This is a genomic window from Pigmentibacter sp. JX0631 (assembly GCF_029873255.1).
GTDB lineage: Bacteria > Bdellovibrionota_B > Oligoflexia > Silvanigrellales > Silvanigrellaceae > Silvanigrella.
Genome location: NZ_CP123622.1, coordinates 2,202,672 through 2,260,342 on the forward strand (window position 1 = coordinate 2,202,672; position 57,671 = coordinate 2,260,342).

Annotated in this window: 54 protein-coding genes and 1 pseudogene; 28 read left to right on the plus strand and 27 right to left on the minus strand. The window is 28.9% G+C overall.

The features are described 5' to 3' along the window. Nucleotides 1-128 precede the first annotated feature (128 nt). Nucleotides 129-683: a hypothetical protein gene (locus QEJ31_RS09690; RefSeq protein ID WP_280589682.1), complete on the plus strand. Its 555-nt coding sequence runs from the start codon at nt 129-131 to the stop codon at nt 681-683. Between the two features lie 66 nt (nt 684-749). On the opposite strand, the gene QEJ31_RS09695 is transcribed toward QEJ31_RS09690, so the two are convergent. The 8 genes from QEJ31_RS09695 to rpmH all read right to left on the minus strand — a co-directional run bounded on the left by QEJ31_RS09695 (nt 750) and on the right by rpmH (nt 5,851). Then, nucleotides 750-920 carry a hypothetical protein gene (locus tag QEJ31_RS09695; protein ID WP_280589684.1) on the minus strand — a complete coding sequence of 57 codons (171 nt, stop codon included), beginning with the start codon at nt 918-920 and terminating at the stop codon, nt 750-752. Beyond that, entirely contained in the window at nt 917-1,738 is an 822-nt protein-coding gene (locus QEJ31_RS09700) for an enoyl-CoA hydratase/isomerase family protein (protein ID WP_280589686.1), read from the minus strand. The genes QEJ31_RS09695 and QEJ31_RS09700 overlap by 4 nt, the downstream gene beginning before the upstream one ends. 1 nt (nt 1,739) lies before the next feature. After that, a complete protein-coding gene (locus QEJ31_RS09705; RefSeq protein WP_280589687.1) occupies nt 1,740-2,552 on the minus strand; it encodes a hypothetical protein in 813 nt (270 codons plus the stop codon). Nucleotides 2,553-2,675: 123 nt separating this feature from the next. Then, nucleotides 2,676-3,365, minus strand: coding sequence for an SMC-Scp complex subunit ScpB (scpB, locus tag QEJ31_RS09710; protein ID WP_280589689.1), 690 nt, complete (start codon nt 3,363-3,365; stop codon nt 2,676-2,678). Between the two features lie 13 nt (nt 3,366-3,378). Beyond that, nucleotides 3,379-3,936: a hypothetical protein gene (locus QEJ31_RS09715; RefSeq protein WP_280589691.1), complete on the minus strand. Its 558-nt coding sequence runs from the start codon at nt 3,934-3,936 to the stop codon at nt 3,379-3,381. Between the two features lie 134 nt (nt 3,937-4,070). Then, nucleotides 4,071-5,045 (minus strand): methionyl-tRNA formyltransferase, encoded by a 975-nt coding sequence (fmt, locus tag QEJ31_RS09720; protein ID WP_280589693.1) that lies wholly within the window; start codon nt 5,043-5,045, stop codon nt 4,071-4,073. 94 nt (nt 5,046-5,139) lie between these two features. Then, on the minus strand, nt 5,140-5,640 hold the full coding sequence (folK, locus tag QEJ31_RS09725; RefSeq protein ID WP_280589695.1) for a 2-amino-4-hydroxy-6-hydroxymethyldihydropteridine diphosphokinase: 501 nt from the start codon (nt 5,638-5,640) through the stop codon (nt 5,140-5,142). 58 nt (nt 5,641-5,698) lie between these two features. Beyond that, nucleotides 5,699-5,851 (minus strand): 50S ribosomal protein L34, encoded by a 153-nt coding sequence (rpmH, locus tag QEJ31_RS09730; RefSeq protein WP_280589697.1) that lies wholly within the window; start codon nt 5,849-5,851, stop codon nt 5,699-5,701. 213 nt (nt 5,852-6,064) lie between these two features. On the opposite strand from rpmH, the gene rlmB reads away from it, so the two are divergent. From rlmB to QEJ31_RS09765, 7 genes are all read left to right on the plus strand, one after another. Further along, the gene (rlmB, locus tag QEJ31_RS09735; RefSeq protein WP_280589699.1) at nt 6,065-7,267 is read left to right on the plus strand and encodes a 23S rRNA (guanosine(2251)-2'-O)-methyltransferase RlmB; all 1,203 of its coding nucleotides are present in this window, start codon (nt 6,065-6,067) and stop codon (nt 7,265-7,267) included. A gap of 9 nt (nt 7,268-7,276) precedes the next feature. Then, a complete protein-coding gene (locus QEJ31_RS09740; RefSeq protein WP_280589700.1) occupies nt 7,277-8,200 on the plus strand; it encodes a polyphenol oxidase family protein in 924 nt (307 codons plus the stop codon). A 142-nt stretch (nt 8,201-8,342) separates the two neighbouring features. Then, nucleotides 8,343-8,759: a preprotein translocase subunit SecE gene (gene secE / locus QEJ31_RS09745; protein ID WP_280589702.1), complete on the plus strand. Its 417-nt coding sequence runs from the start codon at nt 8,343-8,345 to the stop codon at nt 8,757-8,759. Nucleotides 8,760-8,790: 31 nt separating this feature from the next. Then, nucleotides 8,791-9,411, plus strand: coding sequence for a transcription termination/antitermination protein NusG (nusG, locus tag QEJ31_RS09750; RefSeq protein WP_280589704.1), 621 nt, complete (start codon nt 8,791-8,793; stop codon nt 9,409-9,411). A 119-nt stretch (nt 9,412-9,530) separates the two neighbouring features. Then, on the plus strand, nt 9,531-9,905 hold the full coding sequence (locus QEJ31_RS09755; RefSeq protein ID WP_280589706.1) for a PilZ domain-containing protein: 375 nt from the start codon (nt 9,531-9,533) through the stop codon (nt 9,903-9,905). Between the two features lie 30 nt (nt 9,906-9,935). Further along, complete coding sequence (locus tag QEJ31_RS09760; RefSeq protein ID WP_280589709.1) at nt 9,936-11,108, plus strand: tetratricopeptide repeat protein; 1,173 nt, start codon at nt 9,936-9,938, stop codon at nt 11,106-11,108. Nucleotides 11,109-11,251: 143 nt separating this feature from the next. Then, the gene (locus QEJ31_RS09765; RefSeq protein ID WP_280589711.1) at nt 11,252-13,045 is read left to right on the plus strand and encodes an FAD-binding oxidoreductase; all 1,794 of its coding nucleotides are present in this window, start codon (nt 11,252-11,254) and stop codon (nt 13,043-13,045) included. On the opposite strand, the gene QEJ31_RS09770 is transcribed toward QEJ31_RS09765, so the two are convergent. Both QEJ31_RS09770 and QEJ31_RS09775 read right to left on the minus strand, forming a co-directional pair. After that, entirely contained in the window at nt 12,935-13,792 is an 858-nt protein-coding gene (locus QEJ31_RS09770) for an SDR family NAD(P)-dependent oxidoreductase (RefSeq protein ID WP_280589713.1), read from the minus strand. The two genes, QEJ31_RS09765 and QEJ31_RS09770, sit on opposite strands and share 111 nt — an antisense overlap. Before the next feature lies 1 nt (nt 13,793). Beyond that, the gene (locus QEJ31_RS09775) at nt 13,794-14,624 is read right to left on the minus strand and encodes a lysophospholipid acyltransferase family protein (RefSeq protein ID WP_280589714.1); all 831 of its coding nucleotides are present in this window, start codon (nt 14,622-14,624) and stop codon (nt 13,794-13,796) included. A gap of 243 nt (nt 14,625-14,867) precedes the next feature. Here QEJ31_RS09775 and QEJ31_RS09780 point away from each other — a divergent pair, with 243 nt between their 5' ends. Then, nucleotides 14,868-16,568 carry a ParB-like protein gene (locus QEJ31_RS09780; protein WP_280589715.1) on the plus strand — a complete coding sequence of 567 codons (1,701 nt, stop codon included), beginning with the start codon at nt 14,868-14,870 and terminating at the stop codon, nt 16,566-16,568. Between the two features lie 20 nt (nt 16,569-16,588). Here QEJ31_RS09780 and QEJ31_RS09785 read toward each other — a convergent pair whose 3' ends face one another. Further along, complete coding sequence (locus QEJ31_RS09785) at nt 16,589-18,082, minus strand: SDR family oxidoreductase (protein WP_280589717.1); 1,494 nt, start codon at nt 18,080-18,082, stop codon at nt 16,589-16,591. 152 nt (nt 18,083-18,234) lie between these two features. After that, nucleotides 18,235-19,257 carry a hypothetical protein gene (locus QEJ31_RS09790; protein ID WP_280589719.1) on the minus strand — a complete coding sequence of 341 codons (1,023 nt, stop codon included), beginning with the start codon at nt 19,255-19,257 and terminating at the stop codon, nt 18,235-18,237. 233 nt (nt 19,258-19,490) lie between these two features. Between QEJ31_RS09790 and QEJ31_RS09795 the strand changes: the two genes are divergently transcribed. Genes QEJ31_RS09795 through acs form a run of 3 tightly spaced genes read left to right on the plus strand, consistent with a single transcriptional unit; the run spans nt 19,491 to nt 25,026 of the window. Beyond that, the gene (locus QEJ31_RS09795; protein ID WP_280589721.1) at nt 19,491-19,793 is read left to right on the plus strand and encodes a hypothetical protein; all 303 of its coding nucleotides are present in this window, start codon (nt 19,491-19,493) and stop codon (nt 19,791-19,793) included. Beyond that, a complete protein-coding gene (locus tag QEJ31_RS09800; RefSeq protein ID WP_280589722.1) occupies nt 19,790-23,056 on the plus strand; it encodes an aminotransferase class I/II-fold pyridoxal phosphate-dependent enzyme in 3,267 nt (1,088 codons plus the stop codon). Before QEJ31_RS09795 ends, QEJ31_RS09800 begins: the two co-directional genes overlap by 4 nt. Beyond that, the gene (acs, locus tag QEJ31_RS09805) at nt 23,056-25,026 is read left to right on the plus strand and encodes an acetate--CoA ligase (protein WP_280589723.1); all 1,971 of its coding nucleotides are present in this window, start codon (nt 23,056-23,058) and stop codon (nt 25,024-25,026) included. The genes QEJ31_RS09800 and acs overlap by 1 nt, the downstream gene beginning before the upstream one ends. A gap of 36 nt (nt 25,027-25,062) precedes the next feature. Here the strand turns inward: acs and QEJ31_RS09810 are convergent, their stop codons facing one another. Then, the gene (locus QEJ31_RS09810; protein ID WP_280589724.1) at nt 25,063-26,178 is read right to left on the minus strand and encodes a hybrid sensor histidine kinase/response regulator; all 1,116 of its coding nucleotides are present in this window, start codon (nt 26,176-26,178) and stop codon (nt 25,063-25,065) included. Between the two features lie 143 nt (nt 26,179-26,321). On the opposite strand from QEJ31_RS09810, the gene QEJ31_RS09815 reads away from it, so the two are divergent. The 9 genes from QEJ31_RS09815 (at nt 26,322) to QEJ31_RS09855 (ending at nt 38,299) form a co-directional block, all read left to right on the plus strand. After that, complete coding sequence (locus QEJ31_RS09815) at nt 26,322-28,121, plus strand: ATP-binding protein (RefSeq protein ID WP_280589726.1); 1,800 nt, start codon at nt 26,322-26,324, stop codon at nt 28,119-28,121. 100 nt (nt 28,122-28,221) lie between these two features. After that, nucleotides 28,222-28,368, plus strand: coding sequence for a hypothetical protein (locus tag QEJ31_RS09820; protein ID WP_280589727.1), 147 nt, complete (start codon nt 28,222-28,224; stop codon nt 28,366-28,368). Nucleotides 28,369-28,463: 95 nt separating this feature from the next. Continuing rightward, nucleotides 28,464-29,465 (plus strand): aspartate--ammonia ligase, encoded by a 1,002-nt coding sequence (gene asnA / locus QEJ31_RS09825; RefSeq protein ID WP_280589728.1) that lies wholly within the window; start codon nt 28,464-28,466, stop codon nt 29,463-29,465. 190 nt (nt 29,466-29,655) lie between these two features. Continuing rightward, nucleotides 29,656-33,813 carry a hypothetical protein gene (locus QEJ31_RS09830; protein ID WP_280589729.1) on the plus strand — a complete coding sequence of 1,386 codons (4,158 nt, stop codon included), beginning with the start codon at nt 29,656-29,658 and terminating at the stop codon, nt 33,811-33,813. Between the two features lie 365 nt (nt 33,814-34,178). Beyond that, the gene (locus QEJ31_RS09835) at nt 34,179-36,089 is read left to right on the plus strand and encodes a fumarate reductase/succinate dehydrogenase flavoprotein subunit (RefSeq protein WP_280589730.1); all 1,911 of its coding nucleotides are present in this window, start codon (nt 34,179-34,181) and stop codon (nt 36,087-36,089) included. Between the two features lie 186 nt (nt 36,090-36,275). Further along, on the plus strand, nt 36,276-36,548 hold the full coding sequence (locus QEJ31_RS09840; protein ID WP_280589731.1) for a transposase: 273 nt from the start codon (nt 36,276-36,278) through the stop codon (nt 36,546-36,548). Nucleotides 36,549-36,729: 181 nt separating this feature from the next. Then, nucleotides 36,730-37,107, plus strand: a complete 378-nt coding sequence (locus tag QEJ31_RS09845) for an IS3 family transposase (RefSeq protein WP_280589733.1) — start codon at nt 36,730-36,732, stop codon at nt 37,105-37,107. A 21-nt stretch (nt 37,108-37,128) separates the two neighbouring features. Further along, on the plus strand, nt 37,129-37,368 hold the full coding sequence (locus QEJ31_RS09850; RefSeq protein WP_280589734.1) for a hypothetical protein: 240 nt from the start codon (nt 37,129-37,131) through the stop codon (nt 37,366-37,368). Nucleotides 37,369-37,774: 406 nt separating this feature from the next. After that, nucleotides 37,775-38,299, plus strand: coding sequence for a hypothetical protein (locus tag QEJ31_RS09855; RefSeq protein WP_280589735.1), 525 nt, complete (start codon nt 37,775-37,777; stop codon nt 38,297-38,299). Nucleotides 38,300-38,629: 330 nt separating this feature from the next. On the opposite strand, the gene QEJ31_RS09860 is transcribed toward QEJ31_RS09855, so the two are convergent. Then, the gene (locus QEJ31_RS09860; protein WP_348524555.1) at nt 38,630-38,986 is read right to left on the minus strand and encodes a transposase; all 357 of its coding nucleotides are present in this window, start codon (nt 38,984-38,986) and stop codon (nt 38,630-38,632) included. An 85-nt stretch (nt 38,987-39,071) separates the two neighbouring features. After that, a complete protein-coding gene (locus QEJ31_RS09865) occupies nt 39,072-39,278 on the minus strand; it encodes a hypothetical protein (RefSeq protein ID WP_280589737.1) in 207 nt (68 codons plus the stop codon). A 94-nt stretch (nt 39,279-39,372) separates the two neighbouring features. On the opposite strand from QEJ31_RS09865, the gene QEJ31_RS09870 reads away from it, so the two are divergent. After that, the gene (locus tag QEJ31_RS09870; RefSeq protein WP_280589738.1) at nt 39,373-40,335 is read left to right on the plus strand and encodes a trypsin-like serine protease; all 963 of its coding nucleotides are present in this window, start codon (nt 39,373-39,375) and stop codon (nt 40,333-40,335) included. 247 nt (nt 40,336-40,582) lie between these two features. On the opposite strand, the gene QEJ31_RS09875 is transcribed toward QEJ31_RS09870, so the two are convergent. The 8 genes from QEJ31_RS09875 to QEJ31_RS09910 form a co-directional block, all read right to left on the minus strand. Further along, a complete protein-coding gene (locus tag QEJ31_RS09875; RefSeq protein ID WP_280589740.1) occupies nt 40,583-40,840 on the minus strand; it encodes a transposase in 258 nt (85 codons plus the stop codon). A gap of 55 nt (nt 40,841-40,895) precedes the next feature. After that, a complete protein-coding gene (locus QEJ31_RS09880; protein ID WP_280589741.1) occupies nt 40,896-41,246 on the minus strand; it encodes a transposase in 351 nt (116 codons plus the stop codon). 539 nt (nt 41,247-41,785) lie between these two features. Next, nucleotides 41,786-42,631 (minus strand): IS4 family transposase, encoded by an 846-nt coding sequence (locus tag QEJ31_RS09885; RefSeq protein ID WP_348524556.1) that lies wholly within the window; start codon nt 42,629-42,631, stop codon nt 41,786-41,788. Beyond that, nucleotides 42,622-43,062 (minus strand): hypothetical protein, encoded by a 441-nt coding sequence (locus QEJ31_RS09890; protein WP_280589742.1) that lies wholly within the window; start codon nt 43,060-43,062, stop codon nt 42,622-42,624. Before QEJ31_RS09890 ends, QEJ31_RS09885 begins: the two co-directional genes overlap by 10 nt. After that, nucleotides 43,041-43,211 (minus strand): transposase DNA-binding-containing protein, encoded by a 171-nt coding sequence (locus QEJ31_RS09895; RefSeq protein ID WP_280589743.1) that lies wholly within the window; start codon nt 43,209-43,211, stop codon nt 43,041-43,043. The genes QEJ31_RS09890 and QEJ31_RS09895 overlap by 22 nt, the downstream gene beginning before the upstream one ends. Nucleotides 43,212-43,644: 433 nt before the next feature. Continuing rightward, on the minus strand, nt 43,645-43,851 hold the full coding sequence (locus QEJ31_RS09900; protein ID WP_280589744.1) for a hypothetical protein: 207 nt from the start codon (nt 43,849-43,851) through the stop codon (nt 43,645-43,647). Nucleotides 43,852-43,882: 31 nt separating this feature from the next. Beyond that, nucleotides 43,883-44,245, minus strand: a complete 363-nt coding sequence (gene tnpB / locus QEJ31_RS09905) for an IS66 family insertion sequence element accessory protein TnpB (protein ID WP_280589745.1) — start codon at nt 44,243-44,245, stop codon at nt 43,883-43,885. Then, on the minus strand, nt 44,242-44,466 hold the full coding sequence (locus QEJ31_RS09910) for a hypothetical protein (protein WP_280589747.1): 225 nt from the start codon (nt 44,464-44,466) through the stop codon (nt 44,242-44,244). The genes tnpB and QEJ31_RS09910 overlap by 4 nt, the downstream gene beginning before the upstream one ends. 444 nt (nt 44,467-44,910) lie before the next feature. On the opposite strand from QEJ31_RS09910, the gene QEJ31_RS09915 reads away from it, so the two are divergent. The 5 genes from QEJ31_RS09915 to QEJ31_RS09935 all read left to right on the plus strand — a co-directional run bounded on the left by QEJ31_RS09915 (nt 44,911) and on the right by QEJ31_RS09935 (nt 51,002). Continuing rightward, nucleotides 44,911-46,305: a TolC family protein gene (locus QEJ31_RS09915; protein WP_280589748.1), complete on the plus strand. Its 1,395-nt coding sequence runs from the start codon at nt 44,911-44,913 to the stop codon at nt 46,303-46,305. Continuing rightward, the gene (locus QEJ31_RS09920) at nt 46,302-47,285 is read left to right on the plus strand and encodes an efflux RND transporter periplasmic adaptor subunit (RefSeq protein ID WP_280589750.1); all 984 of its coding nucleotides are present in this window, start codon (nt 46,302-46,304) and stop codon (nt 47,283-47,285) included. Before QEJ31_RS09915 ends, QEJ31_RS09920 begins: the two co-directional genes overlap by 4 nt. 16 nt (nt 47,286-47,301) lie before the next feature. Then, entirely contained in the window at nt 47,302-50,325 is a 3,024-nt protein-coding gene (locus QEJ31_RS09925; protein WP_280589751.1) for an efflux RND transporter permease subunit, read from the plus strand. A gap of 65 nt (nt 50,326-50,390) precedes the next feature. After that, complete coding sequence (locus QEJ31_RS09930; RefSeq protein WP_280589752.1) at nt 50,391-50,540, plus strand: hypothetical protein; 150 nt, start codon at nt 50,391-50,393, stop codon at nt 50,538-50,540. A gap of 30 nt (nt 50,541-50,570) precedes the next feature. Beyond that, a complete protein-coding gene (locus QEJ31_RS09935; RefSeq protein WP_280589753.1) occupies nt 50,571-51,002 on the plus strand; it encodes an IS5 family transposase in 432 nt (143 codons plus the stop codon). A 240-nt stretch (nt 51,003-51,242) separates the two neighbouring features. Here QEJ31_RS09935 and QEJ31_RS09940 read toward each other — a convergent pair whose 3' ends face one another. The 4 genes and pseudogenes from QEJ31_RS09940 to QEJ31_RS09955 all read right to left on the minus strand — a co-directional run bounded on the left by QEJ31_RS09940 (nt 51,243) and on the right by QEJ31_RS09955 (nt 56,637). After that, nucleotides 51,243-52,535, minus strand: a complete 1,293-nt coding sequence (locus QEJ31_RS09940) for a lanthionine synthetase C family protein (RefSeq protein ID WP_280589755.1) — start codon at nt 52,533-52,535, stop codon at nt 51,243-51,245. A gap of 55 nt (nt 52,536-52,590) precedes the next feature. Further along, nucleotides 52,591-53,394, minus strand: coding sequence for a thiopeptide-type bacteriocin biosynthesis protein (locus QEJ31_RS09945; protein ID WP_280593279.1), 804 nt, complete (start codon nt 53,392-53,394; stop codon nt 52,591-52,593). Nucleotides 53,395-53,610: 216 nt separating this feature from the next. Next, nucleotides 53,611-55,638, minus strand: a pseudogene (locus QEJ31_RS09950) (lantibiotic dehydratase family protein); the annotation flags it as partial. Between the two features lie 834 nt (nt 55,639-56,472). Further along, nucleotides 56,473-56,637 carry a hypothetical protein gene (locus tag QEJ31_RS09955; protein WP_280589757.1) on the minus strand — a complete coding sequence of 55 codons (165 nt, stop codon included), beginning with the start codon at nt 56,635-56,637 and terminating at the stop codon, nt 56,473-56,475. 805 nt (nt 56,638-57,442) lie between these two features. Here QEJ31_RS09955 and QEJ31_RS09960 point away from each other — a divergent pair. Further along, nucleotides 57,443-57,670 carry a transposase gene (locus QEJ31_RS09960; RefSeq protein WP_280593280.1) on the plus strand — a complete coding sequence of 76 codons (228 nt, stop codon included), beginning with the start codon at nt 57,443-57,445 and terminating at the stop codon, nt 57,668-57,670. Nucleotide 57,671 lies beyond the last annotated feature (1 nt).

Here is a 57,671-nt window from a genome sequence, read left to right on the forward strand (position 1 = left end):
AGTAATATATGAAATTTACTAGTATATAAAAAATTATAAATATTTTTTTATTGATATTGGAATAATAATGTAATATATAAATTTTCTATTTTTGTATTCACTTTTTTTCAATATGTTAGGAGTTATATATGAAAAAAATACTATTTTTAGGTTCTTTATTATCTTTTCAATTATCAAGCAATTCATATGCAATTGAAGTTGAAAGTTTTTTAAACGGAAAACTAAATTCAAATTTTCGTAGTGAAAAGACAAATGTTGCTTCAGGTTGTCAAATGAGAAATCCTTTTAATGGTAACTGTATTCTTTTTTGGACTCAATATAACGAATATTTTGTGACAAGAGGAAATATTGCTAATACATATTTATCTTCAGAACAAACTGCAGGTAGCATAACAATTCCTATTACTTGTCAAATAGTTAGACATAAACTAGATGGATCTACAAATCCTGATTCTAAGAATGGGGTTAAAACTGGTGAAGAAAACTATTCTGCTAGTTATAATATTAATTTCAATTGGTACGTAAGTGCAAATCCTTTTTCTAGCAATCATAATTTTCATATTCATAATGATGTCAAATCTATTTTTACTTCTGGTGTAAAAGATAATAATGATGCTGATGATTTTTGTACAAAAGAAATTATAAATGCAATTAAAAATTTAAATGGAACATCTGTTAATTAATTATTCAGAAGTTAAATCTATTTTAGAAAGAAATTTTCAAAAAAAATAATTAAGACTTTTCGTGATTTATTTTTCATCCTTTTTTTCTTTATCTTTTGCTTCTATTTTTGGTTTTCTTGCTTCAACTTCTTGCTGGACATTACTAGGTGATGTTGCAAAAAAAGCATCTGGTGGAGCTTTAAAACCGCAAGCTGGAAGTAAAAATAAAGTGACAAGAGCTATGTTTATTTTTTTCATTTTCTTTTTTTTCTGCTTGTTAAAAATAAATTAATTTTATTTTTATGTTCTTCTGTTAAAAAATGTTTCCTAAAAAATTCTTTGTCATATTCTTCTAATGCATCATAATTAAAAATATTTTGCCTTGCGAATAATCCTTCTTTTAAATTTTTAGGACAATTTTGGAATTGTAATGACCACTGTTTAATTTTGTTAAAACAAGCTTTTTTAGTAGAAAATTCTTTGTCTACTAATCCATTTTGAATCAATTGTTTACTATTCATAACAGTTTTAGTAATTAAATAGGTAGCTATTTTTCTTTGATTTAGTTGAGGGCATAATTCTGCTAACCGCAACATTCCACCCCAACCAGTGGGTAATCCAAATTGCGCTTGAGTAAAATGGAGAGCATAAGTTTTTCCTACTCCCCAGCGAAAGTCGGTTGCTAAAGCTAGTTCAGCCCCTCCTCCATATGCAGGGCCAGTTAAGACGGAGATTGATATGGCACTTGTTTGGTGAAGTAAAGAACAAAATTTATAGATAGCTGAAGTATATAAATTTCCATATTCAGCAGAAAATTTTGTAAGCTCAATTAAGTTTCCACCACTTGAAAAAATACCTTTAACTTCAGAATTTAAAATAATAAGCTGGCAGGATTGTTCAACGATAAATTTTTCAAAATATGTTGTTCCTCCGTTTATGGGTGAACATATATCTTGCATTAATTTAGCCATTCTAAAACTAATAGCATTTTTAGTTGATTTACTATTTAAAGTAACAAAACATATGTTGCTATCAGAAGAAATAGAAAATTCTTCATCATCAACCAGCTTCTGCATATTAAACTCCAGAGTTTACTTTTTTCGCTTCAACTTCTATTGCTTGATTAGAATTAGCTTGTGGTAATGAAGCAAAAGGATCATTTTTAATCTTTGTGTTTCCACCTATCGCATCATCAAAAGCGGATAAATGTTTTGAGCGAGAACCAGCTGCCTGTAATTCTTTATCTAAATCAACTTTTTCAGCTCCAGTTAATTCAGTTGAAAGTTTAGCCACTGCCTTTGATTTTTGTCTTGCATTTCTTATTGCTTCTAAATTTTTAGATGAAGAGTCAACTGACAAACCAGTAAGTCTATCATTTAATTCTTTTATTTTTTGTGAGCTGATGATATCTGCTACGGTTTCTGCTTCTTCTTTATTAAGAGAATCAATTTGATTTTGTAATTCAATTAAACGAACTTTATAACGCTCTATTGCTTGTTGTTGCTCGTCAATTTCGTTTTCTAGTTCTTTTACTCTGACTTCATTTTTATCTGATTTTTCTGCCAATTGAGCATATGCCGTCTTATATCTTTCATCGGGGTTTTTCTTGTAAAGTTCAATTGCGCCAGCCATTTTTTGTTGTAGCTCTTCGCTTTCTTTAGATATTTTTTTTACTTCTTCTGACTTCATTTCTCTTATACGTATTAATTCGGCTACAGCTTCACGCATTTCTTGGTAATCTTTGCTCCAATCTTCTTTTGTTTTTCTAAATTGAGATCGAATAGCATCAGCACTTGATGTCACAAGTTTATCTGTTGCTCTTTCTGTTTTGCCTTGAGCAAGGCCAAAAATGCTTGAAAAAAAACGCCCTAAGCTATCAAAAAAACTCATAATTCCTCCAGATAAAATAAAAAAACGACTTTGCTTCTCGAAAGAAGCTAATGTGTTTAAATAAAATAATACCAGCAGTTTTGTCTTCTGTTAAGATAATTACATCTATTGTGAAATAATTGATTATCCTTGTGAGTCATCTGGAGAGGTAAAACCAATTTCAGAAGAATTTACTACTTTATTTTCATTCTCATTAGAGGTTTCAATAGCGTTTAACGCTAAAGCAGCTTTTTTTTGGTCATCAATATTCATTTGCAAAGACCTTAAGCTAGGCAATTCATTTAAGCCATTTAAGCCAAATACTTCCAAAAATTTTGCTGTAGTTCTAAATTCCAAAGGGTTCCCCACTTCTTTTCTTGTGCCAGAGGCATAGATGAGATCTTTTTCTTTTAAAGTTTGCACAATTGATGAACTGTCTACTTGTCTTAAAGCATTTATTTGTGCTCGGGTGATAGGTTGGCGGTATGCGATAATAGCCAAAGTTTCTAAGGCATTCTTACTTAGTGAACGTGCTTTTCCAGTATATTGTTTTTTAATTAAATTTAAGTATTCATTTCTTGTTTTAATCTGGTACTTATTATCCTTTTCAAATATTTCAAAAGCTCTATCTTCATATTCAAATGCCAAAGCTCGAATAGCCATCCGAATATCTGCTAATGATACTTCACCAATCCAATTGCGGATTTCCCCTGCTTCAAGCGGAGTGTCGGCAACAAACAAGATAGCCTCTACTTTTGTCTTTAATTGATCAAAAGTAGATTTAATTATATTATTATCTTCATTATTGTTACTTAATTCAAGACTGTCTTCCATAATACCCTATATATTAAATTTCTTTTTTATGTCTTTCTTTTTTACTACTAATTTTTTTTTCTGGTTGTTCATGAACAATTTGAGCGTCAATTACATTTTTCTCAGAAATTCTTTTTTTTGCATCATTTATCAATGTTTGTGCTATGTTTTTTCTGAAATTCATAAATGATTCAATATTAGTTGGTGCATTATGGACAACAACTGAATTAACATATTTAACTATAGGTAAAATATTTTTACCATTATTGTGTTCAACCAACATACTCATTATTTCAGTACGAATTTCATTTGTAATATTTTCTTCTGCTTGACCTTCTAATATTTTATTTACTAGTTTAGAAATGTTTTTTTCTATTTCAAGATTAGTTTTATGACCTACGTCATTTACTTTTCCAAGTAAAAATTGAATTTCTTCCTTTGAAAAAGAACGTGCTTGATGAACAGCTTTTTTCGCCATTCCTAGCATTGCACTTGGGTTTAGATTTTCTTGATTCTTTTTTAAAGTTTCAACAATTTTTTCAGAGTTTATATTTTTTAAATTTTGCAAGAAGGAATTGAGTTTGCTGTCCATTGCTATTTCCTTTAAAATATAAGAATAGTCGAGTTGTACCTCACCTTTTATGGTAAACCGCTCTATCACATGAGAAACAAAACCTCTAACGTTTCTCAATTGCTAAATACTTTAAATCAATAAAAGAAATAATTTCAAGTATTTAATTTAAAAAGCTTGCCTTTTACACCATTTTGAAAATCTTTGGTTGGGACAACTTTTTTTCCTGGTAGTTGTAGTTCTGTTACTTCTAACAAATTTAAATCACCACAGCAAATAAATAAAGAGTTTTGCGAAAAAATTAACTCTCCTTGTTTTAATTTCAAGTTATTTTCTTTTACTTTAGTTGTTATTATTTTAATTTCAATAATATCACTATTTATTAAAAACTTTGCTTTAGTTCCTGGCCAACCAGAAAAAGCTCTAACTTTATTGTGCAAAGTGATAGCAGGTAAACAAAAGTCTAATAAACCTTCCTCGGGTTTTATTTTATCAGCTTTTGAAGCCATTTCATGATTTTGTTCTTTTCCTACAGTTTTTCCAGCAAAATAATTAGGTAGTGTTTTTCCTAATAAATGAGAGCCTTTAGCAAACAATAATTCAAGTAAGTCGCCACTTTTTATTTCAGGATCTAAAGGAATTTCTTCTTGAGCTAGAATAGGGCCAGCATCCATTGCTGCTACTGATAATAGAATTGTTACTCCTGTTAATTTATCTCCATTTTCAATAGTTCTTTGAACTGGAGCCGCTCCTCGATACAAAGGTAACAAGCTTGGATGGATATTTAATGTGCCAAACTTAGGTATTTCTAAAAAACTTTTTGGCAAGTAGTTACCATAAGCAGCAGTAATACATAAATCAGGTTCAAGTAGTTTTAGATCTTCAATAAAAGCTTCTTCTTTAGCGTTGGTAGGGGTCAAAACTGGAATTCCTTTTTCTAAAGCAGTTTGATGCACAGGAGAAGGAGTTTCGCTTCCATTTCTAGTTGATCTTGCGGGAGGTTGACTGACAACTAATATGATTTTAATAAATTGATCGTACTGCAACAGAATTTTAAGAGCTTCAGCTGCAATTTTTGGTGTTCCTAAAAAAACTACTTTTTTTCTATTATCTTTTTGTAAAAAACTCATCTAATGACCTTTAAAAAACAGGAGATATTTTTCCTGTAAGAGAACATTGCAAATTCAATCAGCAATACCATGACTTCATAAAAATTAAAATCGTCTATAAAAGATTAAAATGCTTTAATATAGTTTCTTTTGAAATTTGCATTTCATTTTCAACCATATCTTGCCAAAAATCTCTTTTAAAATATTCTGTGTGAGGAACATGAAAATCGGGAGACTTATAATATATACATGGTTTTAATGAACAAAAAGGTAAACTATTACTTGAATGAGCACAGAATAAGATATCGATATCTAAAGCTCTTGGCATCCATCTCCGTTCTCTAGGATGTCCAATTATATCTTCAATTTCAATTATGACTCGATAAAGTTCTATCGGGTTTAAGCTTGTTTCGACATGAGCCACAAAATTAATATAGAATTCATGATTATCTGTATTATAAACAGGGTGAGTCAGGGGAAGGGTTTCTCTCCACCGACTTTGTTCTAAAACTGTGACATGTTTTTCTAAAAGCTTTAAAGATTTTGATAAGTTATCTATTCTGTCTCCTAAATTGGAGCCAAAAGCCAATATGTAGTGGTATTTTTTTTTCTGCATTATTATATGTTTAACAAAAAAGGCGCACGAAGCGCCTTTTAGGAGTTAATCTATAGTATTACTTAGCGTAAACAGTTGCAGCGAGTCTAGTGCGTCCTTTGGTACGACGACGTTTGATTACGTTGCGGCCATTTTTTGTAGCCATGCGAGCACGGAAACCGTGTTTGCGTTTACGAACTTTATTACTTGGTTGAAATGTTCTTTTACTCATGTCACAAATCCTCTCAAATCATAGGAACCATTTTGCTAGCATAAGCCTTATCATAGTGCAAGCATAAAGTAAAAAAAACAAAAACTAAAAAAGTTCAATGGTTGATTAAATTGTGATCTAAGATCTTTCTGGCTTTGAATTTGTCTTTTTCTGTGGCATAGGTTTTTCATGGATTTGAGCCATTTTCTATTAAATAAGTGAGAAGAAAAAACCATGAATTTTAAACAAAGAGACTCTGGTAATAGAGGAAAAAAACCAATAAAAACGAATGGAAGAGATAAGAATTCACGGAATAGGTCTGAAGATTCAGCAGACCGCGAGGAAAAGAGATCACCTCGTACCTCAGATCGTGGTGAAAGGACTTCTAGATATGCAGCAGATCGTGGTGAAAAAAGATCGCCTCGTACCTCAGATCGTGGTGAAAGGACTTCTAGGTATGCAGCGGACCGTGGTGAAAAGAGATCTCCGCGTTCCTCTGATCGTGGCGAAAAAAGATCACAGTATTCTTCAGATCGGGAAAGACAAAAACCGCATTTTGCGAAAGACAGAAATTCATTTGAAGGCGGAGATAAAACTTCCAGACCTCAAAAAAATGAGCAAAATCAATTATTTAAAACATTTAAAAAACCATTAAAAGAAATTTTTATTTGGGGTAGAAGAACTGTAGAAGCTTATTTAAGCAATTTGCACCAACAGGGAAAAGAAATAGACAATTCAAAGTATGCTCTGCACATCATTGTTGATAAATCTAATAAAGCACCTTCCCAACTAAAACCTTCAGTTGAATCTGCTCAATTATTAGGTATTAAAATTGTACCCCATCAATCAACAGAAACATGGCCTATAGCGGATTCCGGTGAAGAGCTTAATCACCAACGTATATGTTTAAAAATCCCTGAATATCCAATACAGTATTTATCTGAAGCAGTAGAAGTTATAAAATCGGCTAATCTAGAGTCTCAACATGGTTGTATAGGGCTAGTTTTAGACCAAATACAAGATCCAAGAAATTTCGGTGCAATAATTCGCAGTGCGGCATTTTTTGGTGTAAAATTCATAGTTTATGGAACGGATAGACAAGCTGACATATCGTCTCTTGTACTAAAAACAGCCGCGGGTGGGGCGTTTTCCATCTCGCTTATTCCTGCTGTAAACATCAACCGCGCTCTCCAACAAATCAAGGAAGCTGGGGCTTGGATAGTTGGTACTGCTTTAGGTGAAAATTCTAGTAACTTAAAAGATTTACCAATAGATAGAGCATGGGTAGGAGTTCTTGGGAACGAAGAAAAAGGCTTGCGGAATGAAGTCTTAAAAAACTGTGACTATGTCGTCCAAATTCCAGGCGGAAAAGGAACGGTAGATTCTCTAAATGTAAGTGTTGCGGCTGGAATTCTTATTCATTCTTTAAGCCACTAAAGGACTCTTATGCTTTTTTTATCACATTTGGATTTAAATGACTATTCATTGCATGTTCCTGATGCTTTTCTAAAAAAATTTAGTCCAAGTGTTGAAAAGCTATCTTTTAATCCTTTTCAAAATGATGAACACCTTGCAGTTAAAATCAATTCCTGCAGAAGTTCTGTACGCTTTTCTTTGCACGAAGCTCTAACACCTTCTTTTTTGGTGAAAGCTTTTCATAGTAACGTTATTGCTCGAGCTTCTGAAAATTCTCCTGCAGCAGATGCGCATTATATTATAGCGCCGTTGCGGAATACTTCTCCTATTTTTCAAGGAAAAAAATATTTATCTATACGCACGGCGGATTGTTTAGCTGTTGTTTTTGTTTTTGAAAATGCTGAATATTTTATTGGAGCTATCGCTCATGCGGGTTGGAAGGGATTAACTCAGGGAATTATACAAAATACCATTGAACGTTTAATAGTTGAGGCAAATGCGCTAGGAATTTCCAAAAGTAATTTGCTTAATGAACTACATATTCATATTGCACCAGCTATTTTTGGAGTGTCTTATGAATGTGGCAGTGATGTTGCGACTGCTTTTCAACAGCATTTTAGCTCACTGACATCGAAATATAACAATGCAATAAGCTATTTAGATCTTTACAATTTACTAACAAATATTCAACAAGATCCCTCTCTTTTGGATGTTGTGCAAAGTAATTTATTTAAAAATCAGCATTCTATTCTCATTCCAGGGAAAATTTTTCCAGATTTACAACTTTTAGCGGCGCTAGAGGGTTATATATCCGGCATTCCAAGTGAGAATATTGAGATTTTAAGAGAAAATACTTATAGTCATCCATGCCTTTTTAGTTATCGTGAAGCAAGTCATAAAAAGACAAATGCAAGTCATAGGCAGTGGACCCATCTTTGTTTTCCCTCTATTTAGAAGAAATCTCATTAAGTAGTGGAAAGACTTAGCGGTCTCTGTTTTTCGCTTGCCCATCATAAGTAAACCGTGATAGCTCTAGGTTCATTTAATGGGCTTTTGAAATGTTACTGGGTTCAGCCCAATAGGAGATAAAAACCAAATGAATGAAGTTTCTCAAGTGGCTTATCGTTATGCAGCACTATTTTATGGTATTATTGCTGCTTATTTTTGGTATATTTTTTATGCTTTATGGGGATTTTTAGGAAGAAATTATTTTCCTCAAGATGTTTCCAGTGTATTGAGTATTCAAAACAGTAATTTTCATATCGTTAATATTATAGTAGCTTCAGTTCTAACCTTATCTGTATTAATTGGTTTAATTTTACATAAAAAATTAAAGGAATTTATTGTTGATGTTGGTGATGAGCTTTCTCGCGTTGCATGGCCAACCTTAAAAGAAGCTCAAAAAACAACAGCCATTGTTATTGCGCTTGTCATTGTTTCTTCCATTGTGTTGTTTTTTGCTGATATGATATTTTTAAAAGCGATCAATTTAATTATGAATACTGCAGCTTAAGCAAATTTGATAAATCAAGGAATTTAAATTTATGGTGGATACAAAATTGAGTGAACAAGAAACTACAGCAAAGACAAATTCGTTTACACATGAAAGATTTAAATGGTACGCCGTTTTAACCCAATCTGGGATGGAAAAAAAAGCAAAAGCAACATTAGAAGAGCGCATTAAAAAGCTAAAAATGACTGATTATTTTGGTCAAATTCTAATTCCTACCATGACGGTTGAAAAAATAGATGAAGGCGGAAAAAAGAAAAAAGTAGAACAAAAAATGATGCCTGGTTATCTATTTGTCCAAATGGATCCTGATCATAAAGCTACTTTTGGATGTGTTAAAGATACGCCAAAAATTTCTTCTTTTATTGGTGCAGCGGCTAATCAAGATCCTAAACCAGTTCCTGATGAAGAAATCAGTCGTATATTTAATAAAGCTGCTGAAGCTACTAAGGCTGCACCGGCTAAGCCGCTTACTGCATTTGAAAAAGGTGAGAAAGTAAAAGTAATTGAAGGTCCATTCACTAACTTTATTGGCGATATTGATGAAGTAAAACCTGACAAAATGAAACTTCGTTTACTTATTTCTGTCTTTGGTAGAGCTACTCCGGTTGAACTTGAATTTAATAAAGTTGAAAAGCTAAAAGACGGTGAGTAATAGTTTTTAAAAATAATATTTGACTATATTAAAAACAGAGCTTTAAAAGCTCTGTTTTTTTTTATACAATTAATGATGGATAAAAATTCTAAATACAATTTCTTAAAGGTTAAGTTTCCATGGGAAAAAATAATGAAATGGAAAGAAGAAGTTCTGAAAGATATAAAAGTGGAATTCCAGTATTAATTAAAAGTAAAGAAATAACTAGAGTGTTAGAATGCACATTAATTGATATTTCAAAAACAGGTTTTGCTGTAAGAATAGAGCATGGAAAAATAAAAATGGATAGTGATGAACATTTTATTTTATCAATAGATCCAGCATTATTTGAGTTAAATGAATATAATAGTATAGAAATAAATTCTATATGTAAAAGAATAGATCTTGATAAAAAAATATTAGGTGCTATTTTTTATAAAAATAATGAATTAACAAATAAGTATTTAGAAAATATAATTTTTTATTTTAAAAAGATTAACGAGAATTTGTATTAAGTTACTTGCTATTATTTAAGGAATTTTTTTATGACTTTAGTTCTTGAGCTTCCTGAAGATTTATCTTTTTTAATTGTAGATGAAAGTGAAGCCATTCGGACTACGGTTTCTGCTGGATTAAAGTCATTAGGATTTAAGTATGTAACACAAGCAACAAGTTCTTTAATAGCATGTGAAATTATTAGAAACAAAAAAATTGATTTTGTAATTTGTGAATTAGATATGTCTCTTATAAATGGGGTAGATTTATTAAAAGAAATAAGAGATTCTAATGAATTAAATAAAATTGCTTTTCTTATGATGAGTGGACGTGTAACAAAAGAAAACATTGCTTTGTTAGCAGAATATGAGATAGACGGATTTTTAAAGAAGCCATTTACTTTTCAAGCTTTAGCTCAAAAAATACCAATTTGTATGCAAAGCTATAATAATCCAAATAGTATAGAAAGTAAGTTTCAAGAAGCAAAATCAATGATCAAAAATGATGACTATCCAATTGCTTTGAATAAATATGAACTTTTACTAAAAAAATTACCTAATTCATGTCGAGCTCGTGTTGGACTTGCTATTTGTTACAGGATGATGAGAAATTATCAAAAAGCAGAAACAATGTGCCGACAAGCAATTGAAAAAAATCCTGTATACGTTCAATCTTATGATGAATTAGGAAAAATATATGTCAATATGAATAAAATAGAAGAGGCTATAAAAGTTTTTAAAAAAGCAGTTACCTTGAGTCCAAGCAATCCGCTACGTTTTGAAAGAATTACTTCTCTTTTAGTTGAAAGACAAAGATTTAAAGAAGCTGAATTATTTATGGAATCCGCGGCAAGCAATGGAATCGCATATACAAATTTAAATGAGCAATTTGGTAAAATACTTTTTTATCAAAAAAAATTAGAGAAAGCTGCAATTTATTTTGAAAAAGCATTATTGAGTGATCCAAATAATAGAAGCTTAATAAATTTAATGGGAATTTGTCTAAAAGATCTAAATCGCTATGATGAAGCATTAAAATACTATAATATGGCTATTAAAGCTTATCCTACTGATACTAAAGTTTTGTTTAATAAAGCTCTTTGTTTTTTTGAAATGAAAGAATTTGAAAGAGCTAAAAAACTTTGTGAATATATTTTAACTTTGGATCCTGCAAATCAAAAAGTAATAAATAAAATTCAAGAAATTGAATTAAAACCAGAATAAATTCAGTAATTAATATATTTTAAATACATTGTAATATATTTAAAAAGTAAATAAACAAAATAATTAGAGTTGACAATAGTTAAGAAGTTTGAGATTTTTTATATTCAACTTTATTTTTTCTTTTGATGATGAGGTTATATTTTATGATGAAATGGTGGGGTTGGGGCGATCCTCAAAAAACTTTTCCAATGGACGATAAGCCAAATTTATGGAATTGGATTTGTGGTATTTTAAATTTAGATGCGAGTGATAAAACAGCAATACCTGTAACACGTGAACAAGTAAAATTACCTCAATTAAATTTAAATCAAGATTTTTTTCAAGAAATATCTCAATTATTGAAAAAAGAACAAATATTTACAAGTGAAGATGAAAGACTTTTGCATTCATATGGAAAGTCTTATGGAGATCTATTTTATGCGCGCAAGGGCATTGTAAAAAAAGCTCCTGATATTGTTCTTTATCCTGAAAGTCATGATGATGTTGAAAATATAATTAAACTGGCTCATTCCCACAATGTTTGTGTTGTCCCATTTGGAGGCGGAACTAATATTGTTGGGGGGGTTGATCCTCGTGATCAGACTATAACAAGTAAAGGTTTACGCTGTATTGTTTCATTAGATATGAAAAGAATGAATCGTGTGGTTTCAATAGATACTCAATCAAATACAGCGGTTATTCAGGCAGGAGCTTTAGGTCCCATTTTGGAAGAGCAGCTCAATGCAAAAGGCTGGTCACTTGGGCATTATCCTGATTCATTCGAGTACTCTACTTTGGGTGGTTGGTTGGCAACTCGTTCTGCAGGTATGCAATCCGATGCCTACGGAAAAATAGAGGATATGCTTGTTTCTTTAAAAATGGTAACACCTACAGGAACAGTAGTAACAAGAACAACTCCTGCTTCAAGTGCAGGTCCTGATTTAAACAGACTTGTTTTAGGATCCGAAGGTATTTTAGGTGTTATTACTGAAGCTACAATGCGAGTGCATAAAGCACCTGAAGTTAAAGATTATCGCGGATTTATTTTTCCCTCCTTCGAAAAAGGAATTGAAGCTATCCGGGAATGTTTGGAAAAAAACTGGATTCCAAGCATGATTCGTTTACAAGATGAATTTGAATCTCAACTAGCTTTTAATATGAAAACTCCGAAAAAGGGAATTGAAGCTATCATTCAAAAACAAGTGAAAAAGTTTTTGCTTGCAACAGGCTATCAAAAACCATGTATTATGATTGTTGGATTTGAAGGTGATCTTAAAAATACTCAAGTTGTATCTAGTGAAGCTGTAAAAATTTTAAAGAAACACAGAGCATTTTCATTAGGAAAAAGTGTTGGTAAAACTTGGTCAAAAGATAAATTTAATGTTCCTTACCTTCGTGACTATATGATGGACTATGCTGTTATGGTTGATGTTGCAGAAACAGCAGCGGTTTGGTCAAAACTTCATAATGTATATCAAAGAACAATTGATGAAGTGAAAAAGCGTTTTGCTGAAGACGACAACGGAAAGCAAATGGGTTATATAGGTTGTCATATTTCTCACACTTATCAGACAGGCGCTTGTCTTTACTTTACATACGCAACTAAACAGCAAGAAGGTAACGAGCTGGAACAATATTATGGGTACAAAAAATTAATAACAGATACTTTCTTACGTAACGGAGCTACTTTAACACATCATCATGCTGTCGGTTATGAACACGCACCTTGGATGGAGTCTGAAGTTTCTGCTACTGGTCTAAAAGCAATTAAAGCAATTAAAGATTCTTTAGATCCTAAAAACATTTGTAATCCAGGTAAAGTGTTACCTGTTGAAGAGGAAATGAAACTAGGAGTGTTTGGAATTGACGCCCCTGACTTGGTTAATCAAAGTAAGAACAGAGCTAAAAAGAGAGCTGGGCAAGTAAGTCGCAATTTGAACGAAAATACGATTAGTTAATCCTGGAATACAAACAAGTTCTCCATTAAGTAACGAATTTAAGCCTTGTTCAGCAACTTCACGGGCAGACATGCCCGATGATTTTTCAATGATATTTTTATCTGAAAGTTCTTGAATTTTTGAGCGCGCTCGAAATTCAGTTTGAGTAATTCCAGGACATAAACAACAAACTTTAATACCAAACTGTTTATTTTCATGGGCAATTGATGAGCTAAAGGAAAGAATAAAAGATTTGCAAGCTCCATAAACGGATTGATAAGGAACAGGCGAAAAAGAATAAACCGATCCTACATTTAAGATAAATCCAAATTTATTTTTTTGCATATTTGGTAAGAGAAGTTTTGTAATACTAAGGGTAGTATTAACTTGAAGTTGAACTAAATCTAGCTCTTTTTGTAGATTAGTTTCATGAAATCCTCCATGTATTCCAAAACCAGCATTATTTATTAATAAATCTACAGATAAATTATGTTTTTCTAAGAATTGAGCAATAACTTCAGTGCAATTTTGTTTAGAAAGATCAAGTGCAAGGGGATAAATTTTAGAACCATATTTATTAGATAAATTTTCTTCTAATTCTGATAGTTTTTGCAAATCTCTGGCAACAATAATAATATCATAACCTTTTTCGGCTAATAAATTTGTAAATGCGTATCCAATACCACTCGAAGCACCAGTGACAAAAGCTAGTTTTTTTCTTTTTACATTAATCACACTATTACTTATATTTTTCTTAAAAAAGTTCATTTTATTTTATTATTCCTGACTTATAAGTATTGAAGTATTCATTCTCTTGTGTCTTTATTTGTTTCGCTATTTGATTCACTATCTCTCCGCATCCCTCTCTACCCTCTAAATTTGTTTGAGGTTGGATGAGTTTTAAATCAATATAGAAATTTGAATTTTTTAGTGGGTAATTTGAGTAAGTTTCTTGCTTATCGCCTCTAACATAAATGCAAAGAACCCTACAATTAGGAACATTTTGAATGATTTTTCCAACTCCATAGGTCATTTGCTTTTCTTCAAATTTTCCAGTCCTACTTCTTTTTCCTTCAGGAAAAATAGTAATAATTTCTCCTTTTAACAACAAATTTTTGCAAATTGAAAGAATTTCATTGTGATGTGAAGATGATGCATCTCTATGAATAAAAATACACTTAGCTAAAAAAGCAATCGTCCGAAAATGCCATTTTTTTCCAAAAAAATCTCCAGCTGGTAAATTCCATGAAAAATATTTGTAATTAAATTGATACCAATAATTTGGAGCAAGAGCCCAGATAATTAAACAAGAATCAATAAAGGTTAGGTGATTAGCACAAATTACTAATGGTTTATTTTCTTTTATAATTTCTTTAAATTGAGTACGAATTTTTTTTATATTTTCAATTTTGTATTGCATAATAAATTTAAAGATAAATATGATGGAATAACAAAAAGGTATTAATAGTAAAAAGCTTATTGACTTTTGGAAAAAAAGTCTTTGATCGGTATACGAAACAATGGGTGGAGATTTAATTATCTCTTTTTCACTGGTTGGAATAAATTGTGTCGATGATTTAGAATTTTCTTTTTCTAGCATCTAAAAAGTCCTCCTTTTATTGCATTGGTTATATTATTTGATCTATATATATGAGTAAATATGCAAAATTAAAAAAAAGTGGAAGTATAGATTAAAACAGTATTTCATTTTGATTACCTAAAAATAAAATGATTTTGGGACACTGATTTAAGTCTTGATCTTAAAATGACAATATGATTTTGTTGATCGTTGGTTATGTGCATCTTACCTTAAAAATTTGGCTAGCATAGGGTTTTGCTTTAAATGGATAAAAAAATTTATAAACAACTTATTTTTTGTGGTCTTTCATTTAATTCATTAATTTTAATAAGTTGCGTTTCTCAGCCCAAAGTAAAAACATTTTCCCAAACTTTTTCATGTCAACCGGATCCTTCCTTGTCAGAGAAAAACTACCCTCTTTGTCATAATACAACTGAGGATGATCAATTTTGTCAAATAAAACTAGAGAATTTAAAACCAACCCAGTTCAATTTTGCCGAGGATTATGTAAAACATAATTTTAAGTTTTTTGCCAATAAACCTTCTGAATATCAAAGTTACTTATGCAAGAACCCAATAGATATCGTAATAGGTTCAAAAGCTGACTCAGGATTTTACATAGCAGATGGGCATCATCGAGTAAAAATAATTGAATACTTTCGCAATAATCTTTCGACAGATTTTACTATAACAGCAAAGGTAATCAAAAATTATTATCTGGTAAGTCCAAATTTAAAGCCAAATGAATTTTGGAATTCAATGCAAGTCGATAATTTTGTTTATCTCAAAGATAAAGGTGTGCAAAAAGAGCCGAATGATCTTCCTAAAACTATTTCAGATATGACTAATGATCCTTATCTTTCACTTGTGTCTTATATTAGAGATGACAAACAAAAATATTGTTTTGATACGCAATTGTCATCCTTTCAAAACTATGGGGAACTTCATTGGGCAGAGTATTTTAGAAATCACAAAGGCTTAGATGCTTATAATGATAATAAAATATACAGTTACTATAAAAATCGCATTATATATTTTGGTGGGAAAAATGCCGAGAAGAAAAAAAATATTTGTAAATCATTAGAAGCGGCAAACTTACCAGGATATTTTAATTCCAGTAAGTCAACACCTACTTTAGTTATTGATAGTTTTGGTGCAACAGGGGAAGTTAAAAGTTTTCGAACAATGAAAATGTTAGAAAAAGTTCAAAGTATAAATCATCGAGGATTAAATAAATTAAAAGCTTCAGGCAGTGGGCAATTTTCTGAAAATCAATTGGCTTGGATTAAAATGAATACTGCTGAAAATTTAGTAGTTGTAGATTTGCGACAAGAATCGCATGGTTTTATCAATGGTAATCCTGTTACTTGGACAGCGCCTTTAAATTGGGCAAATAAAGGTGAATTAAAAAATAATATAATAGTTGATGAGTCTGTCAGACTGAATGAACTTTTATTTCAAGATCGTATTGCTATACCAACTGCAAGAAATTATAAAATAAACAATTTTAAAATATCTGATTTTGTTAAATTAGAAATTCAAAGTATATCGCGTGAAGATGAATTAACAGAAAAAAATAAAATTGGTTATTATAGAATTACGGTTTCTGATCACTCAAAACCTACAGATGATAATGTGGAAGATTTTTTAAATTTTTATAAATCTTTAAAGGATGAACAATGGGTTCACTTTCATTGTCGTGCAGGTAAAGGGAGAACAACAACTTTCTTAGCTATGTATGATATGTTGAAAAATGCTAATCAAGTTTCTTTTCAAGAAATAATTAAAAGACAATCTGCCATAGAACCTTTTTATAATTTACAAGATTTTAAGAAAGGTAACAAAAAAACTTTAAAACTCGATAGATATCAATTTTTAAAAAGTTTTTATTTATATGCGAAAGATATGCAAGGTGGATACAATGGGACGTGGAAACAATGGAAAGCGAGTCATAAACTACAATAATATTTTGAATTATTAATTGTTTATTTTTTGTTTCCTTTTTTTCCACTTGTTAAAGCTTTTAATTGCGGAAGGCACCACTGATTTAATCCTGGAATGTGAACTTCACTCCAATATTTTTCCCATTTTATATCAGTAGGAGTGTATGAAAATTCTTCTTCTGTTACTCTGTGATTTAATAAGTTGTCTGATTTAAAAGTATAATTATAATCATAAATAAAAGGTTTATATACTTTCATTATTGTATCAATTGTTTTTGCTTTTCTTTTTATAGTAGATACGGCGGACTCTATCCCAAATTTTGCAATAATTTTTGCTGAATTTTTATCAACTTTTATTTTATCAAAGAGAAATGAAACGGTTTTTTCAATACGATTGATATTTGTGCCTGATAAAATGTGTTGTGGAGTTATAAATTTTGGTTTTGAAGGTGGTAGAAGAAGGTAAGATAGAGATTTTTTTTGATTTTGTCTAAAATAGTTACAGACATATTCTGAAGCTAACGCAACTGACAACGGATTAATTGAGGAAGTTGAACTTTGATAAACAGGTGAGTGTTTTCCAGCAAGTAAAGCAGAGGCAACAATTGTTAATCCTTTTGCTACATAATCAACAGGAATAATATCTAAATTGTGATTAGGCTTAGCTACAATATGTCTGTATCTAGTACTAAACATTTGAATAAAAGGTGCTGTGCCATTAAAATCTTCATTCCAACCAGGGAAAGGATATTTTTCTGCAGACTCAACGATGCTGGGACGAAAAATACTTAAACGTTCTGTTGGAATTCTGTTACTTAAAACAGCTTCTCCTAAACCTTTTGTATAGGTGTATGTATTAGGCCAGCCAAGACGTTCTGCTCTTAAAGTACCAATCTTAACTAATTCTTTATCGCTAGCATTTCTTGATCGCATAGCTTGAGCTTCTTGAATACCCCATTTTATTTCTTCTTCAGCAGAAAAATTTGTTCCATTAGGAGAAATATCTTTTATGGCTTGTTCGGGAACAATTCCATCAGCCATACCCGCAACATAGCAAGTCGATATATGTAGTAATTTTGCTTTTTTTGTTGACAAAATAAAATCAGCAACAATTTTTGTACTTTCAGAATTGGATTTCAACATTTGATCTAATGGAGCAAAAAATCTTAAATCAGCAGCAAAGTTAACTGCTAAATCAACTTCATTTTGTAACGATTCTAAAATATTATTAGGCAAATTAAAATTTTCACAACAAACATTTCCAGTAACAACTTCTATTTTTTTTAGTTTACTTAGTTCACTGCCGTAAATATTTCTTAAATTACTAAAAACGGGTGATTTAGCATAAATTTCTTCAAAACGTGTATAACCACACTTTCCTTTTTCAGATCTTACTAGAATTATAACTTTTTTAATTTTTGGAATATACTCTAAGAGCATGGATATCCAGACTTTACTTATAAATCCACTCCCTCCAATAATTAATATTGTTTTACCTTCTATAATACGATGAATGGAGAGATTAGATATTGTCATATATGGTACCCTTTCTTGTACTCAAAATCCTCTGAACAACATTGAGCTGATATTGATACATATGTGGAATGTTTCATTTCATTTTGCACAATGCTGTAATATACAAGGTTGTCATATTGCTATGAGTCTTTCAAGCTTTATGTTTGGTATTCTTAAAATTGCCAACTTCCACCAAGATTGATGTATGGCGCAATCCACTGACGTTGCGGAAGATCTGCATCGGAATTTCCAGACTGAGTAGTATTAACTGTGCTAGTAGATACATCAATTCCTAAACTTGTAAGTAAACTAAAACGTCCCGATTTTGTTCCTTCTGCAGATTCAAATCCACCAGTAGCAGCAATTCTTATTCCGAAGTTTTGTTCTGTTTTTTGTAAGGAAACATTATTATAATTAAAACTAAAATTATTTTGAAAATAAAATGGTTCTAAATGTGCATAGAGTCTAATAGGTGCACTTAAACCAGTTTGCTGACTGCTCCAATTCACAAGTTCTATATCAGCGGGAAGAGATACTTGATAAGTCGGATACTTTTGTGACTGTCTATAAAAGTAACTAGCATTATCATTAAAAGTTCCATGCGAATTAGAATCTTTACTAATTGAATTTTGATTATTTGTCGTAGCATTTCCAGAGAAAAATGCACTAAATGAAATTCCTTGAGTATAAAGAGAAGTAATTGTCTGAGAATAATTTATTTTTGTAGTAATTCCTTGGCTAGTAATGCTTATTCCATTATTATCATAGTTTAATCTACGATATCCAATTTGTGCGTTCATAAAAATTTTATTGTCGACATCGCGTAATATTTGGAATCCACCAAAAGCATCGATTAAATAAAAACTTCCGCCTTTCCAATTAGGATCCCAATATTGTCTAAATGGTGCATAAGCCATTCCAAAAGCATCTCCACCAAGAACAATTCCTCTTGTTAAACCTAAAATACATTGTTCATAACTACAGAAAATTTCTGCTTCATCAGGATAAGAAGAAGGAGATAAACGCATAGCGGATAATGAACGAGGACGAGCATTTACAAAAGGTGAAATACCTTCAGAATAATCTGGAGATTGTTGATAAACAGGTCTTCCATCGTTTTGGGCAAATGCTTCAATTTGTGTACCTCCCAAAAATGTAATTAAACTGACATATTTTGCAAATTTTACTTTGTTCATATTTTCCCCTATCAATAAACTGCGATAAAACTATCTTTCAGAGTCAATTTCTGACTTTTCAAAAAGTCTTTATACAGGTATTTTTTCAGAGTAACAATTTATATACTAAACATTCATAGTGATTTTAAAATATGCCGAATGTTCATAATTGTTGTTAATTTGAAAATGATATTTGATTGTGTCATATTAACAAAAATGTATATTCGGGCTTAACACGGAGGTTATTATTGAGTATGCTGTTTTCCTTAGATTATTTTTTGCAACTTAATCTTCCTAATGATGTTTTCCCATTTATGATTGTTTTTTATTGGATCATTTGTGGTGCAATAGTTCAATCATTTTTTATAAAAATTGATAAATATCTTCCAAATTCAAATTTTAGTCATACTATAGAAACTAGTATAACAAGAAGATTGTTCTATTTTATATGTGGTGGAGCAATATTACCAATGCTAGTTGCATTATTGCCACCAATTTTTGCACTTGGTTATTTAGCTAAAATATTAGAAGAAAAAGAATACAGGAAAAAGACATGAAAAAAACTGGAGAGGGTAGTCGGAATAGTTGGAGTTTTGATTTAAAATCATTTTTAAATAATTGTAAAAAATCATCAAATCAAACATTTGAAAATTTAAAAATTTTGTTAGAAAAATTAGATGACCCTCAAACAAGAAAAGCAGCCCGTTGTGCTTTCAGTGAATTATTTCATTATTTCACTCAATCTAGTTCAGATGAAGATAATATTTCTTCATTTCATTTTTCTATTGATAAATTAATTACTGATGGTGACGAAAGTAGTAATAATACTTTAATTTTATTACAACTTCCGAGTATATTTACACCAGAAGATTGGTCATTTACTTTTTTTGAAGGGTTAGCAAGATATCCTATTTCTGAGTTTCATCATCGAACATTAGCTGAATTAGGTTGTGGTAATGGGTGGATAAGTATTGCTTTGGCTAAAAGATGTTCACCAACCATGATTTATGGGTTAGATATAAATCCAAAAGCTATAATATGTGCGCGAATTAATTTATATTTAAATGCATTAGATATGCAAGGAAATCCTATCATAGATTCTGAAGGAAAATCAATTCTTGAAAGAGTAACATTTCATCATTCAGATTTATTAGAATATTGTTTAGAAAAGCAAATTAAATTAGATAAAGTAATAGGCTGTATTCCGCAAGTTTTAGCACCAGATTCTAGTCTTATTCCAAATATTAAACCTGATGAAGCAACTGATGAAGCTCTCTATGAATTAAGTAACTACTGCGCAAAGCAAGGTTATATAGAAGATCAATTTGGTTTAGGGCTTATAGCAAGAGCTGTTGAAGAATCTATAGAAGTAATGAAATTATCTGGAAAAGTTATATTGAATTTAGGTGGTCGACCTGGAAAAGCAGTTTTAGAAAGATTGTTAACTCGGCGGGGATTTAAAGTAACAACGGTGTGGCAAACAAAAATAGAACAAGCAGGTGATACTGAAATACAGCCATTGGTAGATATTGAAAAAAATTCTTCATATCGATTTGAATTTTATATGGGTCCAAATTCTACTGATAGTATTTCAGCAAGGACAGCTTTCGCTTATCTGCAGAACGGTGGAAAAATTTTCCATTCATTACAAGTATTAGATGCAGAAATTAGAGATAGTCATAAAATGAAAAAGGTTTTGCGACTATTAAAAAAAGAAGAATATTCAGATGCTAGAAGTGGTTTAGATTTGACCTACTCTGATAGATCACTAGTTGATGAAAAGTTGTCTTTTTTAGCAAGATTATCTGATAAATTAAGTTCACAATCAGCGTTTGACTATGAAGATATACGTGGAGATGTAACGTTTAGAAGAAATTTAGCAGAGTATTTCCGTACATATTGGAGAATTCCAATCACAGCAAAAAGTATTCTTATTGCTCCCTCTAGAGTGGCATTTGTACGCAATATTTTTTCTAACTATTCAATAAAAAAATCAATAATTGATAAAGAAATTGCAAAAGAATTACCACAAGAGTGGCTTCAAAACGACTATCATAATTCAGATAAAGAAGTATTTGTAATAGAATCTCCAAAACAATGTGAGCTTGTCTGTAAATTAATTGAAACAATTCACCCAGAGTTGGTTGTTTGTTCATTAAGTGATTTTGAAATTAAAAATCAAGACTCTTTTAAGCGTTTAATTGAGACAAGTGAAAAATTTGGAACAAGATTAGTATTTGATTTTAGTAACGGCTGTGACCTTTCTAGTTATCCAAAAAGTAACGGAATATTTGAATATTTATTTGATAGAGAGTTACCAAAACATGTAACATTAATTTGTGCTTTAATTCATAATAGAATATATCCTGACGTAGAAGTTACTTTTTCAATTAGTGAAAATGAAACATTTATTAATGGAATGTGTAATGCTGCCGAGTTAACTTATAGCAGAACTTCTGTTGTGCTACAAGAATTTTATAATACCATTTTAGTTGATTTATTAGGTTTTCATGTAAAAAATAATAAAAGAGGAGTAACAAATTCGCTTCGCTTGCCAAAAGAAGAAGAAAAAGATTTTCAACAAAAATTTGTACCTTTCTCGAAAAATTACAAGAATATTGCAAAACATCCTGCCATTAAAAATTCATTCCATGTAATAGATTCAAAAGTTGTAAGATTAGATTATGGCGAAAATTGTTTTCCAACCGCAAATTTTGTAAAAGCAGCAATATTTGAATGTTTTGTTCGACAAAATATTTCTAATTCTGAACAATTGTCTGAATCAGAAATAAAAGAAAATATTTCCTATCGTTATGGTTTTCAGGAACTAGAAAACTATTCTTTGCATTTAGCAAATGGGGTGTCTGCATTATTTGCTAATATAGCAGAATATTGTGCCTCAGAAAATGAATCTTTGATAATCCCTACTGGAAATTATGGTTATTTTGAAGCTACAGCGCTTTATTTTGGTGTAAATGTATTGCAATTAAAAACTAAAATAGAGCATCAATATAAAATCCAAGCTATAAAGTTAAAAGAAATATTAAGTACTGAAAAAAAGAAAAGTTGGATATTTTTAAATATGCCAATTGTAAATCCTACTGGTGCAAAATATTCAAAGCAAGAAATTATTGAAATATTTAAAGTTGCTGAAAAATATCAAGCGACAGTTATTTTAGATACAATTTTTTCTCAATTAGAATTTCTAAAAAAAGAAACATTATTTGACATATCTTCTATTCTTAAAAATTATGCTCCAAATTTAAAGTTTGTCTTATTAGGAGGATTATCAAAAGAATTATCTGCAGGTGGATTGCGAATAGGATATGCATTTACAAATTCTAGTACAGCTAAAAATGCTTTTGCACGCAGTATACAATATCCTCTTCCTAAGACAATTAAATATGCTATTAAAAAAATCTTTTATTGTTTAAATAATCAGATCGATGAAGTTAATCATCACTTCCAAGAGCAAGCAACTTTTTTGAAAGAGAGAGCCGAAAAATTAAGCCATATTCTTTCCATGCATGGATGGGAACCACTCGATTCAAAGGGTGGATTATTTATCATAGCAAAACCTACAAAACTAATTGGAAAAAGTGCCTCTATAAAACTTAACAATAAGACAGAAAATGTTACAATAACCGGTGATAATGTGCATGAAGTTTTATTTAATTTAACGGGTTTACTTATTAATGGTGCTGAATGGACAGGCATTTCGAGTTATTGTCGGTTTGTATTATCTGTTTCAGAAAGTGATTTCGAAAAGGCAATTGATAAACTGAGATTATTTTGGAATGCCGTTAATCGGGAGGAATAATGGCTCAAAAAGAGATTGGTGAGGTTTCTATTGATTCACTGCTAACGGAAAATAGAAAATTTTTACCATCTAAATCTTTTGCAGAAGATTATATTATAAAAGATTTTTCAACATATAAAAGAATGTATAATGCGTCCATTAAAAATCCGCAGAAATTTTGGGAAGGAATGGCTACAAAGCATTTAATTTTTTTTAAAAAATGGCGAGCTATTCATAAATGGAAAGATTGTAAAGCTGAATGGTTTGTTGGTGGTACTTTAAATATTTCTTATAATTGTTTAGATAGACATGTATTTAGTAATAAAAATAATAAAGCTGCAATAATTTGGGAAGGTGAACCTGGAGATGTAAGAACAATAACTTACCAACAATTGCTAATGGAAGTTTCTAGATGTGCGAATGGGTTAAAAAGTTTAGGTCTTGAAACTGGAGATAAAGTAGCAATCTATATGCCGTTAGTTCCTGAAGCTGTGATTGCAATGCTTGCATGTGTTCGTTTAGGTCTTGTGCATACTGTTGTTTTTGGTGGATTTAGTAGTAATTCTTTGCGGGATAGAATTCAGGATTCAAATTGTAAATTATTGATTACTGCTGATGGAGGTTTTCGAAAAGGCAGTACAGTAAAAATGAAAGACATGGCTGACGAAATTTTAAAAGATACCCCAAGTATTCAAAATGTTCTCGTAGTTAAAAGAACAAATGAAAATGTAAACATGAAAAAAGGTCGTGATCTTTGGTGGCATGATCTTCTTACGAAACAACAAAATTATTGTGAGCCAGTTCCAGTACCTTCTGAGCATCCTGCATTTATTTTATATACAAGCGGAACAACTGGAAAACCGAAAGGACTCTTACATACAACCGCTGGATATTTATTAGGGGCTACAGTAACAGCAAAATATATTTTCGATATTAAAGATTCAGACATTTATTGGTGCACTGCAGACGTAGGTTGGATAACTGGACATTCGTATGTTGTTTATGGACCATTAAGTAACGGAGCTACAATTTTCATGTATGAAGGTGCTCCAACATTTCCTGAGCCAGATCGTTTTTGGAAAATGATTTCCAATCATAAATTAACAATTTTATACACAGCGCCAACAGCAATTCGTGCATTTATTCGCCTTGGAAATGAATATCCCTTAAGACATGATCTTTCAAGTTTAAGGTTACTAGGTACTGTTGGTGAACCTATCAATCCAGAAGCTTGGATTTGGTATTATGAAATTATCGGCAAGAAAAAATGTCCTATTGTTGATACTTGGTGGCAAACAGAAACAGGTGCAACCATGATTGCGCCTTTGCCGGGAGTAACTCCAACTAAACCTGGCAGTGCTACTCTCCCATTTTTTGGAATTGAGCCCGTAATTCTTAAAAAAGATGGGACAAAATCCAAAGGTTCAGAAGGTGGTTATCTCTGTATTAAAAAACCTTGGCCATACATGGCAAGAACAATTTACGGAGATCATGAAAGATATAAAAATACATATTGGAATGAAATTGCAGGACATTACTTTACAGGTGATGGTGCGCATCAAGACAAAGATGGCTATTTTTGGATCATGGGGAGGGTTGATGATGTCATTAATGTAAGCGGACATCGCTTAGGGACTATGGAAATTGAAAGTGCCGCTGTTCATCATCCTTGTATTGCAGAATGTGCTGTAGTGGGGAGACCTGATCAAATTAAAGGACAGGGTATCGTTGCTTTTGTTACTTTAAAAAAATCAGTTACTGTAAATAAATACTTGAAAGATGATATTTCAAATTTTATTGTGAAAGAAATAGGCAGTCTTGCTAGACCAGATGAAATTCGTTTTACTGAAGCGTTACCTAAAACTCGAAGTGGAAAAATCATGCGCCGACTTCTTCGAGAACTTGCCACAACAGGTTCAATTAAAGGTGACACCACTACTCTTGAAGATTTTTCAGTACTAGAAAAGTTGAGAGAAAAAGATGAAGAATGAATGTAATTAATTGAAAAGTAATACTTAAATTTAAAGCTATTCTGTAAGAGGAAGAATAACTATAAATCTTGCATTCTCACTAAATGAATCGTAAAGAATACTTCCATATTGAATTTCTAATAATTTTTTACTAATACTCAAACCTAGCCCTATTCCTTTTTCTCTATTTTTTGTAGTATAAAATGGCTTCATAAGTTGCTCTTGCATTTCTATTGGCAGTCTTTTCCCGCTGTCAGTAACTGAAATTTGAACAACTTTGTTTTCGGTCCAGCAATCTATTACAATCCATCGCTCAGGAAGATTTTGTTCTGCTATAGATTCACATGAATTTTTTATTAAATTGATAAAAACTTGGATTAGTAATTCTGGTAAACAATTAATAGTTATTTCTTTATCGCAATTAATTTGTATTTTAATATCATTTATTTTAAGATTGTCTTCGAGCAAATATTTTGTATTTTCTAAAATATTTAACAAATTACTTTTTTCTTTATTTATTCTTTTAGTATTGGGATATGCTAGCATTTTAATGCTTTTAATAATTTTAGTAATCATTTCAGAATGTGAAACAATTTTTTCAGAATATTTTAATGCATTTTGTAGGGCTGTATTTTGAGGTTGATTTACTATTTCGTCTTCAAGATACTTTTTAAGAAGATAAGTAGAACCTGAAATATATGCGATATGATTATTAATATTATGAATAATTCCTGGAGATATTTCTGATAGCAATGAAATTTGTTGTTCATGAATATATTCTGTATGCGCATATTGACTTGCTGATTGAATTCCTTTTTCTTCTAGAAATTTTTTTGTAGCACCTACAATATCATCGATAGCAAAAGGCTTATTAAATAAAGCAGTACCCCCTAGATCGAAAGTTTCTTCTAAAGAAAGATCAGCGTAGGCAGACATACAGACAATAACTGGCTTGTAGTCTTCAAAATTCTTTAATTCTTCCAATAATTGGTACCCAGTGCTTACGGGCATTCGCATATCTGTTAAAATTACATCAGGCTGAGATTGTTTGCAGATAGAAAGAGCTTCTTTCCCATTTTTAGCGGTTAAGGTATCAAAGCCTTCTTTTTTATATTTTAAAGATAAAAATTGGCATATTATAGGTTCGTCATCAACGATTAATATGGAAGGCATAGTTCTCCCTTAACTCAAACTAAAGTTCTTTCCCATTATTTTCGGTGTATTTTACTTAAAATTTAAACTTTTTAAAAAATAATAAAGAAACTAAATCCCCTTACGAAAATAATAAGTATTTGTAATTGAAAGGAATTTATGGATTGGTAGAAAGCTCTTTTTTCTTAAATAGAATATTAACGAATGATTTTTTTAGTGGCGAACAGATAGCTACTTATGCTATTTTTATTTTTGGAATATTATTGGTTTTTTTAGTTTATTCAATAGTTTTTTCTGTCTACTTTAAAAGAAAAAATTACTATTTATACAATTTTTATCTTCTATCAGTGATTTATTTTATATTAACTACTGCTGAAGTTGCAAAAAATTTTTATATATATAAAAGTGAATTATTCTATACAGTAAACTTTATTTTAAGTCATATTTTGCTTTTTATTTCAATATCACTATTTTTAAATAATTCATTAAAGTTAAGAAAAAATATGCCTAAAGTCTCAAAATTTATTTTTTACTTTATGGCATATCCTTGTTTTTTAGTTTTATTATCTATATTTAATTTGCAACTAGCAAATATTTTGGTAGTTTACTTATTCAGAGTATTTCCTTTAGTGTTTTTTATTATAACACTAATATCCTTTAAATATGAAAATATCTTTGCCAAAGACTATTTGAAAATATTGCTTCTTCTTTTGTTATCTTATTTTATTTATTCGATAAATTTAACCTATGATCTACAAGTAAAAAATATTTACAAATTTGTATTATATACTTCTTTTGTTTTTGAAGTGATATATTATTCTTTTGCTTTAGCAAATAAAATAAGAAAATATTCTGAAGATATAAAGTTACTAGAAAGAAAAGCTGTTTTACAAGATATTAAATTTCATGATTTATTAGATGTTACCTTTGATTGTTTTTGGGAGACGGATAAATCAGGAAATCTTGTTTATATTTCAAAAAAAATATATGAAAAATTAGGGAAGAATAATGAAAATTTTAAGTTTTTAAAATTGGAACAACTCTTCTCAAGTAATGCACCAAATGAATTAAAAATACATTTAAGAGCAGTAATGAATAAAAGAAAATCTTTTAAAAACATAGATTTAGTTAGTGAAAATAAGGAAGGTCAATTTATATGGTTTAAAATTAATGCAATAGAAAAGATTGATAACAATGGTTATTTTCAGGGATATATTGGCGCATTAATTGATGAAACCGTTGATAAATATAAGCAAGAAGAAAAATTTCTGGAAAGCAATATTCAAAGTTTAGCTAGAATGGCAGGTTCAGTAGCGCATGAAATTAATAATCCACTAGCGTATATATTCTTGGGAATTGACTCAATAATTAATAATAATGAAATAGAAAAACTAAGTAACAAAGAAAAAGTAATTCATACTCTGGTAGAAATGAAAAAAAAGGGTCTTAAAATATCTCAAATTGTGGCAAAATTAAAGGGGTTATCGCTCCAAAGTAATGATTTAATTAAAGCAGATTGTAAATTATCTAATGTGCTGAATACGGCACTTAAATTCTGTGAAAATGAATTGAATACAACAAAAATTAAAGTAGAAATGACAATACCTGAAAGTGAAGAATTAGTGACAATTAAAAAAGAAGAAATTACTAAGGCTGTAGTAAATCTTATTCATAATGCCATAGAAGCAACAGAAAATATCACAGATCCATGCATAAAAATTACAATATATGCTGAAGGGAATAGTGATATTATTCTCTCAATTATGGATAATGGTACACCAATACCTATAGATAAAAGAGTAAGTATATTTGAGCCCTTTTATACAACGAAAGATTTTAAGAATTTGGGTCTAGGATTAACTCAGTCATATCAATTTGTTAGAAGAAATGGTGGGAATCTATATTTAGACCCCTCATCTAGCAATACTAACTTTCTCATGAAATTTAAAAGAAAAGATAATTAAAATGGGAACAAATCAGCCTTTGTCGTTGACAGTTTTTTTTTGATCAAATAAGCTAGGAAAGTTACGAATATCTGTAACCCTTCATAAAAGGTGAATTGCAATGAAATTAGAAAGTCTATTTATTCCCAAAATAGGAGAAGCTTTTGACCTTGCTTCTCAAGAAATAATGTTATCAACACTTGTTTCTTCTTCTAATAATTGCAATTCTAATAATACCAATCTTAATAATAATTATAATAATAATTAATCCCATTTTTATAAAAATTTAATATATTTTTCAGAAAAATTATTTTTCTATTTATTTTCTGAATTTTTCTAACCCTATTTTATTTGAGGTGATTTATGTCATTTAGCTCAATTACTAGCTCTATTTCTTCTATTTCAGCTGCGGAATTAAAAACAGTTGAAAAACACTTACATTTTGTAAAAACTTTTTTTGCCGATCAGCTTGCTGAATCGTTAAATTTACAAAAAGTTTCAGCACCGCTTTTTGTTGAAGCAGGAACAGGAATAAACGATGATTTAAACGGTGTTGAATTACCAGTTTCTTTTAAAATTCCTGAATTTAGTCAAAGTAAAACGATTGAAGTTGTTCAATCTCTGGCAAAATGGAAACGTATAATGTTGAAAACATATGATTTTACCATTGGTGAAGGATTATATACTGACATGCGTGCAATTCGCCCGTTTGATAAAATTGATGCCACCCACTCTGCTTATGTAGATCAATGGGATTGGGAACGTGTAGTTAGTAAAGAACAAAGAAACTTAAGTTACTTAAAACAAATCGTAGAAAAGATTTACGCAGCAATAAAAACAACTGAAATTGTTTTTTCGCAAAAGTTTTCTACTACTACCCCTATTTTACCAGAGAACATTAAATTTGTTCATACAGAAGAATTGATCGACATGTATCCTCACTTGTTGCCAGTAGAACGAGAAATTGAAATTTGTCGTAAGTATGGAGCAGTATTTTTAATTGGGATTGGCGGGAAATTAAAAAACGGACTTCCACACGATGGTAGAGCACCTGATTACGATGACTGGAGCTCCATTACGGAAAAAGGTTACAAAGGTTTAAATGGTGATATTTTAGTTTGGAATCCTGAACTCCAAAGTTCTTTTGAACTTTCTTCAATGGGAATCCGAGTAGATGCAGAAGCTTTGCAAAGACAATTGAAACTGTTAGATTGCCAAGAGCGATCGGCCTTATACTTTCATTCTAAATTATTAAAAGATGAATTGCCGTTATCGATAGGTGGCGGCATTGGGCAATCGAGACTTGCCATGTTTCTCCTCCGGAAAAAACATATTGCTCAAGTGCAAGCGGCTGTTTTTAAATAAATTGATAGAAATTATGCCGTTTAATGAAGTGTATGATCGAAGGTCTGCTTTAGTATAAAATTAAAGTAGGCCATTCTTCTTTAAGGAAAAAATAAATAAAGCTGAAATGATTGTATCTCATAAAAAAATGTTCAATTATCCCTTGGTCTGTCCACTGAAATGACTATGCTAGAGGGGCTTGATAAAAAACATGCTGAATCAAATTCAAATGAAAAGACAGCTTCTTAAAAGTAAAGATGAGTTAGAAGGTTTTACTTTAAAGAATAAGTCAATTTTTTATGAACCAAATGAACAGAGAAGTGTTAATTTATCTTCAGAAGAAACATTATGTGGAATTCATAGTCAAAATGATCCATTTGCAAATCAGGTTTTTCGCTGGAGTTCAAAGGAATTTGATCAGTTATTAAATACTCGAACAATAGATTTAAATTCTATATTAAAAATTACAGATCAAGATTGTAGTTCAAAAATAAACCTCTACCAACGATTAAATTATTTTTGCCATCTTAGTTTTTTATCGGAATCTGTCGATCATAGTCCTGGCTTATTTCTACTGGGACCTTTTGTAGAATGGAAAAGTCCAATAAACAACACGAATGCTCCTATTTTTAAAATACCAGTTTATTTAAAAAAGGATGGTGAAAATAGATTTATCGTTGTTTTAAAAGAAAAAACTTTTACTTTTAGTAAAGTACTGCTTTATTATCTTGATTATACATTTAATATTAAAATAAATGAAGAAAAAACATTTACATCAGCAAATTATGCTTTGCATTACTTAATCGAAAAATTAAGAATGAGTAATATTGATATTCAATTTTTGAAATATAAATATGATGTAAAATTTGAAGACGAATATTTATCAAGCCAATTTTCTATTTATGATTTTATTTTTCTCGATGTTTTTGAACAAGACTATTTGTCCATTCATCAGGATTTTAATCATATACTAAAAAATTATAGTGAAAATACATTTATAAAAAATATAGTTAATAGGATAAATGAAAAATCAGATCGAAATATTGAAGACTACCATGCTGCTTCATTTTTAGATAATATTAATTCGAATATTTTACCTTATCAGGCTGAGCAAAATATTCTTCAAATACTCCAAAATATTGAAATAAATGATATCATACGCCTTGAAAGTATTTTAGGTCTTGATATTGAAAGAAATTTAATTAATATTCTAGCATTCTATATGCTAGAAGGAAAAAATATTTTGTTTGTTTCAGAAAATAATAAGAACTTAAATGATATTTATTTGCAACTGTCAAATTTAGGATTAAAAAATAAATTAGCAAAAATTTCGTCAAATACTGAAAACAAGTTTGATGTATATGATAATATTTTTGAGCAATATACTGAGGTTCATGGAGAAATTAATAAAGAAAAATTTTTTGACTCTCTAGATTTTCTTAAAAAAACTAAATTTGAAATAAATGAGCTAACTAGAATTTTGCATGAAAAGCATTTAAAAAGTGGATTGGCTAATTTTGAGATATTACACAAAGTTTTTTTCGCAAAGAAAGAGCTTTTTGATAATAATGTGTACCAAAAGTTTGGATTTATAGAATGGAATAAATTAGCTAGTATTTTAGATGATATTAACGGTATACAATATTTTTATAATCGGCTAAATAATAATTTAGATAGCCCTTGGCGATTTAAATTAACTAGGACATTAAAAAATAAAAAAATATTTGATGAATTGCAAGAAATTAAAAGTAATATAAATAATTTAAAAGGAACGAAGGCTTATATTGAATATAAATATAGTCAATTTCTTAGGCAGCATGTTTTGGAAGAAAACCTGTCTCAATATTTTATTTTTCTTGAAAATTTTAAAGACTATTTTGATATTTCTTATGACTATCGCTTGCTATGGGAAAATAAGGTAAATTTTTTAATTGATTTGCAAAGTTTTAAAATTGAAATAATAGAACTATTAGAAGAAATTAATACTTTAAAAAATAGTTTTTCGCAAATTAAAGAAGAACCAGATATTGCAACTGTGGAAGAAATTATAGAATATTTTAGTAATTTATCTCCTTATACTAATTGGTTTAATAAGAAATATTGGGCATTGAAAAGAAAAGCAAAACAAATCTTTCCTAATTGGGATGGAAATATAAAAATATTTTTAGACTATAAAAATTATTTAATTCTGTGTAGTAAACTTGAACAGCATATTCAGAAAATAAAATATAATGTATTTTCTGAACCCTTAAATTCAGAAATATGTTTTAATAAAATTCAAAAAATTTGTTCAGAGTTAGAAAAAATGCATGAACTTTTTAATTCAGCAAAAGAATGTATTTCTGAAGAGCATTTTTTGGAATTAACTGAATCATACTATAGCTATAAAAATAAAATTCAACTGTTTCGTGAATTAGATGAAATTCATAAACAGGTGCATGAATGTGATGAAAATATTGAATCAGAATGGCAAAAGCTTTCTCAGTTTATTCAAGTTGAAAAAGTAAATTTAGGAAGTATTGAGAAGAAAATAAGTTTTATTAATGTACTTATTGATAGAATGGATGATATAGATTTTATTCATCAGTATAATAATATAATAAACAATTTACAGGATAAATATCAATTAGTTAATTTAGATATCGAAATTATTGAAAGCTTGTCTAATTATCAAGTGCAATGGAAAGAAGTAGTCTATGCATCAGTAGTTATTGGCTGGTTCAATGATATTTTATCATATAATCCTTCTTTAAAATTATATGGACGAGAGTATCTTGAAAATTTGTCGCTTGAATATCTGGAAGCTAACGAGTATTTAAAAGCTAATTTATATAATTACTATGAAAGTCACGAACAATTTCCTTTCAAAAATATTAAGGAACATAAATTATATAAACAAATGTTAAGTAAGTTATTATCAAGAGAAAGTGCGACGTTTAATTCTGAGGAAAGTAAATTATTTAGATCTTTAAAATCATGTTGGTTGTTAACTACAAATTTAGTTTCTAAATATTTGCCTTATGAACATTGTATGTTTGATTTAGTTATTGTCGATCTAAAAGATCAGACAAATTTGGATAAATTTATACCTGCAATTTTTCGAGGAAAAAAATTAATAAAACTAGATTATGATTCAAGATTAGAATCTAATTTGTTAAGTACGAAGAAATCTTTTACGGAACAAAGTTTTACAAATAAATCTTCATATAATCAATTATTAAAAGAACAGATAAGTCTGAAACTCACAGCATATTTAGAAACAAAGCATGAACCTCTGTGGACTTTTCTAAATCATGCTTTTTATTCAGGGGAATTAGCTTTATCATGCAGACCACTTCCAATTTTAAGTACTCAAAATTTTGAATATATTGAAATTCATTACCAAGTAGGTAAATATCATGAAGAGTGTTTTTTTGAAATTAATGAAATTGTTCAATGGTTAAGTGAAAAAATACTTGAACAAGATTCCTCCTCTTTTGTGATTGTTACTGTTTCTTTAGAGCAATTGTTATATTATAAAGAATATTTCTTTGAAAAATTATATTTTTGTATTCAAAAACAGATTTCTAGAATAAATTTAAGAGAGAGAATTAAAATTATTACTATCCATGAGTTTCAACCAACAAAATACAATACGGTCATTTTTGTTCCAGGAAATGTTCTGCAAAATGGAAAACTAGATTATCAAGCTATGCTTCACCCATTTAAAGATGTTAATATTAAGAAAAGTTTAAGCTCTATATTAGCTTTAACAGGTGAAAAATTTGTTTTATTTAATCCTTTTCCTTTGTATTTAATAGAAACAAACGATTCATCATATAGCGAGAATTATAATTTTTGTATTTGGGGAAGATTTTTAAAATATTTAAAGGCAATGGCTAATCAGCAATTTGACAAAGCATTTCATATTTTAAAATCATTTAAATCAACAGCTAATGAGCAATTGAAAGCCTCGGAATTTGCTTTATTTGTAAAAGAAAAGTTAATTCAAGAGGGTTATAAAGTAACTGAAATGTATGGTTACAACAATATTTTTATTGATTTGGTTGTTTATCATCCCATGATTGAAAATGAAATTTTATTAGGTATTGAGTGTGATGAATGCATTTCTCATTCTACACAAATTTTGACTGACAAACTTGTAGTGCGGGATAAAATATTAATTCAAGAAGGTTGGAACTTAGAAAAAGTCTACTCTGTTGATTGGTTAAAAAATCCTGAATTTGAATTTAAAAGACTTTTACAAGTTATTCAAAGCTTAATTGATTGTTTTCAAATTCATAGACAGCAGGCTGCATTTCCTTTTGCGCCAAATATTGAAGCCCAATATCAAAATAATGCAGAAAAAGAATATAGTAAACTTATTTGATTGCAGTAAAAAAAATATAGCCACATTGATAAAATTTTAAAATTAAATTACTTATAAAATAAAATTTGATAATATTAAAATACAAGTAATATTTAGTCTTTCCATTCTGACAGTTTCATTTACGATTTTGAAGTTAATAGAGTTTCAAATAAATACAATTTTATCCTTATAATCTTAATAATTTTTTTAAAAATTATTAAATTTTTTAGTGCTACCCAATTTTGAGATTTATTGATAATAAATCTCAAAATTGCTTTATTTTCTTTTATTTTATAAAACCATCTAGGGAATGAAATAGACATTTCCCATTTGGTTATTAAATAATATGATAACAAAATTGTTGTCCTAAAAATTAGGAATTTTTTATGTTAAAGAATCATGTACCTAGTGGACATTTAGAAGACAAATGGAACAAACAGGTTTTTGAAAGCAAATTGGTTAATCCTGCCAATCGCAAAAAGTTTTCAGTACTTGTCGTTGGTACTGGATTGGGAGGTGCATCTGCAGCCTCTTCTTTGGCTGAAGCAGGATATAAAGTAACTGCACTTTGTCTACAAGATTCTCCTAGGCGCGCGCATTCAATTGCCGCACAGGGTGGTATTAATGCAAGTAAAAATTATAAAAATGATGGTGACTCCGTTTATCGCTTTTTTTATGACACAGTCAAAGGTGGAGATTATCGTGCGCGGGAAGCTGGGGTTTATAGACTTGCGCAATTGTCAGGAAAAGTAATTGATCATTGTGTTGCATCTGGAGTTCCTTTTGCCAGGGAATACGGAGGAATGTTAGACAATCGTTCCTTTGGTGGAACGCAAGTACAACGCACCTTTTATGCAAAAGGCCAAACAGGACAACAATTGTTACTTGGTGCTTATCAGGGAATGATGCGGCAAGTTGCAGAGAAAAATTTAAGAGTACATTATCGCAAAGAAATGCTCGATCTCATAGTTATTAATAATAAAGCACGCGGTATTGTGGTGCGTGATTTAGTAACAGGTGAAATTGAAAGTTATTGTGCAGATGCGGTTGTTCTTGCAACAGGTGGTTATGCAAATTTATTTTATTTATCAACCAACGCCAAACCTTCGAATGCAAGTGCAATTTGGCGTGCGTATAAAAGAGGAGCTGGTTTTGCAAACCCTTGTTTTACGCAAATTCATCCAACTTGCATTCCGATTGCTGGTAGCGAACAATCTAAATTAACGCTGATGTCAGAATCATTAAGGAACGATGGAAGAATATGGGTTCCTCGCCTAGCAAATGATAAGCGCTCTCCCATAGAAATTGCAGAAACCGACAGAGATTATTTTTTAGAGCGCATTTACCCAAATTTTGGAAACTTAGTTCCAAGGGATGTGGCTTCACGTGCTGTAAAAAGAATTTGTGATGATGGCTTTGGAATAGGACAGTCAGGTCTTGCTGTTTATTTAGACTTTAAAGATAAAATTCATACTCAAGGCAAAAAATCTTTAGAAGATAAATATGGTAACTTGTTTCAAATGTATGAAAAAATTGTAGGTGATGATCCCTATAAAGTACCTATGAAAATTTATCCCGCAATTCATTATACTATGGGTGGTTTGTGGGTAGATTATAACTTAATGTCGAATATTCCTGGTTTGTTTGTCTTAGGGGAAGCAAATTTTAGTGAACATGGAGCGAATCGCTTAGGTGCCAATGCTTTGTTGCAAGGCTTAGTTGATGGTTACTTTATTTTGCCTGTCACTTTAGGAAATTATTTGGCCAATACTAATATGGAACCTATGAAACAAAATAAAGTTGATGTTAGTAGTTATGTTAATGAAAATACCCAAAGGATAGAAAAGCTATTAAAAATCAAGGGGAACACCTTAGCCGATAGTTTTCACGAACAATTAGGGAAACTAATGTGGAATGCATGTTCAATGGCAAGAACTAAAGAAAAATTACTGCATGCATTAGAAGAAATTCCAAAAATTAAAGCAGCCTTTTGGAATGATTTAAAATTACCAGCAACTGCAAGTACATTGAATCAAGAATTAGAAAAGGCAAATAGAATTTCAGACTATTTTGAACTTGCAGAATTAATGTGCCGTGACGCTTTAGCAAGAGAAGAATCATGTGGTTCTCACTTTCGGGAAGAGTATCAAACAGAAAAAGGTGATCCACAAAGAAACGACAAAGAATTCTGCCACATTGCTTGTTGGGTAACAAATGGTGAGAATAAAGTACCTGAAAGAATTACAGAGCAATTAGAGTTTGAATACTGTAAGCCAGCGCAAAGAGATTATCGATAATTTTTAATAAAATTGATTCCATAAAAGAATATTTTTCGATATTAAAATATTAATTATATTTTTTATTATTCTAAATTTAGTTTTGAAAAAAAATCAAAAACATTCTACTATAAAGATAATTATTAAAAGTATCTGATCCTGCCCCCCATTTGAAGTTGTCACTTTCAACTATAGAAAGGTGAACAAATGGATAAGTTAAAGGAAACAAGAAAGAGGTATGGATACGAAGAAAAACGGTTAATATTAGAAGAGCATTTTAATTCTAGCTTGAGTTTATCTGTAATATCGCGTAAATATCAGGTTCACCAAGTGACCTTATATAACTGGAAGAGGAGCCTCTGCATGAGTGATAAAGAAGCTAATTCATCAAGTATACCATCAAATATTCAAGAAATACTTGCAGAAAATGAAAGACTTAAGAAGCGGAATAAACATTTTGAGAAAGCGGTATCTAATTAAACTATAGATAACTCCATCTTAACTGATGCTATTGAGATTATGAAAAAAAGAGCCAAGAAAGAGCCTTGTTAAAACAGCAAAAGAGATCCTAAGTCATAAGAAATACTCAGTATCAAAGGTAACTAAAAGCCTAAAAATATCAAGACAATCAATATATAAGAGCAGAGACAAGGTCGTCTTTATGAGAAATTATTTAAAGGATGAAGCTAGTATTTTATTGCCAATGATAAGAAATACTATCGAAACAAGATCAACATATGGTTATAAAATAATAACAGCTATGGTCAATAATATTTTTCATGGTAATAATAGAAAAGTTAATAAAAAAAGAATATATAGAATAATAAAAATAAATGGTTTGTTATTACCAAAAAATGAGATTCAAAGAAAATCCCATACTGGAACTGGTAAAATAATAACGTTACATTCAAACACGCATTGGTGTTCAGATGCTTTTGAAATTATGTGTTTTAATGATGAAACAGTATATGTTGCTTTTTCTTTGGATTGTAGAGATAGAGGAGCAATAAGTTATGTTGCTACAAAAGAACCATTATGAGGAAGAGATATACAAGTATTAATGATTAATTCTGTGGAAAAAAGATTTAATAAAATTAGAACCCCTAGACAAATTGAGTGGCTCACAGATAGAGGTTCAATTTATCGAGATAAATCCGTACAAAATTTAGCAAGGAATCTTGGCTTAAAACCGTGTTACACCGCTCCTTATAGCCCTTCAAGTAACGGTATGGCTGAAGCATTTGTTGGAACATTTAAAAGAGATTATGTTTATGTCAATGATTGTAATTCTGCTGATTGAGTTTTAGGACATTTAGAAGAATGGTTTTATGATTATAATCATCTCGCACCTCATTCAGGACTTGCAATGTTGAGTCCTGTACAGTATCAAAATTCTCATTAGTCATGTGTCAACTCAAATGGGGTCCAAAGCATAATTTATTTAAATACTTATATTAAATTTTCAGATAGGAAATTTATTGAAAATAAAAATGCTTTAAATTTAGACTTAAAAATTTGGTATTCTATTTAAAATATTTTTACTCTATTGCTAATTAATTTAAAAATTATAAATAATTAATAAAAATTATTAAAATGTCTTAAAATATCTATAAACAATGTTATAATTTATATTTGATCAAAATTTATTTTAATGAAATAATAAAAATGCTAAAATGTTTTAGCTATATTTAAATAGGGATGGTTTTATGAAAAAAATGCTTTTATCTACAATACTACTATCATCTTTATCTGCTTTTGCAGAAGAAAAAAAGATGACACTTTTACCGGATTTTTTTGAAAATACTGAACACGAATTTAAGCAAAACGATTTAGATTTTTCATCTAAATTTTGTGATACAAATTTATGTAAAGCAAATGTTGATAAAAGTGGAAAAAAAGTTGGTGAAATAAAAGTAATTTCAAAAGATATGAATTTAAAGGAATTGAAGATATTTCAGATAGAATTTAAAAGTTTATCACAAGAATTGAATTCAACTTCTGAAGAATATATCTGCAAGAGTAACTTAGATTGTTTTTTATTTGATCCTAATAGCTCTTTTAAATTAGATGATGAAAATGATACTAAACAAGAAAGATATAGATCTAGTGCTAGGGCATTTGAGGTTTGCATGGAAAACAATGTTAACAGAATTCCTGACGGTTGGAAAAGATTCAACTACTGTGTAAATAACTGGATCTATTATCGAGGAGGTCCTTCAACAACTTGGTAAGATTATTTTATAGATATTTCATCTACTCTTTGTTTTGATAATAATTACATTAATAATTAATGCTAGTTAAGAGTTGAGAGTCTATATTTAGAAAAAGAACATATACTTAAAAAAGCATGCAGAAAATCTTCCGAAAACATGGACAAGCAACCCCTTTGTTGATCGTACTTTGGATGCTGTTTGAATACCACTAGATTCAATTAGTCAGTTGAATAGAATTTCTATTGATTGTCTAATTAAACTAACAGATTTAGAATATACTTTTTCATCGTATGAAAGAGTTTTTTTACTTATTGAAAGTTTAATTTGGGTATGCAAGTTAGAATTTTTTCAAGCCAATTTTTGTTTAGTAGATTGATCGCAGTATGCACGATCAGCAAATAGTTCTGAATGATTAAAATTTAATAGATCATTTTTAACCGCTGTTAAATCATGTTTCGCAGCGCGGGTTATTTTCATTGAGAGAGGAGATGCAAGGCGGTTATTTTTAAACAAAGCAGTAAGATGAAGTTTTAATTCAAAATAATAAGGATTTTTGGAAGAGCAAAATCCAACTGAAGAAATTTCTTTAGCTGTATTACATTTGTGAGCTCTAAACCCCTTTGCTAAGACAATTGGTAAAGAGTCAATTAGAAAGAAAGGCTTAGTAGAATCTGAATTTAGTTTGAACTTTTTATTTTGTAAAATGAATTTAGAAAGTTCAGGAAAAAGATGATTTAAATTATTAAGTCTGAATAAAAATCCTTTTTAAGAAGGTAAATTAGGAAACCATTCACTGAGGAAGTTTTTTTAAATTGAAAATGGATTTTATATTTTTAAGTTCATTTAAAATTTCAAAGATATAAATAGTGAGGGTTTCTTCATCAGTAAATGTAGGATTTGAGTTAGCACTAATTTTTAAAAAAATGTAGGAAGAAAATTGAGAAAGGATTTTGCAGGAAGTAATGTAAACGGTGATGAGTTGGTTCTGCCAATCCATTGGTAGTTCCTATGTTACTTTTTTAAGCAATAATTAATTAATAAATTGGAGTTACTTCTTCAATCCTGTTTTTTATATTTGCATGGAATCTTCAATGAAAATATTTAATTTTTGTTTTTTGTTTATAATTTTTATTTTAATAACTTCGTGTTTTGATAATAGTAGGATTAATAAAAATTATTTTATTTATAGTGATAAAAATAAAAAAGTAGTAAGTGAAAATTATATTTATAATGGTAAAATAGTATCAAAAGAATTTAAAAATTCTGATTCAACTGTAGAATTAATCTCTCATGATGGTAATAATTCTTTTAGTCGATGTTCAGGTGTAGTAATAAGTAGAAATTATATATTAACAGCTGCTCATTGTGTTTATAATCGAAAACTGCAAAAAACATATGAGTTTTCATATCTTAATAACTTAGGTAATGAAATTGTACGTTCAGAAAAAATATATCCACATCCTACATATATATTAGCTTATGATAATAATAGCATAAATAATATCTCATTTGCAGATCTGGCTTTAGTTGAATTTAATGAAAATTTAGAATTGTATGGGTTAAAAATAGCTGAAATTTCTGAGAAAGTAGATTATGAGCAAAAAATTTTATCTTTTGGATATGGAAATATTACTGATTATCCTCTATTCCAAAATAATAAAAAAAGATATGCTTATTCATCAATAGCAAAAATTTCTTCAAATATTGAATATCTAGAATATGATTTAATAAGATTCAATAAAGCTAAGATTGATGGATTTATCGATTCAGAAAAAGTTAGAGAGATCAAAGATACTTTTTTAATTATGGAAATAAAAAATGTTAATGAAGGACAGACATGTGTAGGTGATTCTGGTGGTCCGCAATTTATTAATTTGAAAGAAAAGAATTTCTTAATAGGAATAACTCATGGATTGGATTTTAATCTTCATGAGTCATCAGAAATATATAAAAGTTGTAAAAATAAAAAATCATTAAGCACGTTAATTTTTCCTTATTTTAATTGGATTAATAATGTAGTAATGCAAAAAAATGAGAAATTAATTCTATACTAGAATTTATATCTTTAATCTGTTCTGAATTTTTGTATTGAGAAATATATGATATGCTATAATATTTAATGAAATTTATCAAGAGTGAATATCAATTTTCATTTTAGGCATAACCGAATCTTTTTTAGTCCATCCTTTTTTCTAGTTTTAAAAGAGCTCAGAATTATTAATAATTTTCTTATGATAGCAACAATAGTTAATTTTTTTTGTTTTCCTTTTAATTTAAGACAATCATAAAAATTTTTTTATTTCATTTTAATGAAGCAATTGCAGACATATAAATTATTCTTCTTTTGACTAGTCCTCCTTGGATATTTCTTTTGCCTTTAAATCGACCGCTTTCTCGATTAAAAGGAGCGACGCCAGCAAGTGCTAAAATTTTCTGACGATTTAGTTTACCAAGTTCAGGAAAATAGACTACAAAATGGGTTGCGACAATATCCCAATTCCTGGAACTGATGTTAATAAATCTATTTTTTTTATCTCTGCATTGTTTTTGTAGTAGCAAGATACTTATTCATTTATTTCAGCAAGTTATTTTGTAAGCCGTTGAATATGACTTTTTATTGATTTTCCGACAATTTTAGTTCGTAACTTTCTTGTCTATAAGACTCTTGCCGCATTTTTTTTAAAAGTTCATCACATATTTTAACGAAATTGGTTATATTAATTTCTGATTCTGTTTTAAGACAAACTGTTTCTTCAGGGTTCATGCGTAGACCGTATTCAAATAAAATCTTTGCATCTATTTTATCTGTTTTTGCTAATTTACCTAGTGATTTTGCAAATGTTCTAACTTTATTTGGATGTTCGATTTGAACAAAAATATTTAAATCACGTAATATTTTAAAGAGTATTTGTTCATAAAAACAAGTCCCTTGGCAAACGATATAATAAGTTTTATTTAACTTCATGACATTTTGTAAATGTACTTTTAATATTATTTTTTATAGCAATAGATTTGGTTTTCCAAAAAAATTTATTTTTTCTTTACCGACATTGGCTTCATTATAAATAATTTTCTTAATGGAAACTTCCAATATATATTATTAAAATGTGAGAATTATCCATACTTGTTTTAAAATACGAGGCATGTTCCTAGAGTCATCTGTTAGGTACTTACTCACAACAAAGAGAGGTTAAGAATCAAGACTGGCATTCGATGTCAAAGCATTGGTTAAGAGGGTGCAAGCCCTTAATCTCTACTAATAGAATTGATTAGATTCTATTGATTAATCAATATACAAGTTAAGAGTTGATAAAGGATAAAGTGTATTTAGAAAAAGAACATGTATTTAAAAAGGTATGCAAACTTTCCAAGAACATGGACAAGCAGTCCCCTTGTAGATCGGACTTTGGATGCTGTTTGAATACCACTAGATTCAATTAACAAGTTGAATAGAATTTATATTAATTGTCTAATAGAATGTAAATCGTCGAACCTTCCTTTTCTTTACCCACAAAATAATTTGTAGTCATCTAATAATTCCATAAATCTAGCCCAACCTCTCCACATAGATACTATTCCTGGATTTCCATCACCTTTTCTACCGATAAATCCATCAAGTTTCGCTATCCAAATATAAATATTTTTAATACTAGGTGGTATAATTTGAATTGGTTTATTCCTGTTGAATTTTTTATATAAAACTTTCCATTCGTATTCACTAAGAACATTTTCACAACTTTTTTCTTTTTCTTGTTCAAAGTATCTTGTTATCCAAAATATTCTCCAAGATAAAATAAAAGTTAATACAGCATATTTTTTTAAATTATTTGTATCCCGAAGTTGTGCTTTTTCAAAATTGAATCCCGATTTTATGATTTTATGTAACAACTCTATATTCCAACGCATGGAATATAATTTTACTTTATCCACAGCTTCTTCGAATGAATTTACTGGTAAATTTGTTAATAAAATCCAACATAATTGTGATTCTCCTTCCGGTGGATTTTTTTCAACTGCCATAATTGCTGTTATCTTAAGGATTGACATATTATTGTTGCAATTATTTTTCGTTCTATTAGGTGGAGGAGGCATCGAAAATACTTTATAGACTATCCATAACTTTGCTTCACGATATTTTCTTCCGACCTGTGAACTTGCCACTTGAATATTTACAATACCTTTTGAACGACAAATTTCTAAAACCTCAAAGAGTTTTTCATCAGATTCACTGCGATTGCTTTTTTTGTTTATTGTGCGGTTGTGGGAAGCTCTTATTAAAAAATTTTCATTCCAATCTAAACAATCTCTGTAAAGTTCATAAATATCTCCTTCTCTGTCTGCTACATGGATAGTTTGTGTGTTACCAAAATCATAAGTAGTGCATTATTTGATAAGTTCAATCCATTTAATACTTTCTTTTTTTCAATAGGTAATCTCTGATATTGTTGTTTTGTGAGTCGCCCATTTTCTTTAAAAGTTTTACGATCAACAAATTTTTGCCCAAGAATTCCAAGAGGGACACCTTTATCACTTACTGCTAATAGCTCATGAGATATTAAGCCTTTAGCTTGAGTAAATGATGAATAATGCTTTGAGCAAAGACCTAAGTTTTTTGTTTGTGGTCTGTTAGGATAGTTCAAAATTAAAGTATCTTGTATTAGAAGAACCCTTGAGCATTCTTTTATCCTGTCAACAGTTTGCATTTTATGCGGTTGTAATATTTTTTCTGCTGTAATCTTTTCTTTAGAAAAAAACGATATTATGCTTTTATTTCTTTCCATAAATCAAAACTACTGGATATATTTTTTTCAGACTGTTCAGCTAATCCAACGCTTATTTTTCTAAATCTTTCATCAAGACTTTTGTCATCAAAATCAACATTCAAAAATTCCAAATTTATCCATGTTGACATTGCATTTGTGTGAATCACACCCACCTCCTTGTTAGTTAAGGTGGGTAACTATATTATAGTATTGTACTCTTATCAAAAACTACAATTTGATTTCAATAAGTTTTGTGGGTAAAGAAAAGGAAGATTCGACGATTTACGTCGCTTTTGTTTTATTATGTAGTAATCTTTTGGCTCTGTTGTTAAAAACTAACTATCTTCACTCATTCCAGAATCACGCATTTGTGAACCGCAGCAATTGCAAATAGGCAGTTCCTTAAATTCTACATGCTCTTCAATTATTTATGCTTCGGGATATCTTTCAGATGTAAGTCTTTTAATTTCATTGGCACGTTTTTTTGAGCCGTTTTTTTTATATTAACAGATGTTTCTGAAGTATTTTTATCTTTTACAAACCTTTCAGATTTTTCTCTAAATATCCTTCGTCTAAGTAGTAGAAGTTACCCATCAACTTCTACGATTTTATCCAGTAATTCTTTATTTTGATTTTTAAGCTATCTCGCTCTTCAAGGATGAGGTTGTGTTTTTGAATAAATTCATTGTTAGAATTTAATATTTTTTCAGCATATTTCTTTTTATTTTCAAAGAATTCAATTAGCTGTTTGCGATTGAATTTTAAAAGATCATTCGCCGTAATTTTTTCGAATAGATTTTTTTCCATTCGTGCAAGATAGCACCTAAATTATTAAATTTCAAGTGTTTGATTTAGTTATATATTTTCTAATTTCTGCAGGACTTTCAACAAATCTTTTGTTTAGATCTGTTCCTTCAAAAAATAAACTAAATTCTGCTTGAGTAAGAATAATTTCTTTTTTATACCTCGGATTTATTCTTGAAAATAACCCTTTTTCAAGCCTTTTGAATATAACCACGAGTCCAGTACTATCATAATAAAGGCACTTACAAGAAGATCTTTTCTTATTTATAAATAAAAATAAATGTCCCGAAAAAGGATCCTTATGAAGAACATTTTTTGCACGATTAAATAACCCATCATAAGATTCTCGCATATCTGTGGGACTATATATCTTTGATCTTCTATTAAAATTAATCATGCGCTTTTCTTTAAATAATCCAATAAAAAATCTATGTTCGAAAATCGAATCAATTTACCACCGGGTAACACTAACTCTACAGCTCCACATACTGATGTTGTTACCTTTGTATGTTCTGAACTTAAGTTTTGTTCCGTTGATACCTTTATTTGTTTAAAATCTTCATCACTAAAGTGACCTTCTCTTTTTAACTTCTTTGCTTTAGCAATTAAAGATACCATTTTTGCATGAGTAAACCCTTAAGTTGCATAAAATTCTTTACTTAAACCAGTCCAATTCTCTTATGCTAGTAATTCTTCAAACAATACCTCATCGAGGACATGCTTTAAATACCCTTTATCTGATACATAAGAACTTAACTTCCTTTTTAAGGTTACATTCTCCATTATCATCTCCTTTCTACACTTTTATGATGATTATTTTAATCTAGCAAATTTAATTTTATTGAAATGTGGGCTTGTGCGAAGATTTATTATCTAATTATTGATAATTTTATCATAATTTACATTTTTTATAGGACTAATATCGAACATGAAATATATTTTATTCTAGTTTGATTGCAATATATTAAATGTTCAGTTAATTATCTAATGTTAATAGATTAATTAATCTATTTAATAATAATTTTATCATAATTTACAATTTTTTTAGGATTCAAATATCGTATGAAATTTATTAACAATAATGTAATGATATTTTTGATAATAGCAGTATCATATAATTATCAAATTTTTGCCTTAGAAAAGAAAATTGTATTGCCTACTCTGCAAATTGATTTAAATTCAGCTATGGAAATTGCTGAAAAAAATTCTTTGCAATTAAAAAGTTCTTTAAACGAATTTAATTCAACCAATTTTCAACATTCTCTATCCTACTTTCAATATGGCCCTACGCTTGATGCATCTGCTGATACAACTTGGTATCCCAAACGCGATGCTATGAATTTAAATTCAACTCAAGATAATGACAGAAGTTCTTCAGTTACCTTAAAAATAACTCAGCCAATATCAAATATATGGAAAAACTATTATAAAATGAAAGAACTCGAGGCAAAAAAAGATGCTGCCGCATATGACTATAATTTTCAAAAAATCAACGCCAGAATAAGTGCTGCACAATCTTTTTTAGATGCACAGCAAGCATTAAATGATCTTGAAATAAAAAAAACAACTTTTGAAAATGCCGCAATTCAATATAAAGAAACAAGCGTTCTGTTTGAAACCGGAGATGCTAGTAAAGATAAGGTAGATTTACTTTTATCACAAGCCAACAAAGACTCAGTAGAAATAGAAGTAAGCAAATCTCAAATAGAGTATTCAAATAAAATAGAAAACCTAAAAAAAGTATTGAAGTTAAGTGAACAAACTGAAATATCTTTAAAGCCTTTAGAGTATTCATTTTTTGAAAAGCAAAAAATATCATTAAAGGAACTAAATGTTTTGCTTGAAGAAAGTAAAAATAATAGGCCAGATCTAAAAAGTTTAGAAAAAAACTTACTTGCCAGCAAAGAAGAAATTACAAAAAATACCTTTAAATTTTTTCCTGAAATATCTGCATTTTCAAGCTACTTAAACACGGAAACATTTAATAATGAAAACGGTTTAAATAGCAATTCTAACCTAAGTAATTCAGGTTCTTCTACTAATGGTCTTACTTTTGGCATATCCATGACTTGGAGTATTTGGGATGGCGGTTTAAATTTAGCCGAAAGAAGCTCATTAAAAAATAAAGAAACAAAAAATAAAGTAAATTATGAGGATAAAATATTTGACATTAGTGAGGAAGTAAAAATTAGTTACAACTCTTTGAAAAATAATCTTCAAATTTTGCCACAACTCATAAAACTTTCAGAAATTTATTCCGACTCCTATAAATTTTCTTTAGTGAAATATAAAACAGGAAATTTAACCGCTTCAGAACTAATAAAAAGTCAAAATGAACTTTTAAACGCAAAAATATCTTTAGCAAAAATAAGAGGTGATATTGATTACAATTGGCTTAAATTACAATCAGCAATAGGAACAATTCCATCATATTCTAATACAAGGTTGATAAAATGATTAATAAAAAAATAATTATTTCTGTATTTATGCTTATTTTCTCAAATTTATTTGTCTTTTGTACAAAAAAAGGCGAGAAAGCAACATTACCACCTGAGGAATCTATAAATTTACAGGCAGATAATAAAAAAGAAGAATCTAAAAATAATTCTCCCGAAAGTAAACAAGCAAATAATTCAGAACCAATTCAATCCAATGCTACTGTTGCAAAAAAAGATAACCTTGAAGCTCAAAATCAAAAAACTACTGAAGTAAAAAATATTACTTCAGATAATAATATCGTTCCTATTATTCCTGCAATATTTAAAGCAGAAAATCAAAGTGCGCTAAGTTTTTTAACCAATGGCAGAATTACGAATATTTACTATCGAGCTGGAAATATAGTAAAACAAGGCCAAATTCTAGCTTCGCTTGAAGATAACAATGCATTAATAGATGTTAAAACTGCAAAAATTGATGTTGATTTAAAAAAATTAGCCCTTGAACAACAACAAAAGACTGTTGAAAGATTAGAAAAACAATTTAGTAGTGGTATCATAAACACAGCTACTTTAGAAAAAGAAAATAACACCTTAAAAACAAAAGAGCTTGAATATCAATCAGCAAAAGCCAGTTTGGAAGGAAAAGAATATATATTAAAATCAACTAAAATTGCTTCCCCTTTTGAAGGAATAATTACTAAAGTTGAAAAATCAGTGGGTGACTATGTTACTGCAGGAACAGCTATATTTCAAATAACTGAAGCAAAAAATTACAAAATTTATGCACAAATTCCAGTTACTTACTTTAGTAAATTTAAGACAGGAATGAAGTTTAAATTTCAAGAGCCTATTTCAAAAGCTTATGGTGAAGCTGAAATTAAAAGAGTTGTCTCGGTCATTGATTCCTCTTCAAAAACTTTTGATGTGTATGCGGAAATTCTTAGTGTCAGTGAAAAAATTATTCCTGGTGTTTATTTAGAAATAAAGCTTAACCCCTAAAAAAAAGAGATTAAAAATGTTTCTTTCAACTTTATCGGTGAAACGTCCCTATTTTTCCTCAATGTTAAACATAGTCGTCATTATTTTTGGTTTGCTTGCATTTGCAAATATTGGAATTGATAGGGAACCAAATGTCGATATTCCGTATGTTTCAGTTAGTGTAACTTACAAGGGAATGAACGCAAAAACTGCTGAACATTTGTTACTTAATCCTATGGAAGAAGCGTTTAAAAGGTTACCTGGTTTGAAAAAAATTAAAGGTTCAGCAAGCCAAGATTATGCATTTGTACTTCTTGAATTTCATTTGGATGTGGATATTGATAAGGCTACAGCTGATGTAAGAAATGAAATAGGATCAATTGAGTTTCCAAAAGATGCTGAAAAACCTTTTGTAAAAAGAATAAATGAAAATGACAATTCTTTTATGAGTATTAATATTACAAGTGAAAAAATGTCAGAACAAGATTTATCAACCTATGTTAACAAAGAATTAAAACCTTTACTGCAAAGAATTAGTGGAGTAGGGCAAGTTAATATTTCAGGAACTATTGATAGAGAAATTCATATTAACTTAAATCCTTCTATATTAAATGCCTTGCATTTAAATCCCAATCAAATAAAAAAAGAAATTAATTCGCAAATTGTAAATAAACCTAGCGGAGTTCTGCGAAATTCACATTCGCAATTTAGTATCGTTACTAATACAATTCCTAGTTCATTAGACACCATTGCAAAAATTCCGATTGCGCAAAAAGATAAGCCGCTAATTAGAGTAGAAGATTTTGCAAGTATCCAAGATACACACGCAGAGTTAACTAACTACAGTGAAGTGAATGGCAAGAAAAGTATTGTAATTGAAATTACTAAGGAATCAAAAGGAAATATCATTGAATCAGCTAAACAATTAAAAAAATTAATTGAAAATTTAAATAAAGTTAATAAAGATAAATTGAACATCTCCATAAATATTGATAATTCTAATTATATTTATGAGACATATAAAAATGTCTGGTTTCATATTATTATAGGTTCACTTCTAGCAATTTTTGTAGTTTATCTTTTCTTACATGATTGGCGAAATACATTTATTTGTTCTATTGCAATTCCAACATCAATAATTGGTACTTTGGCTATAATCAATTACTTAGGTTTTACATTAAATTCCATGACGCTTCTTGGATTAACTCTTTCAATTGGAATTTTAGTTGATGATGCTATCGTAGTGATAGAAAATATTCATCGACATAAGTTAATGGGTAAATCAAGAATAGCTGCTGCAATCGACGGTTCTCAAGAAATAGGCCTTGCAGCAATTTCTGTAACTTTAGCGATTGCTGCGGTTTTTGTTCCGGTTATTTATATGGAAGGAATTATTGGGCGGTATTTTTATGAATTTGGAATGACGGTATCTGTTGCTGTACTTATTTCGTTGTTTGTAGCTTTTACTGTGGTTCCCATGCTGAGTAGTAAGCTAGTTGCTAATCAAACCTTAAATTCAAATGAAATAAAATGGCAAATTAAGTTTGACCATTATTTTCAAGTTTTCCAAAATAATTACCTGAAGATATTAAATTATTCATTGAAAAAGAAAAAAACAACACTATTTGTTGGAATTTTAATTTTTATCTTGAGCATATTTTTACTTATATTTGTCCCTACAAAATTTGTACCAACTGAAGATGAAAGTATAAGTTATTTTTCTTTTCGATTGGCACAAGGAACACCTTTGGAAGAAGCAATTATGCGTGGAAAAGAAATAAGAGATCATATTCTTACTTACCAAGGGACAACAGATGTCATTATGAATGTTGGAAGTAATAATGACTCAGCTTCGTCAATTAGTTTTACAATTAAGTTATTAGATTCTAAAAAGAGAAATTATTCGACAAGTGAATTTACTCAAAGATTAAATGAATCTGCAGCCAAATTTATACGAAATCCAAATGAAAAAATTGGTGGAAACGGATATAACAATGCAATAAACCTTGAATTACATTCAACAGATTCACATGCACTGTATGAATATTCAAAAAAAGTTTTGCAATACATTACAAATATCCAAGATATTGGAATTCCAGAAAGTTCTGTAAGTGATGAAGCGTATGAATACAAAGTTATACCAGATTTTATTAAAGCAGCTTCACTAGGAGTATCTCCAAGCAATATTGCCGAAACTTTACTGCTTTTATATAAAGGAGAAAAAGTTGGGGATTATTATGCTGATGGAAGGTATTTTGATATTAAAATTTTAATACCAACAAAAAAAGCGCAAACCCTTAATAGCTTAGCAGGAATTTTCATTTTTTCTGAAAAAGGAGATCCGGTATTATTAAGTTCAATTGCAAATATAGAGAAAATCCTTATTGAACCAAAAATAAAACATATCAATGGTATTAAAAATGTAACTATTACTGCTGATTATTTTGGAAAAGATCTTGGAAAAATAATGACAAATATAAACAAATATATTGCTGAAACAAAACCAAAATCAGTAGACACTTATTATAGTGGACAATCAGAATTATTAGATGAATTAATCAGAGTAGTAAGTAAAGTATTATTATTAGCGTTAGCTTTTATTTTCATTGTGTTAAGTGCACAATTTGAAAACTTTAAAGCTCCATTAGCTATTTTATTTAGTATTCCTCTTTCTTTCTCTGGTGCATTTTTAGCAATTTTAATTACAGGACAATCCTTTACAATTTATGCCATGATCGGTCTTATATTACTTTTAGGTCTCGTAACAAAAAATGCTATTTTGCTTATTGAATTTGCGCAACAAAAAATTGCGGAAGGAATAAATGTCGATAAAGCTCTACTTGAAGCTGCAGTTGTACGTCTACGCCCTATTTTAATGACATCTCTCACAATGATTGCTGGAATGATTCCATTAATATTTGGAACTGGAGCAGGGCATGAATTAGATTCCAACTTAGGAGTTACTGTTACAGGTGGACTTATCTCATCTACACTTTTAACATTAGTTGTTGTTCCATGTGTTTATAGTTTACTTATTAAATTTAAAATCAAATTTAAATAAAAATATTTTTTTGGAATTTCTATTTTAATAAAAATATTAAAACAATTAACAAAAGAAATTAGGGTGTGTTCTCAAATATTGAAGAAAACTTGATATTTGGCATGTTTCCCGCGAAAGTTGGATTACCAGATCTAACGAAAGCGAGAGAACATGTTAAGAATAATGATAACGGATCAAATATGGTCGAGGCTAGCAATAATAATATAAGAATGTAAAATTCACTTTTCAAAAAAATAATGATTTTTATGGAAGCAGTCTTTAGGAAGTTACGAACAGGAGCTTCTTGGAAAGATCTTCCAACAGAGTTTGGTTTACATTCAACTATAATTTATAAATTTAATCGTTGGTCAAAACAAGGTATTTGGCAAAATTTATTCATAAAAATTCTTGGAGAATTAGATAATAAGTGGAACTTTTTTAATTCCACTATCGTTAAAGTACATCAACATTCAGTCAATTCTTCAAACACAAAAATAGAATGTATTGGAAGAACAGTTGGTGGTAATTCAAGTAAAATTAATATGATTTCTGATTCATGCGGCAAGCCTATCAACTTTGTTTTGGGTGAAGGACAAGTGCATGACATTAAAATAGCGAATCAAATTATAGAAGTTAGCAAGGCAGAAGTAAATTGCAGACAGAGCTTATCATGTAGAAAAAAATTAGAAAGCGATTGAAAGAAAATGGAATTCAAGCTGTGATTCCTATGAAGAAAAATACTATTGATAAAATAAATGAAGAGATTCGAAATCTAATTATACAAAATAAGACATTTAATTGAGAATTTATTTGCTAGATTAAAGCAATTAAGATGCATTGCAACACGTTACAATAAGAAAAAAAATAACTTTTCTTCTATGATTTACTTAGGGTTCAATTTCATTTGGGTAAAAATTTGAGAACGCACCCTAATATTTTTACGATAATAGAAATGGCTGATCCCAAAAGCACATTTCCTGATGTTCAATATCAATTAAACTTAATATTACTCCAATAGCACCATTAATTAAACCTACATCTTTTACAATATGAGCTTTTTGGAGATTATATTCTATGTTATTAAATAAAAATTGATTCTCTATTGAGTAAAATGTTAAAATACTATTTTCTAATGATTTTATGTATTTCAATAATTTAATTTCATTAGATTCTTGGTAAAATCTTTTTGCTATTTGTAAAATTCCTGCATACCCGTGACAAAATGTAGGCGAAGTGCACACCCATTCAGATTCAGGGCGACTAAAAATATTCAAAAATGAATTAATTGATATAGTAGATATATTAGAATCCGATAGAGCTTTAGATGCTAAAAGTAAAGCCATAGAAGTTCCTGGAGTTCCATAGCACCATGCTTGTCTTTTTATTTGATAACTTTTAAAAATATTATCTGAATTTATCTCATCTTCTATTCTAATTATCCCAGGCCAATAAGTACCGTATTCATCATACATCCTATTTTTTAAAATCCAATTTGATAAAGAAACAATTGTTTCATTAGTATTTGATACTTCAATACCATTAATCTTAGCTAAACTTAGAACAGCTAAAATTGAACTTACTCCATGAGCCATTCCTATATTAAAGGATCCATTAGGAAAACTTATTTTATCTTCTTCCGTAAAATGATCCTCAGGTCTTATATAAAATTTTGGTACAAAAAAACCATTTAATTCAACATAATTAATTGATGTATTTAATATATTAATAATTTTAATAGTATATTCTAAAAATTTTGGATTTTCTTTTCTTAATAAAGTATAACGTAGAATTCCACTAAGGCCTAGAATTGGATCATAATCTATAGTATTAAAATTTTTTTTTGGCAAAACTGATTTTAACTTAATATCAAGAATTTTAAAAAAATGTTTATCTAGTTCTCCTAATAACACATTATAGTTTTTTCCTTCATTAGATGCTACCCAAATTGAATAGCACAATCCAGTAAATCCTGAAAACATTGATATATCTGTTGTTATTCCTTCATTTATATAATTCAAAGATTTTTCGATATACTTATGTGAAATATTTCTCCATTTACTTGAGGGAAATAGTTTGTTTAATTGGCTATAAAACAATACCAATGAGGGATACCCTAAAGAGAGGGTATATTTTTCCCATGGGATATTATTATTGTAATTAGTTGAATTTTCAAGTTTATCAAAATCAAAACAACATATCTTTTCCGCAAAATTTAAAATTAAGTCATTCATCACATTAAAATTACCTCTTATAAACATATAATTAAAAACAATAAAATAAATATATCTATTTTTTTAAATGGAAACTTAGACTATTTAGAATGTGAAGAGCATAAGAAATAGACTTATTTTCTAATTCATTACTCGTGCCAAATAATCTATTGCAGTGCATATGAATAAAGCTAGTTATTATTTCATCTTTTGAATTATATAATTCATTACTTGATATACAAGTATTCATAATAACATTATACTCATATATTTTTTGATTTCTAATTTCTATATATTTTGAAATTGAACTAAAACAAAAATCATAATGCCAAATAAAATTATTATTTATAAATAAAGAAATAACTTTTTTTCTTATTAATCTAAATTCATCAATATATTTTTCTTTATTTGTTAATTTTTTTAAAAATTCTATTTTATTTTCATGATTCATTTCAAATGAATCTAGCATTGATATTATGCATAAGGAAGATATTAAAACCAAGGAAAATTCATTTTGAATTTTTGGAATATTTTTAATAATATTTAATACTAGGATACTATCGGACATAAATATATTTTCAGCAAGTTCAATTAGTTTTTGTCCTCCGTATCTTTCAACTTCGGGTTCATAAGTCTCAATTGTAGCATAATTAATAAATCCATTTAAGTTTAAATTTCTGAATATATCTCCAATATTTTTATAAATATTGTAAAAAGAATTACAATTTTTAATTCTTAGTCTGATGTGGTTTTTTTCATCAAAATATCTAATAAAAAACCAAATATAATTATTTATATCTATTCCCTGCTGTAAAAATACATTTTCTAATTTCTCTGATAAAAACTCATTTTCTCTACTTTCTTTAACAAAAATTTTCATATACAACCAATCTTCTCCTGGAAAATTAAATCTTAATTTTTGATCAAAAATTGGTTTTGGTCTTATTTCTATATTTTGTTTTTCTTTATTATTTTCTAAAATAAATGGTACAACTATTTCTTCATTATAAATATTATCCTGTAATTCAATAAAAGATTCTTGAAGAAGTATTTTCTCTTTTCTTAGAAACTCTTTATGAATCTCCTTTAAATGAATAGGATCCTTCAAATTTAGCAAAATTTTATTGTCAAACTCTACCATATATACTAGATTTGGCACATTCCATGTTTCTGCCCATTTTTTAAAGTTACTTAAAAAGTTTTCTTCATTAAAATTGATAGAATATTTGTTAAATTTCCATGTCTGCGGGTGTATAATAATATTACTATACTCAATTCTAGGTATATATATCATTTTTTCTAAAATATCTAATTTAAAATAAGAAAAAATTGAATGTTGTTCAAATCCAAGATCTATCATAAAACGAATTGGATTAGGGCTGTTCTCATGATTAAAAACATGTGAACTTAAAAATCTTACTTCTTTCTGATATTGAATTGATTTAAAATATAATCTTTCAGAATTTGCACAAACTACAATATCGGAAATATTTAATTGGTTGCTACCAAAAATATTATTATCCATATGTAATTGATAATTCCAGAAAGAATTACAGATTATAATATTTGCGTCTCTAAAATTTTTTGGCATATAAACTAATTCACAATATATTATATCCGGGTTTCTTTTTTGTAATTCGTTAATATAACTTTTAATTTCATTTTTTTCTTCATTACTAAAAAGAGAAGAAAATCTTCCAAATGTTTGACATGCGCCTTGGCTTCCGACTATATTTGAAATAACTAAAGTTTTTTTTGAACTATTTTTTCTTCCATATACATTTGCATATAGCTCAACTGCATCAGAAGGATAAAAGTCTTTTTCTTTATAAAATTCGTATTTTTCTAATTCTTTTTTCTCAATAACTACAGAGTTCTTTTTAGAAATTAAGCTTTGAGAAATTTTATTCAAAATAAATTCATTCATTTTCTCATCAAAGTTTTTATTAGATATAAACTTTCTTCTTGACTTAGGATGTCTATAACCATATGGAGCCCCTAGGCCTATTTCTTCATCTAACAATTCTAAAATAGGAACTTCTCTCGCATTTCCGTAAACAGTCAAGAACTCCATATGGAAATCCCTTATCTCATCAAGGCCTCTTTGCTTTGGCGCTAACCAATATAAAAATTCTATTAAATTCTTCAAATCACTAATTACTTCATCATTGAGGATAAAATTATCATCTTTTTTATTCAAAATATCTACTTGTAAAAGATTTTTAGTCGAATAAATTTTATTCATATCGTTATAAATGTCTTTTAATAATTTACCTACATATCCTATTGAAATATTTTTATAATTATTTATCTTTTCTTTTATATTAATAAGTGAGTGTGGCAGAAAATCATTTGAGTTCAAATTTAATAATTTTTCTATAAATTCAGAAAAAATATCATTTGATAATAAATTGGGTTGAAGTTCAGTGATTATTATACCAGTACTTATTAAATTTTTTAAGTATTTTTCAATAATACATACATCACTAATATTAAAAAATATTCTCACTTCAATAATAAATTTTTTAAATTCAAAGAATTTATTAAGTTTTTCGTAGCAAAATTTTGATAAATCATTGTATATAATAGAAATTTCATCGTTTATTGAAGTTTTATTATTTTCTTTTATAATTAATTTTGAAGATATATTTAATTTTAATCTTTTACCATTTATAAAAAGTGATGGATTTATTTTGATTTTAATATTTGAAAGATGATTTAAACTTACAGAATTTTCAACAGACTTTATAATTTCAAAGAGTCATTCCATATCTGGTCTTACTGATTTAACGTATTTATCAATAGATAAATTTTTTTCATAAATATTTAATTTGTTAAACTGTACAGAAGCGAAATATCCAAAAGGTGTAGTTCTTGAAGATGCTCTTGAATAATATTTCAATATACCAGATCGTAATTGTTCAATTTTTTTATTATTAAGAATTTTTTTTTCTTCATATAGAATTAAACTATCGTATAAATCTTTACTAGCTATAAGTAATGCCTCCTTAAATACATTATAGTAACTTTGTGATGGTAGATATTCTAAAATATCTTCTCTACTATTAATATAGCCTATAAAATAAGTAACTGGAAAAATAGGTCTTCTTAACATATAAAACATTTTTTGTTTGTACAATATTACTACCTCAAGTATATATGTAATAATTAAAATTGAAATATCATCAAATTAAATATCTATTTTACTAAATAAAAATTTAAATAGCGCTAATTTTAAATAAAATTTTGTAATTAAGAAAATTATAGTATTAGTTCTAATTTGTTGAATAATTTTTGTGAAAAAATAACAAACTTTCTCTATCTTACTGATTTATATAATACTTATAACTAAGCTATTTCTCAATTTTCTCTCTGTATTTTTAAAATTGTTTAATATTTTCTTCTTAAGAAAAGTAATAGTAAATAATAAAAGCAAGAAACTTAATTACAGATATTCTAATATTTTTTACTAATTTATTATTATCTTTAATAATTCTTCAAAAAGCATATTGAATTATTTTGTTTGATTTAATCTGAAAACTAGCTATAGCTAAAATTTAGTAAACTGATTTAAATCTTCTCCTGTCTCAATGAAATAACCTTTGCTGCTAAACATGATTTAATAGCGGTTAAGAATTAAATCACTCAGAACTATTTGTTTATCGTGCATACTGCGATCAGTTTACTAAACAAAAATTGGCTAGAATAAATTCTAATTAGCATACTCAAATCAAACTTTCAATAAGTAAAAAACACTTTCATACGATGAAAAAGTATATTCTAAATCTCTTAGTTTAAATAGGTAATCAATTGAAACCAATTGAAATTGCTAATTGAATCTGGTACTATTCAAACGACATCCAAAATCCCTTCAATAAAGAAATTGATTTTCTATTTTTTTGCAAGAAAGTACAAGTTCTTTTTCTAAATACATATTTTCAAATCTTAATTGGTATAATTAATAACGACAACCACCATGTCTACATAAAGTTCGATAACTGTTCTCAGGTCGACATCGATAAACAGTTTTAAACATTTCATTTCCATATCTTGAAAGATTGTATTCTGTAAATTCTTTTAATTCAATCTTAATATCAAATAAGTCATAATGATTTTCTTGCATAATTAACTCCTGTAATATTATAAGTAAACAAATAGGTAAAAAAATTAATTAAATATTCTAACGACAACCACTCATACAGCGAGAATATAAAGTTCGATAGATGTTCTGGGAGAGGTATTTACAAACGATTCATTTCTTGTTTTTTATTCTATGAATCTTTTAAATCAATCTTAATAATAAATAAGTGGTGTTAATTTTATTTCATAATAAACTCCTATAAATGTAAAAAATATTATTAAAAATGTTTTAATATTTATTCTATTTTATTGAAAATTTATATTTTCTAAATTATAAGAAATTTAGAATGATTAATATTAGTTTTTAAAAATTGGTTTGTAAACAAATTATCGATACAATATTTTTAGATTAAATTAACTTTTACTATAATTTTATAGAATTAAAAATGACTACCATTTTTAATAATGATTTTTTTGTAGGATATCACTTTAGAAGTATTTATAAAAGAATTTTATTTTACTTATTAAAAGTAACAATAGTTTCTTTCGAAATTAAGAAAAAATCTGTTTTTTTCTTATCGTTTCTCCTTTAACTTTCATGATAAGCATTTGTAACCGAAAAATGATTTCTCTTCTTGAAGATTTTTTCATTAATCTCTTCAACTCTTGAAAGGAATGCTGTAATCTAAGTTTCATGCTGCGTTTCCTCTTGTTAAAAAGTGGGTTTTATTTAAACGCAGTATTCTTTTTTTTCTTAAAAAATGAATGCTATGACATTTTATAAATCAACAAGAAATTCTTGGTAAGCTATTTTTTGGAAAAAGCTAAATTGAAATGTAGAAGTATTAATTGCAGACAGAGCTTATCATGTAGAAAAAATTAGAAAGCGATTGAAAGAAAATGGAATTCAAGCTGTGATTCATAAGAAGAAAAATACTATTGATAAAATAAATGAAGAGTTCGGCTTCTATTTATACAAAATAAGGCATTTAATTGAGAATTTATTTGCTAGATTAAAACAATTTAAAAGCATTCCAGCTCGTTACGATAAGAAAAAAGTAACTTTTCTTCTATGAT

Coding starts and splice junctions, on each gene's coding strand:
- QEJ31_RS09690 (WP_280589682.1), top strand. CDS start 129: ATGAAAAAAATACTATTTTTAGGTTCTTTATTATCTTTTCAATTATCA.
- QEJ31_RS09695 (WP_280589684.1), bottom strand. CDS start 920: ATGAAAAAAATAAACATAGCTCTTGTCACTTTATTTTTACTTCCAGCT.
- QEJ31_RS09700 (WP_280589686.1), bottom strand. CDS start 1,738: ATGCAGAAGCTGGTTGATGATGAAGAATTTTCTATTTCTTCTGATAGC.
- QEJ31_RS09705 (WP_280589687.1), bottom strand. CDS start 2,552: ATGAGTTTTTTTGATAGCTTAGGGCGTTTTTTTTCAAGCATTTTTGGC.
- scpB (WP_280589689.1), bottom strand. CDS start 3,365: ATGGAAGACAGTCTTGAATTAAGTAACAATAATGAAGATAATAATATA.
- QEJ31_RS09715 (WP_280589691.1), bottom strand. CDS start 3,936: ATGGACAGCAAACTCAATTCCTTCTTGCAAAATTTAAAAAATATAAAC.
- fmt (WP_280589693.1), bottom strand. CDS start 5,045: ATGAGTTTTTTACAAAAAGATAATAGAAAAAAAGTAGTTTTTTTAGGA.
- folK (WP_280589695.1), bottom strand. CDS start 5,640: ATGCAGAAAAAAAAATACCACTACATATTGGCTTTTGGCTCCAATTTA.
- rpmH (WP_280589697.1), bottom strand. CDS start 5,851: ATGAGTAAAAGAACATTTCAACCAAGTAATAAAGTTCGTAAACGCAAA.
- rlmB (WP_280589699.1), top strand. CDS start 6,065: ATGAATTTTAAACAAAGAGACTCTGGTAATAGAGGAAAAAAACCAATA.
- QEJ31_RS09740 (WP_280589700.1), top strand. CDS start 7,277: ATGCTTTTTTTATCACATTTGGATTTAAATGACTATTCATTGCATGTT.
- secE (WP_280589702.1), top strand. CDS start 8,343: ATGAATGAAGTTTCTCAAGTGGCTTATCGTTATGCAGCACTATTTTAT.
- nusG (WP_280589704.1), top strand. CDS start 8,791: ATGGTGGATACAAAATTGAGTGAACAAGAAACTACAGCAAAGACAAAT.
- QEJ31_RS09755 (WP_280589706.1), top strand. CDS start 9,531: ATGGGAAAAAATAATGAAATGGAAAGAAGAAGTTCTGAAAGATATAAA.
- QEJ31_RS09760 (WP_280589709.1), top strand. CDS start 9,936: ATGACTTTAGTTCTTGAGCTTCCTGAAGATTTATCTTTTTTAATTGTA.
- QEJ31_RS09765 (WP_280589711.1), top strand. CDS start 11,252: ATGATGAAATGGTGGGGTTGGGGCGATCCTCAAAAAACTTTTCCAATG.
- QEJ31_RS09770 (WP_280589713.1), bottom strand. CDS start 13,792: ATGAACTTTTTTAAGAAAAATATAAGTAATAGTGTGATTAATGTAAAA.
- QEJ31_RS09775 (WP_280589714.1), bottom strand. CDS start 14,624: ATGCTAGAAAAAGAAAATTCTAAATCATCGACACAATTTATTCCAACC.
- QEJ31_RS09780 (WP_280589715.1), top strand. CDS start 14,868: ATGGATAAAAAAATTTATAAACAACTTATTTTTTGTGGTCTTTCATTT.
- QEJ31_RS09785 (WP_280589717.1), bottom strand. CDS start 18,082: ATGACAATATCTAATCTCTCCATTCATCGTATTATAGAAGGTAAAACA.
- QEJ31_RS09790 (WP_280589719.1), bottom strand. CDS start 19,257: ATGAACAAAGTAAAATTTGCAAAATATGTCAGTTTAATTACATTTTTG.
- QEJ31_RS09795 (WP_280589721.1), top strand. CDS start 19,491: ATGCTGTTTTCCTTAGATTATTTTTTGCAACTTAATCTTCCTAATGAT.
- QEJ31_RS09800 (WP_280589722.1), top strand. CDS start 19,790: ATGAAAAAAACTGGAGAGGGTAGTCGGAATAGTTGGAGTTTTGATTTA.
- acs (WP_280589723.1), top strand. CDS start 23,056: ATGGCTCAAAAAGAGATTGGTGAGGTTTCTATTGATTCACTGCTAACG.
- QEJ31_RS09810 (WP_280589724.1), bottom strand. CDS start 26,178: ATGCCTTCCATATTAATCGTTGATGACGAACCTATAATATGCCAATTT.
- QEJ31_RS09820 (WP_280589727.1), top strand. CDS start 28,222: ATGAAATTAGAAAGTCTATTTATTCCCAAAATAGGAGAAGCTTTTGAC.
- asnA (WP_280589728.1), top strand. CDS start 28,464: ATGTCATTTAGCTCAATTACTAGCTCTATTTCTTCTATTTCAGCTGCG.
- QEJ31_RS09830 (WP_280589729.1), top strand. CDS start 29,656: ATGCTGAATCAAATTCAAATGAAAAGACAGCTTCTTAAAAGTAAAGAT.
- QEJ31_RS09835 (WP_280589730.1), top strand. CDS start 34,179: ATGTTAAAGAATCATGTACCTAGTGGACATTTAGAAGACAAATGGAAC.
- QEJ31_RS09840 (WP_280589731.1), top strand. CDS start 36,276: ATGGATAAGTTAAAGGAAACAAGAAAGAGGTATGGATACGAAGAAAAA.
- QEJ31_RS09845 (WP_280589733.1), top strand. CDS start 36,730: ATGAGAAATTATTTAAAGGATGAAGCTAGTATTTTATTGCCAATGATA.
- QEJ31_RS09850 (WP_280589734.1), top strand. CDS start 37,129: ATGATTAATTCTGTGGAAAAAAGATTTAATAAAATTAGAACCCCTAGA.
- QEJ31_RS09855 (WP_280589735.1), top strand. CDS start 37,775: ATGAAAAAAATGCTTTTATCTACAATACTACTATCATCTTTATCTGCT.
- QEJ31_RS09865 (WP_280589737.1), bottom strand. CDS start 39,278: ATGGATTGGCAGAACCAACTCATCACCGTTTACATTACTTCCTGCAAA.
- QEJ31_RS09870 (WP_280589738.1), top strand. CDS start 39,373: ATGAAAATATTTAATTTTTGTTTTTTGTTTATAATTTTTATTTTAATA.
- QEJ31_RS09880 (WP_280589741.1), bottom strand. CDS start 41,246: ATGAAGTTAAATAAAACTTATTATATCGTTTGCCAAGGGACTTGTTTT.
- QEJ31_RS09890 (WP_280589742.1), bottom strand. CDS start 43,062: ATGGAAAGAAATAAAAGCATAATATCGTTTTTTTCTAAAGAAAAGATT.
- QEJ31_RS09900 (WP_280589744.1), bottom strand. CDS start 43,851: ATGGAAAAAAATCTATTCGAAAAAATTACGGCGAATGATCTTTTAAAA.
- tnpB (WP_280589745.1), bottom strand. CDS start 44,245: ATGATTAATTTTAATAGAAGATCAAAGATATATAGTCCCACAGATATG.
- QEJ31_RS09910 (WP_280589747.1), bottom strand. CDS start 44,466: ATGGTATCTTTAATTGCTAAAGCAAAGAAGTTAAAAAGAGAAGGTCAC.
- QEJ31_RS09915 (WP_280589748.1), top strand. CDS start 44,911: ATGAAATTTATTAACAATAATGTAATGATATTTTTGATAATAGCAGTA.
- QEJ31_RS09920 (WP_280589750.1), top strand. CDS start 46,302: ATGATTAATAAAAAAATAATTATTTCTGTATTTATGCTTATTTTCTCA.
- QEJ31_RS09925 (WP_280589751.1), top strand. CDS start 47,302: ATGTTTCTTTCAACTTTATCGGTGAAACGTCCCTATTTTTCCTCAATG.
- QEJ31_RS09935 (WP_280589753.1), top strand. CDS start 50,571: ATGGAAGCAGTCTTTAGGAAGTTACGAACAGGAGCTTCTTGGAAAGAT.
- QEJ31_RS09940 (WP_280589755.1), bottom strand. CDS start 52,535: ATGAATGACTTAATTTTAAATTTTGCGGAAAAGATATGTTGTTTTGAT.
- QEJ31_RS09945 (WP_280593279.1), bottom strand. CDS start 53,394: ATGAAAATTTTTGTTAAAGAAAGTAGAGAAAATGAGTTTTTATCAGAG.
- QEJ31_RS09955 (WP_280589757.1), bottom strand. CDS start 56,637: ATGCAAGAAAATCATTATGACTTATTTGATATTAAGATTGAATTAAAA.